Below are 55832 nucleotides of genomic sequence, written 5' to 3' on the forward strand. Positions count from 1 at the left end.
TGGCATCACAAACTTGTTCAAACAAACACGCTATTGGATTCTCAAACCACAAACACACACCCATCACCGAAACCCGACAATCGGGTCACGTTCACTGGGGGTATCAGTTTCTGTATACACATTTCGTCTTGCGACTCGCCGTGCCAGCGGATGTCTACTCTACATGGTTCTTTCGGCTCGTGCAACCCGAAGTTCAACTTCGCTTTACCCGAATCGTCCCCGATCAGAGTGACTGCTGCCGTTCCTTGCGGCTCGGCAACCTGGACTACAGTACACATATTCTCAGCCGCATGCAAAACGACGCCGTTCGCGCCTGCGGAAAGGGCCTGTCCCCGCTGCCGGAAGAGCCCCGACCAGGGGCCTCGCAGCCATCAGGCGACCGGCTGAACGAGCTCCGGAGAGTCATTGCGAACATTGCCCACTGCCTTGCCGACCTTATGCCGTGTCACGCTCGCAGGATCGACCTGGGCCAGCGTCGCACCGAGCAGATCAGGCACATCACGACTGAGGACTCCCGGGTCGATCCAGTCATCTATCCAGTCGCGCGCGAGGAACACCGGCATCCGGTGATGAACGTCGCTGAGATGCCCGGCTGAGGCCATGGTGAGGATCGTCGTCGAAACCAGCCAGCTCCCATCCGGCTGCTTCCAGAATTCGAAGAGGCCTGCCATGAACAGAGGGTCCTTTCCGGCCGCGCTCATCATCCACGGCTGCTTCCCCTCCTCAGAGGTCTCCCATTCGTAATACCCCGCGATCGGCAGCGCGCAGCGCCGCCGTCTGATCGCCTGCCGGAACATCGGCTTCTCGAGCACGGTCTCCGATCGGGCATTGAACGCCTTGAAGCCGATCTTGACATCCTTGGCCCAGGCGGGGACCAGGCCCCATGACGCGGTCTCGAGCCGGCGATGAAGCTGCCCCTCGTCATCGAGGCGCTCGACGACGATCGGCACGAATGCTCCCGGGGGAACGTTGTATCGCGGCGCGAAGTCATAGGACACGACATCCAGCCGAAGCTCGTCGGCGAGGTCCGCCGGGTCGAGAGACATATTGAGTCGGCCGCACATGCGTCCATCTTCTCATTTCACTACACTGTCGACAATGGCGGCAGAAGAGAATACAGCGAACAGACGCGATCCGATCGAGGAGTCCCGCCGGCAATGGCTGGCTCACGGTTGGCACGAAGCGGCCGACGGCATGACCACGGTGATCTCGGTGATGAGGATCCATCAGCTCTTCCTGGCTCGGGTCGACGCCGCGCTCAAACCCTTCGCTCTCACCTTCTCCCGCTACGAAGTCCTCACCCTGCTGTCCTTCACGAGGTCCGGCACCCTGCCGATGTCGAAGATCTCCGCTCGGCTGCAGGTTCATGCGACCTCGACGACGAACTCCGTCGATCGCCTCGAAAAGGCAGGCCTCGTCGCGCGACGCAGCCACCCTGATGACCGCCGGACCACTCTTGTCGACCTCACTGAGGCCGGCCGCGAGCTCGCAGCCGCCGCGACGACCGCGCTCAATGACGAAGTCTTCTCCTCCCCCGACTTCGCCGGCACCGATCTCGGTTCGCTGCTGCCCCACCTCGAGAGCCTGCGCTCCGAGCTCGAAGATCGGAGCTGATCCGAGGGACTGTGCGGACTCGATTCCAGAGCGCCTTTCCGCCGCAAATTAGTTGGACGCCCAAGTAATTTCGACGTATCGTGGGGTCGGTCACCATATCCGCGTCCGACCACTGGAGGAATCATGTCCCGCAGCACCGCAGCTGCCCTACCCTTCGGTCTCACCGACGAACAGCAGACCGTCTCCGGAATGGTGCGCGAGTTCGCCGATACCGAAATCGCCCCGCACGCACTCGAGTGGGATGCTGAGCACCACTTCCCCGTCGACGTGATCAAGAAGACCGCCGACCTCGGGATGGGCGGCATCTACGTGAGTGAGGACGCCGGCGGGACCGGGATGGGCCGGATGGATGCGGCTCTGATCTTCGAAGCGATGTCGACGGGCTGCCCGTCCGTCGCCTCCTATATCTCCATCCACAACATGGTTGCGTGGATGATCGACAAGTTCGGAAACGACGAGCAGAAGACGAAGTACCTGCAGCCGCTGGTCTCGATGGAACACCTCGGCAGCTACTGTCTGACCGAGCCCAACGCAGGCTCCGATGCCGCAGCGCTGCGCACCTCGGCCAGAGAAGACGGTGACTCCTATGTCCTCAACGGCGTCAAGCAGTTCATCTCGGGCGCCGGCACCTCGGACACCTACCTCGTAATGGCCCGCTCCGGGCAGGAAGGCGCACGAGGAATCTCGGCCTTCATCCTCGAGAAGGACATGGAGGGACTGAGCTTCGGTCCGAACGAGCGGAAGATGGGATGGCGAGCGCAGCCCACACGTCAGGTGATCATGGAGAACGTGCGCGTGCCCAAGGAGAACCTCCTCGGCGAGCCCGGCCAGGGCTTCAAGATCGCCATGTCAGGTCTCGACGGGGGGCGTCTCAACATCGGCGCCTGCTCCCTCGGCGGCGGTCAGTCCGCACTGGAGAAAGCCGTCGAATACATGGGCGAGCGGCAGGCCTTCGGCACCGAACTCTCCGGCTTCCAGGCGCTTCGCTTCGAGGTCGCGCAGATGCAGGCCGACCTCGAGAGCGCTCGTTCCCTTCTCTGGCGGGCGGCGAACGCCTATGATGCCGGCGATCCCAACACCTCGCTCCTGTCCGCGATGGCCAAGCTCAAGGCGACCGACACCGGGTTCGAGGTCGCGAACCGGGCCCTCCAGCTGCACGGCGGCTACGGGTATCTGACAGAGTATGGAATTGAGAAGCTGGTTCGTGACCTGCGAGTCCACCAGATTCTGGAAGGCACCAACGAAATCATGCGCGTGATCATCTCGCGCAAGAGCACAGGAGTGGGCTGATATGACAGATACTTCGGCACAGCGGACGGACGACTCCGTCGTCACCTCGGTTTCCAACGGGGTGGGCCGAATCGAACTCAACAGACCGAAGCTGATCAATGCGCTCAGCCAGGAGATGGTGGGCGCCATCGATGATGCCCTGAGCGCCTGGAGCGATGACGACTCGGTCTCCCTCGTCCTCGTCACCGGTCGCGGAGAGCGCGGCCTGTGCGCGGGCGGGGACATCAAGGCGGTGTACAACGACATCGTGGCAGGCAGCGACGAGAACGCGAAGTTCTGGAATCGCGAATACAAGATGAATCACGCGATCTCCGAATTCCCCAAGCCCTATGTCGTCATCATGAACGGCATCACGATGGGCGGAGGCGTCGGCATCTCCGGCCACGGCTCACACCGCATCGTCACGGATTCGACGAAGGTCGGCATGCCCGAGACCGGGATCGGTCTGTTCCCCGATGTCGGCGGAACGCATCTGCTGGCCGATGCGCCCGGTGAGCTGGGCACCCATCTCGCGCTGACGGGCCGACCGGTCGGAGCCGGCACCGCGATCGCCCTCGGGCTCGCCGACCACTACGTTCCCGATGCGCGGATCCCCGATCTCATCTCCGATCTGACCTCCGGACAGGAGCTCGACGCCGTTCTCGGCAAGTACTCCGCAGCAGCACCGGTCGATGAGCTCGCCGAGGCGGCCGACTGGATCAACGAATGCTACGTCGGCAACAGCGCCGAGGACATCGTCGCAGCCCTCGCCGCGCACGAGGATCCCGACGCTCAGGCCACCGCCGAGCTCATCGGCTCCAAGGCCCCCACCTCGGTGAAGGTGACGCTGGCCGCCCTGCGGAAGGCCGCATCCATGTCCCTGGCCGAAGTCCTCGAACAGGACTATCGCGTCGCCGTGGCGCTGACGGAAAGACCCGATCTCAAGGAGGGCATCCGCGCTCAGGTCATCGACAAGGACCGCAATCCGCAGTGGAGCCCGGCGACCCTGGCCGATGTCAGCGACGAAACCGTCGAGTCCATCCTCACCACCGATCACGAAGAGAAGGTGTTCTCATGAGCGAATACGAAACCATCCTCACCGCCGTCGAGTCCGGCGTCGCCACGATCACCATCAATCGGCCGAAGGCGCTCAACGCGCTCAACCTGCAGGTGCTCACGGACATCACCGATGCCGCCACCGGGTTCGACGCCGATGACGAGGTCAAGGCGATCATCATCACCGGCAGCGAGAAGGCATTCGCCGCCGGGGCCGACATCAAGGAGATGTCGAGCCTGGACTTCGCCACCGCGTACAAGGCCGACTGGTTCGCCGGCTGGTCACGCCTGACCGACGTGCGCAAGCCGGTCATCACCGCCGTCGGCGGCTTCGCGCTCGGCGGCGGCTGCGAGCTCGCGATGATGGGCGATATCCTCATCGCCTCGACGAAGGCGAAGTTCGGCCAGCCGGAGATCAACCTCGGCGTGCTGCCGGGCATGGGCGGATCGCAGCGGCTGACCCGGGCCATCGGAAAGGCGAAGTCCATGGACATGTGCCTGACCGGTCGGATGATGGACGCCGAGGAGGCCGAGCGTTCCGGCCTCGTCGCCCGCGTGGTCGAACCCGAGCAGCTGCTCGAGACGGCCACCGAGATCGCCCGGACGATCGCAGGCAAGTCCCGGGTCGCCTCGGCGATGGTCAAGGAAGCGGTGAATACCGCGTTCGAGACGACTCTCGAACAGGGGCTGCGCTACGAACGCCGCCTCTTCCACTCCTCGCTGGCCACGAACGACCAGTCCGAGGGCATGGCCGCCTTCGTCGAGAAGAGGGATCCGAACTTCACGGACTCCTGATCTCGCTCTCAGCTCGATCCACGGCGCAGGCCCCTCTTCGGGTCTGCGCCGTGTTCGTCTCAGGCCCGCTCTCGACCGCGCCCTGATCCGGGCATCGAGCGGTCTCTGCTGGCGCAGGCCTCGGCGCGGACGATCTTCGGCGGACACCGAACATGCGGATGTGGCGGATATCGCATTTAACAATCGTTCAGTTAAAGTGGGGACATGCATTCATCTACTCAAGCAGGCATCGTGTCCTCTCTCACCGATCTGTCCTCCCAGCTGCGACTGCCCGTCTTCGGCTCCCCGATGTTCATCGCCTCCGGCCCCGAGCTCGTCAAGGCTCAGTGCCAGGCGGGAATCGTCGGTGCCTTCCCCACCCTCAATGCGCGACCGGCATCGCTGCTGGCGGATTGGCTCGACGAGATCACCGAGTCGAACGCCGCTTTCAATTCGGCCAACCCTGATCGGCCGGCCGCTCCCTTCGCGGTCAACCTCATCGTCCACCGTTCGAACAACCGACTCGAAGCCGACCTCGCCGAGGTCGTCCGCCATGAGGTTCCGATCGTCATCACCTCCCTGGGCGCCCGCGAGGAGGTCAACGAGGCCGTCCATTCCTACGGCGGCGTCGTCCTCCACGATGTCATCAACAACCGCTTCGCCCACAAGGCCGTCGAGAAGGGCGCCGACGGTGTCATCGCCGTAGCCGCAGGCGCAGGCGGGCACGCCGGTGCACAGTCTCCGTTCGCCCTCGTGCAGGAGATCCGGTCGTGGTTCGACGGTCCTCTGCTGCTCTCCGGTGCCATCGCCCACGGTCGGTCGATTCTCGCGGCGCTGGCGGCGGGCGCGGACTTCGCATATATCGGATCGGCGTTCCTGTCCACGCCCGAGGCGAATGTCGTCGAAGACTATCGGAAGATGATCGTCGAATCAGGGGCCGATGACGTCGTCTACTCGAACTACTTCACCGGGGTCAAAGGCAACTACCTGCGCGGTTCGATCGTCGCTTCCGGTCTCGATCCGGACAACCTGCCCGAGGCCGATCCGACGAAGATGGACTTCGGCACTGACCCGGACTCGGAGGCGAAGGCCTGGCGCGACATCTGGGGCTCCGGGCAGGGCATCGGCGCTCTGGGCATGCAGCAGACGACGGCCGAACTCGTCGGCACTTTCGCCTCTCAGTTCGAGGAGGCGAAGCAGCAGCTGCTCACGCGCCTGCGCTGAGCCTGCCTGAGAGCAGCGAGCCCGGTTCCCCAGTGTCGGGGAGCCGGGCTCGACTCGTGCCGGCGCAGTGCTCAGATGGTCGAGATGATTCCGCGTTCGGTCAGACGCGAGGCGAGCCCTGCGCCATCGGGAGCATAGATCCACGGCACACCCTGCCCCCGGCCGTGGCGCTTCGACCGGCCTCCCGCCCACACGGCCTCGCCGACGGTCAGCTGCCGGATGGCCACGGCGGCGACGTTCTCCGGATGGTTCTCGACGAACTCCCCGTAGACCTCCTCGTCCTTCTGCCCGTCGTCGCCGATGAGCAGCCACTTCATCCATGGGAACTCCCGCGACAGGCGCTCGAGAGTGTTGCGCTTGTGCTCTTTGCCCGAGCGGAAGACTCGCGTCGTCGTCGGTCCCCAATCGGTGAGCAGCAGAGGGCCCATCGGGTAGAGGTTGCGGGAGAGGAACCTCTTGATCGTCAGAGCCGAGTTCCAGGCTCCGGTCGACAGGTAGATCATCGGCGTCGACGGTCGCATGAAGGTGATCCGGTCGTAGAGGACGGCCATGCCCGCCACCGGGGATCTGGCATGCTCGCTGAGCACGAATGTGTTCCACGCGGCCAGGAACGGTCGGGGCAGCGAGGTGACCATGACCGTGTCGTCGATATCGGAGATGATGCCGAATGTCGAGTCCTCGCCGATGATGCGCACCGCTGCGGAGTCGACGAGGGACCCATCGGTCCACAGCTCGATCTCCGTCTCCCCCGGTTCGAAATCGCCCGGAATGACGGTGTCGATGATGCCGCCGCGGTCCGAGGTGACCATGTGCTCTTCGTCGTTGACTCGCACCCACGCGGTGTCATTGGGCAGCGGAACGCTGACGAAGGACTTCCATCCGCGGATGCTCGCGTGGACGTCCGCGGCCGGCTGCCCGCTGGGGGTGAGCACCAGGCGACCGAGCACACGCACCCATCCGGTGCCGCCGTAGGTGTCGTAGGCGATGACCGTACGCTGATAGCTGTGGTCGGTGGCCCGGTTCTGGATCCACTCGTTGAACCGGTCCTCCACCCGCGCAGCGGTGTGGAGCATGTCCGGCGTGAGATTGAGCGGGCCCTCCTCGGGCTTCTTCCTCGCCACGATCAGATGAAGCCGATCTTGTCGTAGACCTCACGCAGAGTCGCCTCCGCGATCTCGCTGGCCTTGGCGGCTCCGCGATCGAGGATGGCCTGCAGCTCGGCCCGGTCCTCGAGCAGCTCCAGAACGCGCTCCCGCACGGGAGTGAGAGTCTCGACGGCCACCTCGGCGAGGTCGACCTTGAGGTGCCCGTACATCTTGCCCTCGTATTCGGCGACGATGTCGTCGACGGATCGGGAGGTCAGCGAGGAATAGATCGTCAGCAGGTTCGACACGCCGGGCTTGGCCTCGGGGTCGAAGGCGATCTCGGTGCCGTCATCGGTCACGGCGGATTTGATCTTCTTCGTCAGTGACTTCGCATCGTCGAGGATATCGATGCGGCCCTGGGGGCTCGGCTGCGACTTCGACATCTTCGCGCCTGGGTTCTGCAGATCGAAGATCTTCGCGGTGGCCTTGAGGATCTGCGCCTCGGGGACGACGAAGGTCTTCCCGAAACGGTAGTTGAAGCGTTCCGCGAGGTTGCGGGTCAGTTCGAGGTGCTGCCGCTGGTCCTCGCCGACCGGGACGAGCTGCGGGTTGTACAGCAGGATGTCGGCGGCCATGAGCGCCGGATAGGTGAGCAGACCCAAGGACACATGCTGCTGTTTGGCCGACTTGTCCTTGAACTGCGTCATCCTGCTCGCCTCACCCATCGAGGTGGTGCATTCGAGCACCCAGGACAGCTGCGGGTGGGCAGGCACTTGGGACTGGACGAAGATCGTCGACTTCTCCGGGTCGAGACCGGCGGCGATGAACTGGGCGGCGGTGCGCAGCGTCCGCTCCCGCAGCTCGGCAGGATCCTGTTCGACGGTGATCGCGTGCATGTTCGCGATGAAGTAGAAGGCGTCGTGCGAATCCTGATGCGTCACGAACTGCTGCAGTGCCCCGATGTAGTTGCCGAGATGGAGAGAATCGGAGGTGGCTTGGATACCGGAGACCGTGCGAGGCAGTGAAGAGATCGTCATAGTCCTATGATGCCATCTTCGTCTCCCCTGCCCGACGTTCGGTCCTCGTCCGAACCGGGATGCCCGCCCACGTGTTCGAGGGCACGGAACGGAACGAGCGAGCGGTACAGTGACCTTGCCGATCACATGACTCGCCACGGCATACCCCATTTCGCGGCCGAACATCGAGCTGCAGCCCTCGATGGGACGGCAGCCGGGCCCGCCTGATCGGCTGCGGGGGAATGCTCGTCACTCCAGTTCGCCTCGCCTCAGGCCGCGGTGGCCGGGAGTTCGTAATCGATGACCAGCGGCGCATGGTCGGACCACCGTTCGCCCCAGCTGTCTGCTCTGTCCACGCTTGCCTTGACCGCAGATTCCGCGAGCGCCGGTGTGGCCATGTGGTAGTCGATGCGCCAGCCTGTGTCGTTGTCGAAGGCCTTCCCACGCATCGACCACCAGGTGTAGGGCCCGTCGACGTCACCGCTGAGCTTCCGATGGACGTCGACATAGCCGACCTCGCCGAAGAAGCCGTCGAAGTAGGCACGTTCCTCAGGCAGGAAACCTGCCTTCTTCCGGTTGGCCTTCCAGTTCTTCAGATCCCGTTCGGTGTGGCAGACGTTGAGATCACCGGTGATGAGTACGTGGTCGGCCCTCTCCGCCAGCTGCGGCATCCGGACGGTCATGCGGTCGAGGAACCGATACTTGTCGTCCTGTTTCGGGGTGTCGACCTCGCCGGAGTGCACATAGGCGGAGACGAGCGTGAGCAGAGATCCGTCACCGAGTCGGTAGTCCGTCTCCAGCCATCGTCCGGCCCGGTCGAAGTAGCCGTCGTCCCCGAGTCCTTCCCGCTTCGACTCCGGTTCGGACCGCGCCATCACGGCCACTCCCGCGCGCCCCTTCGCCTCCGCGTCATGGCTGACCGTGGTGTACCCGGTGTCCTCGAGGACACCGAGGGCGACGTCGTTGGCGGCACGCACTTCCTGCAGAGTGATGAAGTCCGGTTTCGCGGCATCGACCCAGGTGGGCATCCCCTTCCTCCATGCTGCGCGGACTCCGTTGACGTTGACTGAAGCAATCCGAATCATGTGATCTATCATGACATGTGCGCGCTACTCTTCCGGGGCGGGGCGTTATAGAGTGAGGGAAAGAACGAATACATCAGGAGGCGCAATGGCCGTTGACGAAACTTTCGAGACCGAGCAGCTGAGCATCAGTCCGCTCGATGAAGTCGACGCCCGTGAGATGCGAGAGTTCCTGCTGGGAGCACAGGAGAATTTCTGGGGAGACCGGGACCTCAGCGGGGACCACGATGCCTATTGGTTCCGGCAGTTCGTGACCTCCGGCCTGGTCGCCCGCTACCGCTCGGAGATCGTCGGCTACCTGCTGGGCGTCATTCCGCACGACGGACCCGCTTATATCCATCTGGTCGCCGCCCGCACCGATTACCGGCATCGGGGAATCGGCCGTCACCTCTATCAGCACTTCATCGACCGCGCTCGTGAGCTCGGAGTGGCGTCGGTGCAGGCGACGACGAAGCCCGAGTCCTCCGGCGCGATCTCGTTCCACTCCTCGCTGGGGTTCAACGGCGAGCTCATCGAGGACTACGCAGGGTCGAACAACCCGAGAGTGTTCTTCGAACTCAAACTGGCCGAGGAGTGATCAAGGCCGACGCCCCGCCCCCGCAATGAGTTGGGCCCCGAACATCAGTTCGGGGCCCAACTCATTCATGGACTTAGTGGATGCGGTCCGCACGATGGAGACCACGAGCGTTTCAGACGTCTGCGACAGCTCGCTGTGCGGTATCGACGACGTTCTTCAGCAGCAGGGCTCGGGTCATCGGACCCACGCCGCCCGGATTCGGAGACACCCAGGCAGCCACCTCGGCGACGCCGGAATCGACATCGCCGACGATCTTCGACTTGCCCGTCTCGGGATCGGTCTCACGAGAGACTCCCACATCGAGGACGATCGCTCCGGGCTTGACGGACTCGGCCTTGACGATCCGGGCGGAGCCGGCGGCCGCGACGATGACATCGGCCTGAGCCAGCAGTTCGTCGAGGTTCCGGGTCCCGGTATGGGTCAGCGTCACCGTGGCATTGTGCTCACGCCGCGTCAGCAGGGCGCCGATGGATCGGCCGACGGTGACTCCGCGGCCGATGACGACGACGTGTTTGCCGTTCAGCTCGATCCCGTTGCGCGTCATCAGCTCGATCACACCGCGCGGGGTGCACGGCAGCGGTGTGGTGATCTCGGAGCTGACGTTGAGCATGAGCCGACCGAGGTTCGTCGGGTGCAGACCGTCGGCGTCCTTGGCCGGGTCGATGGCCTCGAGGATGGTGTCGGTGTCGATGTGCGCAGGCAGCGGCAGCTGCACGATGTAACCGGTGCAGGCAGGATCGTTGTTGAGCTCGTCGATGACGGCCAACAGCTCGTCCTGTGTCACTGTCTCCGGCAGGTCGCGGCGGATCGAGTGGATGCCGACCTCGGCGCAGTCGCGGTGCTTGCCGGCGACGTACCACTTCGACCCGGGGTCCTCCCCCACCAGGACGGTGCCGAGGCCGGGAACGATCCCGGTCTTCCCCAGCTTCTCCACCGCCTCGGTGAGTTCCGACTTGATCTGCTTGGCGCAGGCCCTGCCGTCGAGGATCTGTGCACTCATCAGTACTGTTCCAGTCCCTCGTAGAGCGGGAAGTCATCACTGAGCCTCTGCACCCGGGCGGCGAGAGCCTCGACGTCAGCCCCGGGCTTGAGCGCCTCGGCGATGACGTCGGCGACCTCGGTGAATTCCTTGTCGCCGAAGCCACGGGTGGCCAGGGCCGGGGTGCCGATGCGCAGACCCGAGGTCACCATCGGCGGGCGGGGGTCGAACGGGACGGCATTGCGGTTGACCGTGATCCCGACCTCGTGCAGGAGATCCTCGGCCTGCTGCCCGTCGAGGGCGGAGTTGCGCAGGTCGACGAGCACCAGATGCACATCCGTGCCGCCGGTGAGCACGGTGGCTCCGGCTTGGGCCACGTCGTCGGCGAGCAGGCGCTCAGCGAGGATCTGGGCACCGCGCACTGTCCTCTCCTGCCGTTCCTTGAACTCTGCCGCGGCAGCGAGCTTGAAGGCCACGGCCTTGGCCGCCACGACGTGCATGAGCGGTCCGCCCTGCTGGCCCGGGAAGACAGCGGAGTTGAGCTTCTTCGCGAATTCCTCCTTGCCGAGGATGAACCCGGAACGCGGACCGCCGATCGTCTTGTGGACCGTGGAGGACACGACATCGGCGAAGGGGACCGGGTTCGGGTGGAGATCGGCGGCGACGAGACCGGCGAAGTGGGCCATATCGACCCACAGCTTCGCATCCACCTCGTCGGCGATATTCCGGAAGGCCTGGAAATCCAGCTGACGGGGGTAGGCCGACCAGCCGGCGACGATGACCTGCGGACGGTGCTCGAGCGCCTTCTCACGCACCTTGTCCATGTCGATGCGGTAGGTGTCGGGGTCGACCTCGTAGGAGGCCACGTCGTAGAGGCGTCCGGAGAAGTTGATCTTCATGCCGTGGGTGAGGTGCCCGCCATGGGCCAAGGAGAGCCCGAGCAGCTTGTCTCCATGCCGAGCGAGTGCGTGCATGACCGCCGCATTCGCCGATGCGCCGGAGTGCGGCTGAACATTGGCGTATTCGGCGCCGAAGAGGCTCTTGGCCCGCTCGATCGCGAGGTTCTCGGCGACATCGACGTATTCGCACCCGCCGTAGTAGCGCTTGCCGGGGTAGCCCTCGGCATACTTGTTCGTCAGCACCGAACCCTGTGCTTCCAGCACGGCGCGGGGGACGAAGTTCTCCGAGGCGATCATCTCGAGAGTCGAACGCTGGCGGCCCAACTCGAGGTCGAGGACCTCGGCGATCTGGGGATCGATGTCTGCAAGCGAGGCCTGCATCGAGTTTTCGGTCATGAGTACTCTCCTGTGGCATCCGATGTGGTGAGTGGAACAGCGAGATCAGCCGCCGCGAACACCCGCAGACCATGCTAACAGCGAACGTCGCGAGCACCGCGGGCCGACCGCCATCCGGATGACGGCACCGGATTCTTGCCGATGGACTCCAAAGGCTAGGATCGAGCCCATGAGCAGAGAATGGATCCTGAGAGTCACCTGTCCCGACTCGACCGGCATCGTCCATGCCGTGACGGGAGTGCTCGCAGGCCTCGGCGGCAATATCACCGAATCGCAGCAGTTCTCCTCCCCCGATTCCCGCCAGTTCTTCCTCCGTCTGCAGTTCTCCACTTCCGCAGAGGTCTCCGCCGAGACGCTCGAAGCCGAACTCGCCGAGGCGGCCGACCGCTTCGCGATGACCGTGAGTCTGCAACCGGTGGAGAAGAGAACTCGCACGCTCATCCTCGTGTCCAAAGCCGCACACTGCCTCAACACCCTGCTCTTCCAGCATTCCTCCGGCCAGCTGCCCATCGACATCGTCGGGGTCGCCGGGAACCACGATTCGCTGAGGTCTCTGGCCGAATTCCACGGTCACGCCTTCCACCACATCCCAATCACACCAGACACGAAGCCCATCGCCGAGGCGAAGCTGTCCTCCCTCGTCGATGAGCTCGACGTCGAACTCATCGTGCTGGCCCGCTATATGCAGATCCTCTCCCCCGATCTCTGTGACCGGCTCGAAGGCAGAGTCATCAACATCCACCATTCCTTCCTGCCCAGCTTCAAGGGAGCCAAGCCTTATCACCAGGCGCACGCACGAGGTGTGAAGATCATCGGCGCCACCGCGCACTATGTCACTGGCGATCTCGACGAAGGTCCGATCATCGAACAGGACGTCGCACGCGTCGACCACAACCGAGCGATCGCGGACTTCGTCCAGCGCGGTCAGGACGTCGAGGCGGCTGTCCTCGCACGGGCCGTGGCCTGGCACGCGGAGGGACGGGTGCTCATGGACGGGCACCGCACAGTCGTCTTCAACTGAGCTTGGCCGCCGCGCGCAGTCACCCAGGGAATTCACACCCGGGATCACTTCTGCTGTAAAGTCGCGACGGCCTATTGAAGGAGCTGAGCTCGAATGATGGAAACCACTTTCCGGACAATCGCGATCGTCCTGTATTTCATCGGGATGCTGGCCATCGGTTGGTTCGCCTATCGCAAGACGAAGAACAGCCTCGACGACTACATGCTCGCCGGCCGGGGTCTGCGCCCGAGTGTGGCGGCTCTCAGCGCGGGCGCCTCGGACATGTCGGGGTGGCTTCTCATGGGCCTGCCCGGAGCGATCTACCTCTCCGGCCTCATCGAAGCGTGGATCGCCATCGGCCTCACGGCCGGCGCCTGGGTCAATTGGAAGTTCGTGGCCCCGCGCCTGCGGGCCTTCACGGAGAAGGCCGGCGACTCGATCACGATTCCCAGCTTCTTCGAACAGCGCCTCAAGGACCGCTCCCGGCTGCTGCGCATCGTCTGCGGCGTCATCATCCTCGTATTCTTCACCTTCTATGTCTCCTCAGGCATGGTCGCCGCGGGCAAATTCTTCGAATCGAGCTTCGGACTCAACTACCTCGGGGGAATGCTGCTCGTCGCGGCCATCACCATGGTGTACACGCTCTTCGGCGGATTCCTCGGCGCGACGCTGACCGATGTCGCCCAAGGTCTGCTCATGTTCGCCGCCCTCGTCGCCGTGCCCATCGTCGCGGTCATCAACGCCGGCGGCCCCTCAACCGTGCTCAGCAACGTCTCGCAGATCGATCCCGGACTGCTCAGCCTCCTCGGCAGCGAACCGTTCTGGGCCAGCGGCGCGTACTTCACAGTGATCTCATCCCTGGCGTGGGGCTTGGGATACTTCGGCCAGCCCCACATCATCGTGCGCTTCATGGCTCTGCGGACCCCAGCCGATGCCAAGGTCGCCCGACGGATCGGCGTCGGCTGGATGGGCATCTCCGCGCTCGGCGCTGTCGCCACCGCGATCGTGGGCATCTCCTACTTCTCCCAGCACGCGGGAATGGAACCGGCCGATGCCGAGACCGTCTTCCTCGATCTCGCCCAGATCCTGTTCCACCCGTTCATCGCGGGCCTCGTGCTAGCCGCGGTGCTGGCCGCGATCATGTCGACGATCTCCTCCCAGCTCGTCGTCACGTCCTCGGCGCTCATCGAGGACCTGTTCAAGATCGTCGCTCTGCGCGCCGGATCCAAGCGCACCCTGCAGGACAGGACGTATGTGCTGCTCGGCCGCCTCGGCGTGCTGGTCATCGCCATCATCGCGGTGATGCTGGCGATCTCTCCGTCCAACAGCATCCTCGATCTCGTGGCGTTCGCCTGGGCAGGATTCGGCGCATCCTTCGGGCCGATCGTGCTGCTCACCCTGTTCTGGAAGCGCCTGAGCAATTGGGGTGCGCTGTGCGGACTCCTCTCCGGTGCCGTCGTGGCGTTCGTCTGGGGCCAAGTGAGCATTCCGATGACGGACAAGATCTATGAGATCATCCCCGGCTTCGCCGTCAACCTCATCGTGGCGGTCGTCGTCAGCCGCTTCACCTACAAACATGACGATGAGGCCGACAGGGAGTTCGACGAATCGGTCGCCCTCTCCCGCGTGCAGTAGCCGCAGGCGAGCCGGTCCCCGAACGGTGACCGGCTCGGTCTGCGGTGGCCCCTGACCGGCGACGAACCTGCGACGGGCACGTCGGCTGTCAGCTGTCCGGTCCACAGGAATGGCCGGAGCCCTTGCGCTCCGGCCATTCGTCTGTCCGCCCCACATGCACGTTGGCGCTCAGCGCGTGAATACACCTCAGGCGGGCACCCGGAGTGGGTGCCCGCCTGAGGTGTTCGGCCGTCCGCTCCCTCAGTCGAGGCGAACAGGCCGAGGAGCTTACTTGTCCTCGGCAGCCTCGGTGGACTCTTCTGCGGTCTCGGCAGAGGTCTCGTCGGAGGCCTCTGCGGAAACCTCGTCGGTCTCGACCGGAGCCTCTTCCTCGGCAGGTGCGGCCGCTGCGGTCGCCTGCTCGGCTTCCTTCACGGTTGCCTGCTTCGGCGAGTAGGGCTCGAGGACCAGTTCGATGACGGCCATCGGAGCGTTGTCCCCGGGACGAGGGCCGATCTTGGTGATACGGGTGTAACCACCGGGACGCTCCGCCATGGTCTCGGCGATCGAGGTGAAGAGCTCGTGCACGACCGACTTGTCGGAGATCTGAGCGAGCACGCGACGACGTGCGGCCAGATCACCCTTCTTGGCGTTCGTGATCATCCGCTCGGCGACAGGGCGCAGGCGCTTGGCCTTGGTCACTGTCGTGGTGATCTGCTTGTGCTCGAACAGCTGGGCAGCCATGTTGTTGAGCATCATGCGCTCGTGTGAGGGCGATCCGCCGAGGCGGGGACCCTTGGTTGGGGTTGGCATTGTGAGTTACTCCTAGTTCTGAATCAGTACTGTTCGTCTTCGACGTAGGACTGGTCCTCATCAGCGAGACCGGACTCGAATCCGGCGGGACTGTCCTTGAGGCTCAGGCCCAGCTCATTGAGCTTCGCCTTGACCTCGTCGATCGACTTCGAACCAAAGTTGCGGATATCCATGAGGTCGGCCTCGCTGCGAGCAACGAGCTCACCGACGGTGTGGATGCCTTCGCGCTTGAGGCAGTTGTAGGAGCGCACGGTCAGGTCCAGGTCTTCGATGGCCAGCGCCAGGTCGGCGGCCAGGGCCGCGTCCACAGGCGAGGGACCGATCTCGATGCCTTCGGCTTCGACGTTGAGCTCTCGCGCCAGGCCGAAGAGCTCGACCAGGGTCTTGCCCGCAGATGCGATCGCATCGCGGGGGGTCATCGAGGGCTTCGTCTCGACGTCGAGGACCAGACGGTCGAAGTCGGTGCGCTGCTCGACACGAGTGGCTTCGACCTTGTAGGTGACCTTGAGAACCGGAGAGTAGATCGAATCGACCGGGATCCGGCCGATCTCTGCATCAGCGTTCTTGTTCTGGGCGCTCGAGACATATCCGCGTCCGCGTTCGATGGTCAGCTCCATATCCAGACGGCCCTCACCATTCAGCGTGGCGATGTGCAGGTCCGGATTGTGGATCTCGACTCCGGCGGGAGCAGAGACATCGGCAGCGGTCACAGTGCCAGGGCCCTGCTTGCGCAGGTAGGCGACGACCGGTTCGTCGAACTCGGAGGACACGACCAGGGACTTCAGGTTGAGGATGAATTCGGTGACATCCTCCTTGACCCCTGGCACGGTGCTGAACTCGTGGAGAACTCCGTCGATCCGGATGGAGGTGACGCTGGCACCCGGAATCGAGGACAGCAGGGTCCGCCGAAGCGAGTTGCCGAGGGTGTAGCCGAATCCGGGCTCGAGCGGTTCGATGGCGAATCGTGAGCGATTGTCGGAGACGACTTCTTCCGTGAGCGTTGGGCGCTGTGCAATGAGCACGTGGGCTTCCTTTCAGCGAACATCCGCTATATGACGTTCGCACTGCACGTCATGGCGAGAAGCCATGAAGAACGGTTCGGGTTATCTGGGAATCCGTTCTGCGACCGATGCCGGGCCGAGGCCCGCCATCCGTTGCAGTTCCACGGAAGGATCAGCCGCGGCGGCGCTTGGGGGGACGGCAGCCGTTGAACGGAACCGGGGTGACATCCTGGATGGTGCCCAGTTCCAGACCGGCGGCCTGCAGCGAACGGATCGCGGTCTCGCGCCCCGAACCCGGTCCCTTGACGAACACGTCGACCTTCTTCAGGCCGTGTTCCTGCGCTCGGCGAGCGGCCGATTCCGCAGCCATCTGCGCGGCGTAAGGGGTCGACTTGCGCGAGCCCTTGAAGCCGACCTCGCCTGAGGAGGCCCAGGAGATGACAGCACCGGTCGGATCGGTGATCGACACGATCGTGTTGTTGAAGGTTGATTTGATGTGAGCCTGGCCGGCGACGATATTCTTCTTCAGCTTGCGGCGAGGCTTGCGCACTGTAGCGGCGCGTGACTTGGGAGGCATATGTTCCTACTCCTGATCGAGGTGGTCGGCCGCAGCCGACCGGGTGAGCGAGTTACTTCTTCTTACCGGCCACGGTGCGCTTGGGGCCCTTGCGGGTACGCGCATTCGTCTTGGTCCGCTGACCGCGAACCGGCAGACCGCGGCGGTGACGCAGGCCTTCATAGCTTCCGATCTCGACCTTGCGGCGGATATCGGCGGCCACCTCACGACGGAGGTCACCCTCAACCTGGAATGTGCCCTCGATGTAGTCACGCAGCTGGACGAGCTCTGCGTCGCTCAAGTCCTTCACACGGGTATCAGGGCTGATTCCCGTTTCGGTCAGGGTCTGGCGCGCACGGGTGCGGCCCACACCATAGATGTAAGTCAAGGCGACTTCCACGCGCTTTTCACGCGGGATGTCGACTCCGGCAAGTCGTGCCATAGGTACTGTCTCCTGTTGTTGTTTCGGAGGTGCTGATGCAAACCTGTCCCTGGTCTCCCAAGGTCTCCGGCCCCCGACCGGAGGTATCGTCCTGCGGGTGTCCACGGAAGTTCGCACTTCCCATGGAATCGAACGCAGATGGCGAGGTTTGCGCGGGTGTGGTGCTGCTGAAGCTCCTCAGCGGAGCTTCGATCTGCTCAGAACGAGCTGCTCAACCCTGGCGCTGCTTGTGGCGCGGGTTGGAGCAGATGACGATGACCCGACCGTGGCGGCGGGTAATCTGGCAATTCTCGCAGATCTTCTTGACGCTGGGCTTAACCTTCATCGTTTTTCCTTCTTTCGGCCCTTGCCCGCATGGAGCAAGACGCGAATGATCGAAGATCCTTACTTGTAGCGGTAAACGATTCGTCCGCGCGAGAGATCGTATGGAGACAGCTCCACAATGACCCGGTCCTCGGGAAGGATGCGGATGTAATGCTGACGCATCTTTCCGGAGATATGCGCCAGCACCTTGTGCCCATTGCTCAGCTCGACCCGAAACGATGCGTTCGGCAGAGCCTCGACAACGGTGCCTTCGATCTCAATGACCCCTTCTTTTTTGGCCATATCGTTCGCTAACCTCGTATTCCCGCGAAACCTTCGCGTTCGACGTAATCGTGTATCACCGGCTCACTGTCGGTGACCCCTTGGACTGCAGACCTCGTCACCACATGAAAAGAAGTGGATGGCAGAAGCCGCCCACATCTGAAAAAGGGTGAGTTGAGTGAGAACAGACCAATCATCAACCTTACACTACGGACGAAGAATCTTCCACATGGTGCTCGCTTCCCGGGGTGAAGTCGCTTACAATCCACCCGCACCGCAACGGTCGGCTGTGTCGCCCGCGGTCCGGGCCGTCGCACATGAACGCCGAAGACGCTGACACCCCAGCGCGGATGCCGCGACTGCTAGCGTGAGAGCAGCGTCTCCCCTCCTGCCGGGAGATGGGGTCGTCGACCGCGATCCGTCGAAATGATCAGCAGAGGAGAATGAGGATGTCCGAACTCGACGCCATCACCGAAGAGTCTCTCGTCACCAAGGGCGGGCGCAAGTGGTCGACCTTCCCCGGCTCGATCGGAGCCTTCATCGCGGAGATGGACTTCGGCGTGGCCCCAGCGGTCCGTCAGGCGATGCGAGAACTCGATGAGCACGACCTCTACGGTTATGCGCCCCACGCTCTGACAGCCGAGCTGAGGACTGCGACTGCCGACTTCTACGCAGATCGCTTCGGCTGGCGGATTCCGGACGACCACATCCAACCGGCCAGCGATGTCATCGCGGCCTTCCTGGGCGTGCTCACCCATCTCACACCAGCCGGGACGCCGATCGTCCTGCCCACCCCCGCATACATGCCGTTCTTCGACGTCGCGAGGACCACCGGTCGCGAACTCATCGAGGTGCCGATGCGGCGTACCGAGACCGGCTGGTCGTTGGATCTCGATGGGATCGCCGCCGCCCTCGTGCCCGGCGCCACGCTCGTCCTGTGCAATCCCCACAATCCGATCGGCAAGGTCTACTCCGAAGCCGAGCTGCTCGCCCTCGCCGACGTGGTCGAGGACGCAGGTGCCCGAGTGTTCTCCGACGAGATCCACGCTCCCGTCGTCTACGGTCCCGCCCGACACATCCCGTACGCCGCACTCACCGAGGCGACCGCCGCCCACACGGCCACCGCGACAGCGGCGTCGAAGGCCTTCAACATCCCGGGGCTCAAATGCGCCCAGCTCATCCTCACCGCACCCGACGATCGCGACCTCTGGACACAGAAGGGGCAGTTCGTCTCCGGCGCCGCGTCCAATCCCGGCATCCTTGCCACCACCGCCGCCTACACCCGTTCACGTGACTGGCTCACCGAGATCAACGGCTACCTCAAGGGCAACCGTGATCTGTTCACCGACCTCGTCGCGGACATGCTGCCCAAAGCAGTCTTTCTCCCACCGGAGGGCACCTATCTGGCCTGGCTGGATCTGCGCGGCTACGGTCTCGAATCGGGTCTGGCGGACCACATCAACTCCCGCGCCGAGGTGGCCGTGACCGAGGGTCGGCTGTGCGGTGAGGTCGGCGCTGGGCACATCCGATTCAACTTCGCGCTCCCCCGCCCCCTGCTCATCGAGGCAGTCGACCGGATCGCACGGATCCTCTGAAGGGATCGGAGGCACTGCCCCGGCGTGCGCGGACGTGTCCTCCCCTCCGTTCTTCGGGCTCAGCCCGCCGGCGGCACCGGCGTGATCCCGAAGGGCGACAGCCCGGCCGCTCCCCCATCCTCTGCGGTCAGCACCCAGACGCCGTCCACGTGGCGAGCCACACTGTGTTCCCAATGGCTCGCCCGCGAACCGTCGGCGGTGACCGCGGTCCAGTCATCATCGAGAGTGACCGTCTCACCACCGCCTCGAGTGAGCATCGGTTCGATTGCCAGGCACATGCCCGCCTTGATCTTCGGACCATTGGATCGTGCACGGTAGTTGAGCACCTCGGGTGCCATGTGCATGGCCGTGCCGATCCCGTGACCGGTGAATTCCTCGACCAGTCCCAGATGCGGAAAGCGTTCGGTCACGAAATCATCGATCGCGTCTCCGATGTCGCTCACTCGAGTTCCGATGGCGAATGACGCGATGCCGGCCCACATGGCCTGCTCAGTGGCTGCGGACAGTTCACGGTCGGCCGCGCTGCCGGCATCGTCGCCGCCCACGATCATCGTCAGCGCAGAGTCGCCGTGGAACCCTTCGACGATGGCACCGCCGTCGATCGAGACGAGGTCGCCGGCTTCGAGCGTTCGGGGGCCGGGGATCCCGTGGACGATCTCCTCGTTCACCGAGATGCACACGACGGCCGGAAATCCCTGGTATCCCTTGAAGTTCGACCGAGCGCCGGCCGCGACGATGACGTGCTCTGCGGCTGCGGCCACCTCGGCGGTGGTGGCTCCTGGAACCGCCGCGGACCGGGCCGCTGCAAGCACTTGACGTGTCAGCTGCCCGGCCCGATGCATGACCTGAAGCTCGGCGGGAGTCTTCAGCTCGATCCGTGGTCCGAAGATCATCGAATGGCGGCGAGGATGCGCTCGGTGATGTCGTTGACTTCGCCGAGACCATCGACCTGGTGCAGCAGTCCGCGCCTGCGGTAGATATCGGTCAGAGGCTGGGTCTGCTCCTCGTAGACGTCGAGGCGGTGACGGATGACGTCTTCGCTGTCGTCGCTGCGCCCTTCTGTCTGTGCGCGGGTGAGCAGACGGGCGACGACTTCGTCGGTATCGGCTGTGAGTTCGACGACGTGTTCGATGGCCTTGCCTTCGGCCGCGAGCATGCGATCGAGCTCTTCGACCTGAGCACTGGTGCGCGGGTAGCCGTCGAGGAGGAAACCCTCTGCAGCGTCATCCTGGGCCAGACGGTCGGCGACCATCGAGTTGGTCACCTCGTCGGGCACGTATTCGCCGGCGTCCATGTAGCGCTTGGCGAGCCTGCCGAGTTCGGTCTCACCCTTGACGTTCGACCGGAAGATGTCTCCCGTGGAGATCGCCGGAACGCCGAGTGCCTCGGACAGACGGGCGGCCTGGGTGCCCTTGCCTGCCCCGGGCGGGCCGATCAGGATGATGCGTGAGCTCATGAGGTGTCCTTCCAATGTTCGTCCGCTGAACGTCAGCGTCCGGTCGTGATCAGCGCAGCAGTCCCTCGTAATGGCGCTGCTGCATCTGAGCGTCGATCTGCTTGACTGTCTCCAGCCCGACACCCACGACGATCAGCAGAGAAGTTCCGCCGAACGGGAAGTTCTGATTCGCGTTGATCAGCACCAGGGCGATCAGCGGGATCAGGGCGACGAAGGCCAGGTAGAGAGAGCCGGGGAAGTTGATGCGGCTGAGCACGAAGCTCAGGTAGTCGGCGGTGGGTCGACCGGCGCGGATGCCCGGGATGAATCCGCCGTACTTCTTCATGTTGTCGGCGACCTCTTCCGGATTGAAGGTGATCGCGACGTAGAAATAGGCGAAGAAGATCGTCAGCAGCGCGTAGACCGTGATGTAGATCGGATGATCCCCGCGGGTGAAGTAGGTGTTGATCCATTCGACCCATTTGGATTCGGGGTCGAAGAACTGGGAGATCAGACTCGGCAGATAGAGCACCGAGGAGGCGAAGATGACGGGGATGACGCCGGCCATGTTCACCTTGATCGGGATGTAGGTCGAGGTGCCGCCGAACATCCGTCGGCCTACCATGCGCTTGGCGTACTGGACCGGAACGCGTCGCTGCGACTGCTCGACGAAGACCACGAGGGCGACGAGCACGAGGCCCACGGCCATGACGATGAGGAAGATGTCGACGCCCTGCTCGCGGAAGATCGCGCCCAGCGAGGAGGGGAAGGCCGAAGCGACCGAGGTGAAGATCAGCAGGGACATACCGTTGCCGACGCCGTGTTCGGTGATCTGCTCGCCCAGCCACATGATCAGGCCCGTGCCTGCGGTCAGGGTGAGCACGAGGACCGTGATCCCCCACCAGGTGTCGTTGGCGATGAGGTCCTGGCAGCCTTCGACATTGCCGAAGAGCGCACCGGAGCGGACGGTGGCGACCAGTGTCGTCGAGTTGAGCACAGCCAGGCCGATCGTCAGGTAGCGCGTGTACTGCGTGAGCTTGGCCTGACCGGAGGCGCCCTCCTTATGCAGCGATTCGAAGCGCGGGATGACCACGCGCAGCAGCTGCACGATGATGCTGGCGGTGATGTAGGGCATGATGCCGAGAGCGAAGATCGACAGCTGCAGGAGCGCGCCGCCGCTGAAGAGGTTGATCATCGCGAATCCGCCCTCGTTGAGCTGAGGCGAAGCCACGCATTCCTGCACCTGGGTGTAATCGATGCCGGGGGAAGGAATGAACGAGCCGAGTCGGAAGATGACGAGAATGCCCAGGGTGAAGAGGAGTTTGTTCCTCAGGTCGGGCGTTCTGAAGGCCCTCCGGATTGCGCCGATCAAGCGTCCTCCTCGTTGGGGGATGGAAAGTCAGAGTCGTGGTCGCGACCTGGCGAATGAGACAAATACCTGCAAAAGACTATCAGGGTGAGGCCCCAAGGCCGAAACCGGTGAGCCCCGGTGGCGGCTGACGTTCATTCCCCTGATCGAGCATGCAGAAGGGGGCGGTCACCGCAGTGACCGCCCCCTCGAACCGTAGCCTGGGACCCGCAGTGCGGGAACTGATCAGGCTTCGGTGGCGCTTCCGCCTGCAGCCTTGATCTTCTCGGCTGCCGAGCCGGAGAACTTGTCTGCAGTGATGTTCAGGGCCACGGTGATCTCACCGGTGCCGAGAACCTTGACGGGCTGCTTCGCACGCACAGCACCCTTGGCCACGAGATCGGCGACAGTGACGTCTCCGCCCTCGGGGAACAGGGTGGACAGCTTGTCCAGGTTGACGACCTGGAACGTCACCTTGGCCGGGTTCTTGAACCCACGCAGCTTCGGCAGACGCATGTGCATCGGAGTCTGGCCGCCCTCGAAGCCGTGCGGAACCTGGTAACGGGCCTTCGTGCCCTTGGTTCCGCGACCGGCTGTCTTGCCCTTCGAAGCCTCACCACGACCGACACGGGTCTTGGCGGTCTTGGCTCCTGGGGCCGGACGGAGATCGTGCAGCTTCAGCGAGTCGTTGTTCGACATATCAATCGACCTCTTCCACAGTCACGAGGTGACGCACGGTATTGATCATTCCCCGGATCTCGGGACGATCATCCTGCACCACAACGTCGTTGATCCGCTTGAGACCGAGCGAACGCAGCGTGTCGCGCTGGCTCTGACGGCCCCCGATGGCGGACTTGCGCTGAGTAACCTTGAGCTTTGCCATCAGGACTTCGCCCCACTTTCAGCAGCTGCTCGCAGCAATGCATGCGGAGCAACCTCGTCGACGGGAAGGCCGCGGCGAGCCGCAACTTCCTCGGGACGTTCGAGGTTCTTCAGCGCAGTGATCGCAGCGTGCACGATGTTGATTGCGTTCGACGAACCGAGCGACTTCGACAGGATGTCCTGGACACCCGCAGCGTCGAGGACCGCGCGGACCGGTCCGCCGGCGATGACACCCGTACCGGGAGCGGCCGGACGCAGCAGGACGACGCCTGCGGCTTCCTCGCCCTGGACCGGGTGCGGGATGGTCTTCTGGATGCGCGGAACACGGAAGAAGTTCTTCTTCGCTTCCTCGACACCCTTGGCGATGGCGGCAGGAACTTCCTTCGCCTTGCCGTATCCCATGCCGACCATGCCGTCGCCGTCTCCGACCACGACCAGAGCCGTGAAGGAGAAACGACGTCCGCCCTTGACGACCTTCGACACGCGGTTGATCGTCACGACATGTTCGATGAACTGGTTCTTGTCGTCACGGTCGCCGCGACCGCCGCGACCACGGCCTTCGCCGCGTCCGCGGCCCTGGCCGCTCTGACCACCCTGGCCGCGGCCACGGGAGGAGCGATCGCTGCTGTTGTCGTTGCGGGTCTCAGCAGTCGCCTGCTGTTCCTTGTTCTCTTCAGTGCTCATAGGGCCAATCCTCCTTCACGGGCACCTTCGGCGATTGCCTGCACACGGCCGTGGTAGGCATTGCCGCCACGGTCGAAGACGACGGCTTCGATACCGGCGTCCTTGGAGCGCTGGGCCACCAGCTCGCCCACTTTGCGGGCCTTGCCGGTCTTGTCGCCTTCGAATGTCCGCAGATCGGCTTCCATGGTGGAAGCCGAGACCAGGGTCTTGCCGACGGTGTCGTCGATGACCTGGACGAAGACGTGGCGCGTGGAACGAGTCACCGAGAGGCGAGGGCGCTCGGCCGTTCCGCTCACGTGCTTGCGCAGACGAGCGTGACGGCGCTTGCGAGCAGCTGCCCTGCCCTTGCCGTAGCTTTCCTTCTTGCCAAAGGCCATCTTTACTTACCAGCCTTTCCGACCTTGCGACGGACGATTTCGCCGGCATAGCGCACGCCCTTGCCCTTATAGGGCTCGGGACGGCGCAGATTCCGGATGTTGGCAGCGGTCTCACCGACCAGCTGCTTGTCGATTCCGTGAACGGCAACCTTCGTCTGGCCGTCGACGCTGAAGGAGATGCCCTCCGGCGGCTCGACGGTGATCGGGTGGCTGTAGCCGAGGGCGAATTCGAGGTTCGATCCCTTGGCCAGGACACGGTAACCGGTTCCGACGATCTCGAGGGCCTTGGAGTAGCCATCGGTCACACCGACGATCAGATTGTTGATGAGCGTGCGGGACAGTCCGTGCAGCGAGCGCGATTCGCGCTCTTCGTCCGGACGGGCCACTGTGATGACACCATCTTCGAGCGATACGGTGATCGGCTCCGGGATGGTGACGGACAGCTCACCCTTGGGTCCCTTGACGGCGACATCCTGGCCGTCGACCTTGACCTCGACGCCGCTGGGAACGGAGATCGGGTTCTTGCCAATACGTGACATCTTCTTCTCTCCTTCCTTACCAGACGTAGGCGAGGACTTCCCCACCCACACCCTTCTTGGCGGCCTGACGGTCCGTCAGGAGGCCTGACGAGGTCGACAGGATGGCGATGCCGAGTCCGCCGAGGACCTTCGGCAGGTTCGTGGACTTCGCGTAGACGCGCAGCCCCGGCTTCGACACACGGCGCAGGCCGGCGATCGAACGTTCCCGGTTGGGTCCGAACTTGAGGTCGAGGAGCAGGGTCTTGCCGACCTCGGCGTCCTCGACGCTCCAGTCGGTGATGTAGCCCTCGATCTTCAGGATCTCGGCGATGTTCGACTTGAGCTTCGAGAACGGCATGCTGACGTCCTCGTGGTAAGCCGAGTTGGCGTTGCGCAGACGCGTAAGCATGTCTGCGACTGGATCAGTCATTGTCATTTGGGCACTTGCCCTTCCTCGTTACGGTTTCCGCCCACGTACCGTGCTTGGACCTGCAACGTAGCGATTATTTTGTCTTGAACGGGAACCCGAGGTGACGCAGCAGTGCACGTCCCTCGTCGTCGGTCTCCGCAGTGGTGACGACGGTGATATCCATACCGCGGACGCGGTCGATCCGGTCCTGATCGATCTCGTGGAACATCGACTGCTCCGTGAGACCGAAGGTGTAGTTACCGTTGCCGTCGAACTGACGATCCGAGAGTCCGCGGAAGTCACGGATACGCGGCAGCGCCAGAGAGATGACGCGGTCGATGAACTCCCACATCCGTGCTCCACGCATGGTCACGTGAGCGCCGATGGGCTGACCCTCGCGCAGCTTGAACTGAGCCACGGATTTGCGAGCCCGAGTCACGACCGGCTTCTGACCGGTGATCAGAGTCAGATCGTTGATGGCACCCTCGATGAGCTTGGAATCGCGTGCTGCGTCACCCACACCCATGTTCACGACGACCTTGGTCAGTCCGGGAACCTGCATGGGGTTGGCGTAGTTGAACTCTTCCTGCAGCTTCGCGATGATCTCTTCGCGGTAAACCTGCTTGAGACGCGGTGCGGGACGGCTGGTGGTTGTTTCCGTCATCAGATCTCCTCCCCGGTGCGACGCGAGTAGCGAACCCGAACGGTCTTGGTGCGGCCGTCGCGCTCGACGCTCTCCTCGCGGTATCCGACGCGGGTCGGCTTGTTGTCCTTGGGGTCAACGAGCGCAACGTTGGATACGTGGATGGGGGCTTCGTGGGTCTCACGGCCACCAGCGGTGCCGCCGGCCTGAGTCTGCGTAGCCTTCTTATGCTTGATCACGCGGTTGACGCCCTCGACGAGAACGCGGTTGCGCTCGGGGTAGACGGCAAGAACCTTGCCCTGCTTCCCACGATCGCCTCCACGCGAGGCCCGAGCGCCTGCGATCACCTGGACGAGGTCGCCCTTCTTGATCTTGAGCTTGTTCGCCATGCTCACAACACCTCCGGTGCCAGGGAGACGATCTTCATGAACTTCTTGTCGCGGAGTTCGCGTCCCACGGGCCCGAAGATGCGGGTTCCGCGCGGCTCCTCATCGTTCTTGAGAATGACAGCGGCATTCTCGTCGAACTTGATGTAAGAGCCGTCGGGACGACGGCGTTCCTTGGCGGTGCGGACGATGACGGCCTTGACGACGTCGCCCTTCTTCACGTTTCCGCCGGGGATTGCGTCCTTGACGGTGGCCACGATGGTGTCACCGATCGAGGCATAGCGCCGACCGGAACCACCCAGGATCCTGATTGCCAGGATCTGCTTGGCGCCAGTGTTGTCGGCGACTTTGAGTCGCGACTCTTGCTGAATCACTATTTTCTCCTGTCGTCGCGCTGGTTCTCACGCCGAAACATGAGCCTTGCGGAACGGATTCATTGACATTTCACCCCGTTCCCGGTAGCCGCCCGCGACCTGCTGGAGGCCGCGGGCGGGACCGGGTGGGTGGGGTGGCATTGGTTACTTGGCGCGTTCGATGATCTCGACGAGCCGCCAACGCTTCGCGGCCGAAAGCGGCCGCGTCTCGGCCACGAGGACGAAGTCGCCGATACCGGCGGTGTTCTCCTCATCGTGAACCTTGTACTTGACCGACTTGCGCATGACCTTGCCGTAGAGGCGGTGCTTCATGCGCTCCTCGACCTCGACGACGATGGTCTTGTCCATCTTGTCGGATACAACGTAACCACGTGCGGTCTTGCGGGTATTGCGCTCCGCAGCCGTGGACTCAGTGTTCGTGGTCTCCGCCATCACTTGCCCTCTTCCTTAGCATCAGCGGGATTCGGCCGGATCTCCAGCTCCCGCTCGTTGAGCACGGTGTAGATACGAGCGATGTCGCGACGCACGGCCTTGAGTCGACCGTGGCTCTCCAGCTGGCCGGTGGCCGACTGGAACCGCAGGTTGAACAGCTCGGCCTTCGCCTTCTTGAGCTCTTCGAGCAGACGCTCGTTGTCGAAACCGTCCAGTGCGTCGATGGAAAGGTTCTTCGAACCGATTGCCATTCTCACTCACCACCTTCGCGGGCCACGATACGGGCCTTCAGCGGAAGCTTGTGGATCGCAAGGCGCAGGGCCTCACGAGCAACTTCCTCGGACACACCGGCGAGTTCGAACATGACCCGACCCGGCTTGACATTGGCGATCCACCACTCCGGCGAACCCTTACCGGAACCCATGCGGGTCTCGGCAGGCTTCTTCGTCAGCGGGTGGTCGGGGTAGATGTTGATCCACACCTTGCCGCCGCGCTTGATGTAGCGCGTCATGGCAATACGTGCGGCCTCGATCTGCCGGTTGGTGATGTAGGCGGGCTCGAGAGCCTGGATGCCGTACTCACCGAAGGACACCGTCGTGCCTCCCTTGGCGGCGCCGCCCCGCTTGGGGTGGTGCTGCTTGCGGAATTTCACTCGACGAGGGATCAGCATGTCTCAGCCCTCCGATCCGGCCTCAGCCGCGGGGGCTTCGGCGCTGTTCTCAGTGTTACGGGCCTGGTCATTGCGGCGCGATGCGCCTTCCTGACCACGTCCGCGGCCACCCCGACCGCGCCCACGGCCGCGCGGGCCACGAGCAGCAGGAGCCTTGGCCTGCTCGGCGGCAAGCTCCTTGTCGGTCAGGTCGCCCTTGTAGATCCACACCTTGACGCCGATGCGCCCGAAAGTGGTGTGGGCTTCGTGGACGCCGAAATCGATGTTCGCCCGCAGCGTGTGCAGCGGCACACGACCTTCACGGTAGAACTCGGAACGGCTCATCTCAGCTCCACCGAGGCGGCCGGAGCACTGCACGCGGATGCCCTTGGCACCTGCACGCTGAGCGCTCTGGATCGCCTTGCGCATCGCACGGCGGAAGGCCACGCGGCTGGCAAGCTGCTCGGCAACGCCCTGAGCGACGAGCTGTGCGTCGACCTCGGGGTTCTTCACCTCAAGGATGTTGAGCTGAATCTGCTTGCCGGTGAGCTTTTCGAGCTGACCGCGGATGCGGTCGGCTTCGGCTCCACGACGTCCGATGACGATGCCCGGACGTGCGGTGTGGATGTCGACGCGGACACGGTCACGCGTGCGCTCGATGTTGACCTTGGAGATGCCGGCCCTTTCCAGACCGGTGTTCATCATCCTGCGGATCTTCACATCTTCGAGCACGTAGTCCTTGTAGCGCTGCCCCGGCTTCGTCGAGTCAGCGAACCACTTGGATTTGTGATCCGTGGTGATTCCGAGTCGGAATCCGTTCGGATTGATCTTCTGGCCCATTAACGGTTCCCCTTCCGGCTCTTGCGCTGAGGCAGGTCGTCACCGCTGGCCAGGACCACGGTCACGTGGCTGGTGCGCTTCTCGATGCGAAAAGCACGACCCTGGGCACGCGGACGGAACCGCTTCATGGTCGGCCCCTCATCCACGAAGGCTTCGGAGATGACCAGTTCGTTCTCGTCGAACGCAACGCCTTCCTCGTCGGCCCGGACACGCGCATTGGCGATGCCGGAGGCCACGAGCTTGTAAATCGGATCTGATGCCGACTGTTCTGCAAACTTCAACACTGCAAGTGCTTCGGTCGCCTGCTGACCACGAATGAGGTCGATGACGCGCCGAGCCTTGCGAGGCGTAACGCGCAGGTACCGCGCCTTAGCCTTGGCTTCCATCGCTTCCTTCTCTCTTATCTAGGATCGAAAGAGTGCCCCGCCTCAGCGGCGGCGACCCTTGCGATCGTCCTTTTCGTGGCCACGGAACGTCCGTGTCGGTGCGAACTCGCCGAGCTTGTGTCCGACCATCGACTCAGTGATGAAGACGGGGACATGCTTGCGTCCGTCATGTACTGCGATGGTGTGTCCCAGGAAGTCCGGGATGATCATCGAGCGACGAGACCATGTTTTGATGACATTTTTGGTGTTCTTCTCGTTCTGACGAGCCACCTTCTGGTACAGGTGTTCGTCGACGAAAGGACCCTTTTTGAGGCTACGAGGCATAAGTCAGTACTCCAATCAGCGCTTCTTGCCGGTCCGGCGACGGCGCACGATGTACTTGTCGCTCTCCTTGTTCGGCCGGCGTGTGCGGCCCTCCAACTGACCCCACGGGCTGACTGGGTGACGACCACCCGAAGTACGGCCCTCGCCACCGCCGTGCGGGTGGTCGATCGGGTTCATCACGACACCGCGCACGGATGGGCGCTTGCCCTTCCAACGCATGCGGCCTGCTTTGCCCCAGCTGATGTTCGACTGCTCGGCGTTGCCGACCTCGCCGACGGTCGCACGGCAGCGCGCATCGACGTTGCGGATTTCGCCCGAGGGCATCCGCAGCTGAGCGAAACGACCGTACTTCGCCACGAGCTGCACGGAGGAGCCGGCAGACCGGGCGATCTTGGCACCGCCACCGGGACGCATCTCGACTGCGTGCACCACGGTGCCGACTGGGATGTTGCGCAGGGCAAGGTTGTTGCCCGGCTTGATGTCTGCGCCCGGACCGGCTTCCACCTGCGCACCCTGCTTGAGGTTCTGCGGTGCGATGATGTAGCGCTTCTCTCCATCTGCGTAATGCAGCAGAGCGATGCGAGCCGTGCGGTTCGGGTCGTATTCGATGTGAGCGACCTTCGCCGGAACGCCATCTTTGTCATGGCGGCGGAAGTCGATGACACGGTACTGACGCTTGTGACCGCCGCCCTGATGGCGAGTGGTCACGCGTCCCTGACTGTTGCGGCCGCCGTGCTTGGGCAGCGGACGCAGAAGCGACTTCTCCGGTGTAGACCGGGTCACTTCGACGAAGTCGGCGACCGACGAGCCACGGCGGCCCGGGGTCGTCGGCTTGTGCTTACGGATTCCCATGAGTCTTGTCCTTCTTTGACGAAGGATCGCTTAGAGCGATCCACCGAAGATGTCGATCGATCCGTCCTTGAGGGCGACGATGGCACGCTTGGTGTCCTTGCGCTTCCCCCAGCCGGTGCGGGTGCGGCGGCGCTTACCCTGACGATTCAGGGTGTTGACCTTGGCGACCTGCACATCGAAAATCGATTCAATGGCCTGCTTGATCTCGGTTTTGTTCGAGTCCTGGTCGACGAGGAAGGTGTACTTGCCCTCGTCCATCAGGCTGTAGGTCTTCTCCGAGACCACCGGAGCGACGATGATGTCGCGCGGATCCTTGAAGTTGAGACTCATGATGCGTCCTCCGATTTGCGGTTGCCGCTCAGGAACGACTGCAGCGCTGCCTCGGTGAACACGATGTCATCGGCGACCAGCACATCGTAGGTGTTGAGCTGATCGAAGGTGAGCACGTGGACGTGGGGCAGATTGCGCACGCTCAGGTAGTTGAGCTCGTCATCGCGGTCGAGCACCACGAGGGTGTTCTTGCGGTCGGACAGGCCGGCCAGAGCGGCCTTCGCCTGCTTGGTCGACGGCGCGTCGCCGGTGACCAGATTCTTCACAACGAAGACCTGATCGAGGCGTGCGCGATCGGACAGGGCACCGCGCAGGGCGGCAGCCTTCATCTTCTTCGGCGTCCGCTGCGAGTAGTCGCGCGGAACCGGTCCGTGCACGATTCCGCCGCCGTTGTACTGCGGAGCGCGGATCGAACCCTGACGGGCGTTGCCGGTTCCCTTCTGACGGTACGGCTTGCGACCGCCGCCGCGGACCTCGGAACGGGTCTTCGTCTTGTGCGTGCCCTGACGGGCCGCAGCCAGCTGTGCAACGACGACCTGGTGGATCAGCGGCACGTTGGCGGCCACGCCGAAGACCTCGGCGGGCAGCTCAACGGAGCCGGCTTTCGCACCAGCGGCGTCGATGACGTCGACTGTCTTGACATCAGTCATTGCGTTCAGGCCTCCTTCACGGCCGAGCGAACGAGGACGACTCCACCCTTGGGGCCGGGAACGGCGCCCTTGATGAGCAGGAAGTTGTTCTCGCCGTCCACGGCGTGGATCGTGAGGTTCTGGGTGGTGTGCTTGACAGCGCCCATACGGCCGGCCATGCGCATGCCCTTGAACACGCGACCAGGCGTCGCGGCTCCGCCGATCGAACCTGGCTTGCGGTGGTTGCGGTGCTGACCGTGGGAGGCACCGACACCGGCGAAGCCGTGACGCTTCATGACACCGGCTGTTCCCTTGCCCTTGGTCTTCGCGGTCACATCGACCTTGATTCCGGCCTCGAACGTGTCGACGCCGAGCTCCTGGCCGAGCTCGTAGTCAGCAGCGTCTGCGGTGCGCAGTTCGACGAGGTGACGACGTGGGGTCACGCCGGCCTTCTCGAAATGGCCTGCAGTCGGCTTGTTGACCTTGCGAGGATCGATCTCGCCGAACGCGATCTGCACAGCGGGATAACCGTCGGTCTCCTCGTTGCGGATCTGGGTCACGACGTTGTTCCCGGTGGCCACCACGGTCACCGGAACGAGGTTGTTCTGCTCATCCCATACCTGGGTCATCCCCAGCTTGGTCCCCAGAAGGCCCTTGACCTTGCGGGTGGTCGGGAGAGCCGCTGAACGAGTATTCGCCATTGCTGCCTCCCTTAGAGCTTGATCTCGATGTTGACGTCGTCGGCGAGGTCGAGACGCATGAGCGAATCGACGGCCTTCGGCGTCGGATCGACGATGTCGATCAGACGCTTGTGCGTGCGCATCTCGAAATGCTCACGGCTGTCCTTGTACTTGTGTGGCGAACGGATGACGCAGTACACGTTCTTCTCCGTCGGCAACGGCACGGGGCCCACAACAGTCGCACCTGCGCGAGTGACGGTGTCCACGATCTTGCGCGCGGCACTGTCAATCACAGCGTGGTCGTACGACTTGAGCCGAATGCGGATCTTCTGTCCCGCCATGGCGTCGTCTCTTTCTTTAGTTGCTTCCGGCCATCAACGTGCGGTCCGTCTGGGACGTCCGCCGTCTGTGCCGGCTGACCATGACCGACCCCCGAGGTCGGGCGTGTCGGCTGTTCCCGGCGGAGAATTTCTCACTTCTCCTCGAGTGCCGACGGCGCTTCTACTCAATGGCTGCTCGGTCCGAACCCGCAGAGTGCAGATTCATCGATCCGATAGTGTTTCGGGCTGTTCGCGGTATCACTACCGCAGTGCAGGGGTCAACGCCCAAAACGCAACCTGACCATCTTGTCACAGAGCACTCGAGCCGCGCAATTCCGGGCATGGTGCCTGTGAGGGATCTCTCAGCCGAACCCGGCGCCGTCGGACGCGTCCGACGGCGCAGCTCCAGCACCACCGGAAAGAAGCGGACGAGGCATCTGCCCCATCCGCGTATACGACAGGGGCCGCAATCCCGAAAGATTGCGGCCCCTGGCTGAAATGCTCAGTGAGTCAGATCAGGCGTTGATCTTGGTGACTCGACCGGCGCCGACGGTGCGACCGCCCTCGCGGATGGCGAAGCGCAGGCCGTCCTCCATGGCGATCGGCTGGATGAGCTCGACCGACATGTCGGTGTTGTCGCCGGGCATGACCATCTCGGTGCCCTCGGGCAGCGTGATGACGCCGGTGACGTCGGTGGTCCGGAAGTAGAACTGCGGACGGTAGTTCGAGTAGAACGGGTTGTGACGTCCGCCCTCGTCCTTACTCAGGATGTAGACCTGGGCCTCGAACTTGGTGTGCGGGGTGATCGAACCCGGCTTCACGATGACCTGACCGCGCTCCACGTCCTCGCGCTTGGTGCCGCGCAGGAGCAGACCGACGTTCTCACCTGCACGAGCATCCGGCAGGGTCTTGCGGAACATCTCGATGGCGGTGACGGTCGTCTTCGACGACTTGTCCTTGATGCCGACGATCTCGATGTCGTCGTTCGGCAGAAGCACACCGCGCTCGACGCGACCGGTGACGACGGTTCCGCGACCGGTGATCGTGAAGACGTCCTCGACGGGCATGAGGAAGGGCTTGTCGACGTCGCGCTCCGGCTCGGGAACGTTGTCGTCGACGGCAGCCATGAGATCCTGCACGCTCTTGACCCACTTCTCGTCGCCTTCCAGCGCCTTGAGGGCCGAGACCGGGATGACCGGGGCGTTGTCGCCGTCGAAGTCCTGGCTCGAGAGCAGGTCACGGACTTCGAATTCGACGAGCTCGAGGAGCTCTTCGTCATCGACCATGTCGGACTTGTTCAGGGCGCAGACGATGTAGGGCACACCGACCTGACGCGCGAGCAGCACGTGCTCACGGGTCTGGGGCATCGGACCGTCAGTGGCGGCGACGACGAGGATGGCACCGTCCATCTGCGCCGCACCGGTGATCATGTTCTTCACGTAGTCGGCGTGGCCCGGGGCATCGACGTGAGCGTAGTGACGCTTCTCAGTCTGGTACTCAACGTGCGAGACGTTGATGGTGATGCCGCGCTCCTTCTCCTCAGGTGCATTGTCCACCTGGTCGAAGGCGCGAGCCTCGTTGAGATCCGGGTACTGATCCGCCAGGACCTTGGTGATCGCGGCGGTCAGGGTGGTCTTTCCGTGGTCAACGTGGCCAATGGTGCCGATGTTGACGTGCGGCTTAGTCCGTTCGAAACTAGCCTTTGCCACTGGGTTCCTCCTCGTGGTTGTCAAAAGATATGCGGTTCATATCTTAGACCTTTTGTTGGTTATCTTGCATTCCGGCGATCATGTTCTTGATCACCGGGGCGACCGGATTCCGGAGATTACTCTCCGCCGCGCACCTTCTGGATGATCTCCTCGGCAACAGTCTTCGGGACCTCCGCATAGCTGGAGAAGGTCATCGAGTACACCGCACGGCCCTGGGTCTTCGACCGCAGATCACCGATGTAGCCGAACATCTCCGACAGCGGGACCACAGCCTTGACGACCTTCACACCGGAAGCATCGTCCATGGACTGAATCTGGCCACGCCGGGAATTCAGGTCGCCGATGACGTCACCCATGTATTCCTCAGGGGTGCGCACCTCGACGTCCATGACCGGTTCGAGCAGAACCGGGTTCGCCTTCTTGACGGCCTCCTTGAAGACCATCGATCCGGCGATCTTGAATGCCATCTCCGAGGAGTCGACGTCGTGGTAGGCGCCATCGACCAGTGTGGCCTTGACACCGACCAGCGGATAGCCGGCCAGAGTGCCAAGCTGCATGGCGTCCTGGATTCCGGCGTCGACGCTCGGAATGTACTCGCGCGGAACACGCCCGCCCGTGATGGCATTCTCGAACTCGTAAATCGTATCGCCTTCGACCTCGAGAGGCTCGAAGGTGACCTGGACCTTCGCGAACTGTCCCGATCCACCCGTCTGCTTCTTATGGGTGTAATCGTACTTCTCGACAGTGCGACGGATGGTCTCGCGGTAGGCGACCTGCGGCTTGCCCACGTTCGCCTCGACCTTGAACTCGCGACGCATGCGGTCGACGAGGATGTCGAGGTGCAGTTCGCCCATTCCGCGGATGACCGTCTGACCGGTCTCCTCGTCGAGCTCGACCTGGTAGGTCGGGTCTTCCTTGACGAACTTCTGGATGGCTGCGGACAGCTTCTCCTGGTCGCTCTTGGTCTTCGGCTCGATGGCCACGGAGATCACCGGCTCCGGGAACGTCATCGACTCGAGTGCGATGGGGTTCGCCGGATCGCTGAGCGTGTCACCCGTCGTCGTGTCCTTGAGACCGATGAAGGCGTAGATGTGGCCGGCGAAGGCCTCTTCCACCGGGTTCTCCTTGTTGGAGTGCATCTGGAAGAGCTTGCCGACGCGCTCCTTCTTGCCCGAGCTGGTGTTGAGCACCTGGTCGCCGGACTTCACATGACCGGAGTACACGCGGACATAGGTCAGCGAGCCGAAGAACGGGTGCGTGGAGACCTTGAACGCCAGGGCTGAGAACGGCTCGTCCTTCGCAGGCTTGCGCGTGAGCTCTTCTTCGTCGTTGCTCGGGTTGTGTCCGATCATCGGAGGCACATCGAGCGGCGAGGGCAGGTAGTCGATGACCGCGTTGAGCATGGGCTGGACACCCTTGTTCTTGTACGCGGAACCGCACATCACGGGGAACGCCTCGGACTTGATGACCAGTTCGCGGATTCCGCTCTTGATCTCAGCAGTCGTGAGCTCTTCGCCCTCGAGGTACTTCTCCATGAGCTCTTCCGAGTTCTCGGCGACGTCCTCGACCAGCTGTGCCCGGTATTCGACGGCACGTTCCTTGAGATCCTCGGGGATCTCGATCTCCGTCATGTCCTGACCCATCTTGGACTCATCCGGCCAGACGTAGGCCTTCATGTCCAGCAGGTCGACGACACCGGCGAATTCGCTCTCGGCTCCGATCGGCAGCTGGATGACCAGCGGCTTGGCTCCGAGGCGGTCCTTGATGGTCTGGACGGTGAAGTAGAAGTCAGCACCGAGCTTGTCCATCTTGTTGACGAAGCAGACGCGCGGGACGTCGTACTTGTCGGCCTGACGCCACACGGTCTCGGACTGGGGCTCGACGCCCTCCTTGCCGTCGAACACGGCAACGGCACCGTCGAGGACGCGCAGCGAGCGCTCGACCTCGACCGTGAAGTCGACGTGACCGGGGGTGTCGATGATGTTGATCTGGTTGTCGTGCCAGTAGCAGGTGGTCGCGGCCGAGGTGATCGTGATGCCGCGTTCCTTCTCCTGCGCCATCCAGTCCATCGTGCCGGCGCCATCGTGGGTCTCGCCCATCTTGTAGTTCACGCCGGTGTAGAAGAGGATGCGTTCGGTCGTGGTTGTCTTACCGGCATCGATGTGGGCCATGATGCCGATATTGCGGACCTTGTTCAGGTCGGTGAGCACGTCAAGTGCCACGGTGTCTCTCTCTCAATCGATGATTTGCTCGACTCCCCCGGCTGACCGGTCGGCAGGCCTCACGAGCGATGCCCGCCGGCCGGTCAGCAGAGAAGGCGATTACCAGCGGTAGTGGGCGAAGGCCTTGTTGGATTCCGCCATCTTGTGAGTGTCCTCGCGGCGCTTGACTGCGGCACCGAGGCCGTTTGCGGCGTCGAGGATCTCGTTCATGAGCCGTTCGGTCATGGTCTTCTCACGACGCTGACGGGCGTAGCCCACCAGCCACCGCAGAGCCAGGGTGGTCGAACGAGTCGGGCGAACATCGACCGGCACCTGATAGGTCGCACCGCCGACTCGGCGGGAGCGCACCTCGAGGGACGGACGGATGTTGTCGAGAGCCTTCTTCAGGTTGACAACGGGATCGTTGCCGTTCTTCTCGCGCGTGCCCTCGAGGGCACCGTAGACGATCCGCTCTGCGGTCGAGCGCTTGCCGTCGAGCAGGATCTTGTTGATCAGCTGCGTGACGAGCGGTGAGCTGAAGACCGGGTCGACGACGATCGGTCGCTTGGGTGCAGGACCTTTGCGTGGCATTACTTCTTCTCCCTCTTCGCACCGTACTTGCTGCGGGCCTGCTGACGGCCCTTGACGCCCTGGGTGTCGAGCGAACCGCGAACGATCCGGTAGCGGACACCGGGCAGATCCTTGACGCGGCCACCGCGCACGAGCACGATCGAGTGCTCCTGCAGGTTGTGTCCCTCGCCCGGAATGTAGGCGGTCACCTCGATCTGGCTCGAAAGCTTTACACGAGCGACCTTGCGAAGAGCCGAGTTCGGCTTCTTTGGGGTGGTGGTGTACACACGGGTGCACACTCCGCGACGCTGCGGGCTGCCCTTGAGGGCAGGAGCGTCGGATCCTGCTGAATTGACATGCCGTCCCTTGCGGACGAGCTGCTGGATTGTCGGCACTAAGCGTTCTCCATTTGCTTCTCGATAGACCTAATTCCCAATTCCGGCCACAACCGCAGTCGTCTCTGTGAACCGTGGGACATATCCGACTGAACACCGGGTGAAGCTTGGCTCCCGATGCCAGTAACCACGCGAGTCATCGACCCCTGCGCTCGGGTGTGTCGTATTGACATGGAGCGGCAGAACCGACGTCACGGCGGCCCGCATCGTCGAATTCTCACAGGGGGTCCGAGTCTCACAGAACACTCGGCAGGATCGTCCGACGACGCAGATAACACAATCAGTCGCTTTACAGAATATCTCTCTTCTGCACATCTGGTCAAAATGGCGAAGAACCACCCTACCCCACCCGGCCCTGCGGATCGAGCACCACTGCCCCGCCCCGGGGCCGCCTCGGCGCGCGGACAGGCGCTTTCCTTGACTGATTCAAAAGAAGCAGGCATTCTGGACATGTGAACGAGACCAAACACGGACACGAAGAGGACCCTGCCACAGCTCTGCGGCAGACCTCCCTGCGTGTGACGAAACAGCGGGTCGCAGTGCTCGAGGCCGTACGGGTCCACCCGCATGCCGATACCGAGACCGTCATCCGCTCCGTCCGGGAGACGTTGCCCGCAGTCTCCCACCAGGCTGTCTACGACTCGCTCCACACCCTCACCGAGGTGGGGCTCGTCCGCTGCATCCAACCTTCCGGTTCGGTTGCTCGGTACGAGCGGCGGATCGGGGACAATCACCACCACCTGGTGTGTCGCTCGTGCGGTCTCATCGTCGATGTCGACTGCACGGTCGGTCAGGCCCCCTGTCTGACTCCGTCCCATGATGCGGGCTTCGTCATCGAACAGGCCGAAGTGACCTTCTGGGGCCTGTGCCCCGACTGTGCGGTCTCCGGCGCTGCGATGGTCGGTGACGACCACCGCTCGGCCGTGTGAGCCCGAGGCTCGTTCATATTCCATCCGTCTTCTTCCGAGGACACCTCTATGCCCTCTTTTCGAGGTCAGCCTTTGTCGTCAACCGAGTCGCCGAAGCCGACTCGACTGTGAAAGGAACACGATGATGCACACGACCACCGGCGGCTGCCCTGTCGCCCATACGAGCAAGGAGCCGGCGACGGCGCCGGATTCCGAGCAGCTGGTCAACCCCGTTCAGGGCGACGCCAACGCACAGTGGTGGCCGAACCGTCTCAACCTCAAGATCCTCGCGAAGGGTCAGCCCGCGCGCGATCCCATGGACCCCGACTTCGATTACGAAGCCGAGTTCAACAGCCTCGACTACTTCCAGCTCAAGGCCGATATCGAACAGCTGCAGAAGACGAATCAGGAATGGTGGTCCGCTGACTTCGGCAACTACGGCCCCTTCATGATCCGCATGGCCTGGCACTCAGCCGGCACATACCGCGTGCAGGACGGACGCGGCGGCGGAGGCGAAGGTCAGCAGCGTTTCGCTCCGCTGAATTCCTGGCCCGACAACGTTCTGCTGGACAAAGCCCGACGGCTGCTGTGGCCGGTGAAGAAGAAATACGGCAAGAAGATCTCCTGGGCCGACCTGTTCATCCTCGCCGGCAACGTCGGTCTCGAACAGATGGGCTTCAAGCCCTTCGGCTTCGCCGGCGGTCGTGACGATGTCTGGGAGCCGGACAACGATGTGTACTGGGGTTCGGAGTCCGAATGGTTGGGCACCGACAAGCGCTATGCCGGAAACCGCGAGCTGCAGAAGCCGCTGGCCGCGACCACCATGGGGCTCATCTACGTCAACCCCGAAGGGCCCGAGGGCGAACCGGACCCGCTCAAGGCGGCCATCGATATCCGCGAGACCTTCGCGCGGATGGCGATGAACGACGAGGAGACGGTCGCCCTCATCGCCGGTGGCCACACCTTCGGCAAGACCCATGGTGCGGCGCCCGAGTCCCACAAGGGGGCCGACCCCGAGGCTGCCCCCTTCGAGGAGCAGGGTCTGGGCTGGCGCAGCGATTTCGGCTCCGGCCAGGGCAACGACACCGTCGGCAGCGGCATCGAGGTGACCTGGACCTACCACCCCACGCGCTGGGACAACGAGTTCTTCCATATCCTCTTCGCCTACGAGTGGGAGGTCTTCGAGAACGAGGCCGGACACCTGCAGTGGCGCCCCATCGACGGCGGCGGAGACGATATGGTCCCGATGGCCCAGGGCAGCGGACGCCGCGAACCCCGCATGCTCACGACCGACCTGTCGCTGCGCTTCGATCCGATCTACGAGAAGATCTCACGCCGCTTCAAGGACGATCAGAAGGCGTTCGAGGAAGCTTTCGCCCGCGCTTGGTTCAAGCTCACCCACCGCGACATGGGCCCGGCCACCCGCTACCTCGGCCCCGAGGTCCCCAGCGAGGAGCTCATCTGGCAGGACCCGGTTCCGGCCGGCACCCCGCTCGACGACAGCGCTCTGGAGACTGTCAAGGCCGCGGTCCGCGACTCGGGTCTGACGGTCTCGCAGCTCGTGTCGACAACGTGGGCCGCGGCCTCCTCGCACCGCGTCTCGGACAAGCGCGGCGGCGTCAACGGCGGCCGCCTCCGTCTCGAGCCGCAGCGCAGCTGGGAGGTCAATGAGCCTGCCGAGCTCGACCAGGTGCTTCCCGTGCTCGAGGGCATCGCAGAGCAGACCGGTGCATCGTTCGCCGATGTTCTGGCCATCGCAGGTGCCGTCGGAGTCGAGACCGCGGCCAAGGCCGCCGGCCATGAGATCACCGTGCCCGTCACCACCGGACGCGGAGACGCAACTCAGGAGCAGACGGATGTGGATTCCTTCAGCTTCCTCGAGCCCACCCACGACGGCTTCCGCAACTACCTCACCGAGGATCTGCCGCTCAAGGCCGAGTACCTGCTGCTCGACCGCGCCAGCCTGCTCGGACTCACTCCTCCGGAGATGACTGTGCTCATCGGTGGGCTGCGGGTCCTGGGCGTCAACTTCGACGGCTCCGAACTCGGTGTCTTCACCGACCGTCCGGGCGAGCTGACGAATGACTTCTTCGTCAACCTCCTCGAACTCGGCAACACGTGGAAGCCCGTCGGCCCATCGGAGACCGCCGATGTCTACGAGTGCTTCTCCCCCTCCGGTGAGAAGCTGTGGACCGGCAGCCGGATCGATCTCCTCTTCGGAGCGAACTCCGAGCTGCGCGCCATCGCCGAGGTCTACGGATCCGATGACGCCGGTGAGAAGTTCGTCGCCGACTTCGTCAAGGTCTGGACCAAGCTCGTCGAAGCCGACCGCTACGATCTCCACCGCTGAGGTTGTGCCCGCAGCTCAGCGCGATGTCACCCGCACCGGCTGAGCTCTGAGGCCTCCGAGGAGAAGACAGGTGCCCCCACCGTTCGCGGTGGGGGCATCTGCGTACTCGATTCGGGCCGCTAGGTCCTCGGTTCGGGCCGTTGGGTTCTGCGGAGACCGAACCGGCTGCGTGCCGGACACCCACCCGCGACACGGGGTTCCCGCTACACTGGCTTCATGCCCCATGACGATTCCCCGCCGCCTCCGGCTCGGCGCATCCGCGCCTCCGACAAGGACCGCGATGCCGTGCTCGGGGTCATCACCGAGGCCGTCTCCTCCGGTCGTCTCGATCCGAACGAGACCGCCGAGCGGCAGGACGAAGCCATCTCGGCGAAATTCCTCGACGAACTGATCCCGCTCATCGAAGATCTGCCGGAGGGACACGAACTCCTCCGCGCACTGCAGCGACAGACCGGGCAAGGCGGAGCCCCGGGCACCGCTGTGACTCGGAGCGGGTCGAACGTGCCGGGGCCCTTGGCCGATCCCGGCTCAGCGTCTCCGATGAATTCCGTGGCGGTTCTCTCCGGCCGCGAGGTCGATGTTCCTCCGGGGACCGCAGCGGTGACCACCTATGCGCTCATGGGCGGGGACGACATCGACCTCTGCGATGTGATGGGACCCGGTGTGACGGTCGAGCTCGCGAGCTACGCGATGTGGGCGGGGCATAACATCTTCGTCCCGCCGGGTGTGCGCATCCGCGATGAGACGATCAACATCATGGCCGGCAACGAGATCCGCGCGTCGGCCAAGGGAGACGGGTCCAATGGGATACTCGTCCTCAAGGGCTTCTCACTCATGGCCGGACACGATGTGCGGCTTGCCAAAGGCTACCGAGCAAAGGATCAGGGACAACTGGAATGAAGATCGGCGTACTCACCTCGGGTGGAGACTGCCCGGGTCTCAATGCAGTCATCCGCGGCATCGTCCGCAAGGGAATCCGCACCCACAATGCCTCATTCGTCGGCATCCGCGACGGCTGGCGCGGACTGCTCGATGATGACATGTTCGACATGTCGATGCTCGACGTCCGCGGCCTCTCCGGACGCGGCGGCACGATCCTCGGCACGTCCCGCACCCATCCCTATGAAGGCGGCGGACCCGATCGGATGCGCGAGGTCATGGCGGCTCACGACATCGATTCGCTCATCGCCATCGGCGGCGAAGGTACTCTCGCAGGTGCCTCTCGGCTGGTCCATGAGGAGGGTCTTCATATCGTCGGAGTGCCCAAGACCATCGACAACGATCTCGGCAACACGGACTACACCTTCGGCTTCGACACCGCCCAGTCCATTGCCACCGAGGCGATCGATCGGCTGCGCACCACGGCCGAATCCCATCATCGATGCATGGTCATCGAAGTCATGGGCCGCAATGTCGGGTGGATCGCCCTGCACGCAGGAATGGCAGCCGGTGCACATGCGATCCTCATGCCCGAGTTCCCCGTCTCCTTCGACCAGATCGCCGCCTGGGTGACCTCGGCGAGAGAACGCGGACGCGCACCCATCGTCGTCGTTGCCGAAGGCTTCATCCCTGAGGGGCTCGACTCACAGATCGCTGACCAGGGTGTCGACAACAAGGGACGGACCCGCCTCGGCGGGATCGCGAATCATCTGGCGCCGAAGATCGAGGAGATCACAGGCATCGAGTCCCGTGCCACAATCCTCGGACACCTGCAGAGAGGCGGCTCCCCCACTGCCTACGACAGGGTCCTGTCGACCCGGCTGGGGATGGCGGCCGCCGATCTGGCCCAGCACGGCCACTGGGGCAAGATGGCCAGCCTCAAGGGCACCGACATCGTCTCCGTCGAGATGTCTTCAGCCGTCGATAGCCTCAAATCGGTGCCTCTGCACCGGTGGGAAGAGGCACAGGTCCTCTTCGGCTGAGCCCTTCGCCCGAGAGAACGGCGCGGAAACACCTGCCAATGACAGGAGGGGCACCCACCAGATGGTGAGTGCCCCTCCTGTCTGCCTGCCGGCTCGGGATCAGCGGGTCAGCTGAACGCCCCGTAGTCGTAGTCCTCCAGCGGGATGGCGGAGCCCGAATCGGCCCCGATGCCCGCGTAGAAGTCGCCGTAGCTGTTGGTGAACATCTCGGCCTTGGCCTCTTCGGTCGGCTCCACCACGATGTTGCGGTGGGTCTGCAGGCCGGTGCCCGCAGGGATGAGCTTACCGAGGATGACGTTCTCCTTCAGCCCCATGAGCGTATCCGACTTGCCTTCCATGGCCGCCTCGGTGAGGACGCGGGTGGTCTCCTGGAAGGACGCGGCCGACAGCCACGATTCGGTCGCCAGCGAAGCCTTCGTGATGCCCATGAGCTCATCACGTGCCGATGCCGGCTGGCCGCCCTCGGCGACCACACGGCGGTTCTCCGCCTGGTAGCGACCACGGTCGACGAGCTCGCCGGGCAGCAGGTTCGTGTCGCCCGACTCGATCACGGTCACGCGACGCAGCATCTGCCGCACGATGACCTCGATGTGCTTGTCGTGGATGCCCACCCCCTGCGAACGGTAGACCTTCTGGACCTCCTCGACGAGGAAGCGCTCGGCCTCGCGACGACCGCGGATGCGCAGGACCTGCTTCGGGTCGACCGCACCGACGATGAGCTGCTCGCCGGCCTTGACGTGCTGTCCGTCCTCGACGAGGAGACGGGCGCGCTTGGAGACTGCGTGCTCGATCTCGTCGCTGCCGTCATCAGGTGTGATGATGACGAAGCGGGTCTTGCGGCTGTCGTCGATCTTCGCCCGACCGGTCGCCTCGGCGATGGGGGCGAAGCCCTTCGGTGTGCGGGCTTCGAAGAGCTCGGTCACACGGGGCAGACCCTGGGTGATGTCACCCGAGGACGCAGCGGCACCACCGGTGTGGAAGGTCCGCATCGTCAGCTGGGTGCCGGGCTCACCGATCGACTGGGCAGCGACGGTGCCGATGGCCTCGCCGATGTCCACGAGCTTGCCGGTCGCCATGGAGCGGCCGTAGTGCTCGGCGGAGATCTGCGTATCCGAATCCGCGGTCAGCACCGAGTGGACCTTGATCTCCTCGATCCCGGCGGCCACGAGAGCGTCGACAGTCGCAGCGGTGACATCGGACTTCGCGGGAACGATGACATTGCCCTCGGCGTCGGTGACGTCGTTGACGGTGAGTCGACCGTAGACGCTGGTCTCCGCGTACTCGTGCGGGACGAGGTTGCCCTCGTGATCGCGTTCGGCGACCGGCAGGGTGATGCCCTTGTTCGAATCGGCGTCGGCGGTGCGGATGATGACGTCCTGCGACACATCGACAAGACGACGCGTCAGGTAACCGGAGTCAGCGGTACGCAGAGCGGTGTCGGCCAGACCCTTACGAGCACCGTGCGAAGCGATGAAGTACTCCAGCACCGCCAGACCCTCACGGTAGTTCGACACGATCGGACGAGGGATGATCTCACCCTTCGGGTTCGTCACCAGACCGCGCATACCGGCCAGCTGACGCACCTGCATCCAGTTGCCGGAGGCACCGGATTCGACCAGACGCAGCACCGAGTTCTCCTCGGGGAAGTTCGTGCGCATGATCTGGTCGACCTTCTCGGTCGTCTCGGTCCAGAGCTTGACGAGCTCGTTGCGGCGCTCGTCATCTGTGAGCGCACCGAGTTCGTACTGCTGCTGGACCTTCGTGTCGATGGCCTCGGCGTCGTCGAGGATCTCGGCCTTAGCCTCGGGCGAGACGACATCGGACATGGCGATGGTGATGCCCGAACGGGTGGCCCAGTAGAAGCCGCCGGACTTGAAGTTGTCCAGCGTGTGGGCGACCTCGACCTTCGGGTACTCCTCGGCGAGGTGGTTGACGATCCGGCTCAAGGCCTTCTTGTCGATCGTCGAGTTCACGAAGGTGTAGTCGGCAGGCAGGTATTCGTTGAACTGCGCGCGACCCAGGGTGGTCTGCACATCCAGCGGATCACCGGCTTCCCAGCCCTCGGGCAGGTCCATGTCCGCCCCGGGAACGACGTTCTCCAGACGGATGGTCACCGGCGAACCGAGATCGAGCTCACCGCGGTCGAAGGCCATAATGGCTTCGCCCATACCGGAGAAGGAACGTCCCTCACCGGCCAGTCCCTTGCGCTCGGAGGTGAGGTGGAACAGACCGATGATCATGTCCTGTGAGGGCATGGTCACGGGCTTGCCATCCGAGGGCTTGAGGATGTTGTTGGCCGAGAGCATGAGGATGCGGGCCTCGGCCTGCGCCTCGGGGCTCAGCGGCAGGTGCACGGCCATCTGGTCACCGTCGAAGTCGGCGTTGAACGCCGAGCACACGAGCGGGTGCAGCTGGATGGCCTTACCCTCGATGAGCTGGGGTTCGAAGGCCTGGATGCCCAGACGGTGCAGGGTCGGTGCGCGGTTGAGCAGCACCGGGTGTTCGGTGATGACCTCTTCGAGGACGTCCCACACCTGCGGGTGCTGGCGCTCGACCATGCGCTTGGCCGACTTGATGTTCTGCGCATGGTTGAGATCGACCAGGCGCTTCATCACGAAGGGCTTGAACAGTTCCAGGGCCATGGTCTTGGGCAGACCGGCCTGGTGCAGGTGCAGCTGCGGACCGACGACGATGACCGAGCGGCCCGAGTAGTCCACGCGCTTACCGAGCAGGTTCTGACGGAAGCGTCCCTGCTTGCCCTTGAGCATGTCCGACAGCGACTTGAGCGGGCGGTTGCCCGGTCCGGTCACCGGGCGTCCGCGACGACCGTTGTCGAACAGCGAGTCCACGGCCTCCTGCAGCATCCGCTTCTCGTTGTTGACGATGATCTCGGGAGCGCCGAGGTCGAGCAGACGCTTGAGCCGGTTGTTGCGGTTGATGACGCGACGGTAGAGGTCGTTGAGATCCGAGGTCGCGAAGCGGCCGCCGTCGAGCTGCACCATCGGTCGCAGCTCGGGCGGGATCACCGGCACGACGTCGAGGACCATGCCCTCGGGGTTGTTGTCGGTGGTCAGGAACGCGTTGACGACCTTGAGGCGCTTGAGCGCACGGGTCTTGCGCTGCCCCTTGCCCGTGGCGATCAGCTCACGCAGCTTCTCGGCTTCGGCCTCGAGGTCGAAGTCGATGAGACGCTTCTGGATCGCCTCGGCGCCCATGGCGCCGGTGAAATAGAGACCGAAGCGATGGAACATCTCGCGGTACAGGCTCTCGTCGCCTTCGAGGTCGTTGACCTTGAGGTTCTTGAACCGGTCCCACACCTGCTCGATACGGTCGACCTCGCGGTCGGCGTTCTTGCGCAGCTTGTCCATTTCCTTCTCGGCGGTGTCGCGCAGCTTCTTCTTGGCCTGGGCGGTGCCGCCGTCGGCCTCGAGCGCGGCGAGATCCTCTTCGAGCTTCTTGGCACGACGGTCGATGTCGGCGTCACGGCGGGTGCCGATCTGCTGCTTCTCGACGTCGATCTTGTTCTGCAGGCTGGGCAGATCACGGTGACGGGAGTCCTCGTCGACCGAGGTGATCATGTAGGCCGCGAAGTAGATGACCTTCTCAAGATCCTTCGGGGCCAGGTCCAGCAGGTACCCCAGACGGGAGGGAACGCCCTTGAAGTACCAGATGTGGGTCACGGCAGCGGCGAGTTCGATGTGGCCCATGCGCTCACGGCGCACCTTGGCACGGGTGACCTCGACACCGCAGCGTTCGCAGATGATGCCCTTGAAGCGGACGCGCTTGTACTTTCCACAGGCGCACTCCCAGTCGCGAGTGGGGCCGAAGATCTTCTCGCAGAAGAGTCCGTCCTTCTCCGGCTTCAGGGTCCGGTAGTTGATGGTCTCAGGCTTTTTCACCTCACCGTGTGACCAGCCGCGGATGTTCTCCGCGGTGGCAAGACCGATGCGCAGTTCATCAAAGAAATTGACGTCAGGCACGTAAATCCTCTTTCCTGGCGATGAACGTCTCGTTCATCAAAAAGTTGTGTCGGTTGAAGTGGAAGTCCTCAGACTTCTTCTACGGTCTGTGCTTCGCGACGGGACAGGTCGATGCCGAGCTCTTCAGCGGCACGGTAGACTTCGTCCTCCGACTCGCCCATCTCGACCTGGCCTCCGTCGGAAGACAGGACTTCGACGTTGAGGCACAGGGACTGCATCTCCTTGATGAGGACCTTGAACGACTCGGGGATTCCCGGATCGGGCAGGTTCTCGCCCTTGACGATGGCTTCGTAGACCTTCACACGGCCCGGGATGTCATCGGACTTGATCGTCAGAAGCTCCTGCAGGGTGTAGGCGGCGCCGTAGGCCTCGAGGGCCCAGACTTCCATCTCACCGAAGCGCTGACCACCGAACTGCGCCTTACCACCAAGCGGCTGCTGGGTGATCATCGAGTACGGTCCGGTCGAACGCGCGTGGATCTTGTCGTCGACGAGGTGGTGGAGCTTGAGCATGTACATGTAGCCGACCGAGATCGGGTACGGGAACGGCTCACCGGAGCGGCCGTCGAACAGCTGCGCCTTGCCCGAGGAGTCGATGAGACGGTCCCCATCGCGGTTCGGGGTGGTCGAATCCAGCAGTCCGCGCAGCTCCTGCTCGTGCGCACCGTCGAAGACCGGGGTGGCCAGGTTGGTGCCGGCCTCGGCCTCGCGGGCCGCCGTCGGCAGCTCCGCCGCCCACTCGGGGTTGCCCTCGATCTTCCAACCCTGCTTCGAGATCCATCCGAGGTGGACCTCGAAGACCTGACCGATGTTCATACGACGCGGCACACCGTGCGGGTTGAGGATGACGTCGACGGGGGTGCCGTCGGCGAGGAACGGCATGTCCTCGACAGGCAGGATCGTCGAGATGACGCCCTTGTTGCCGTGACGGCCGGCCATCTTGTCACCGATGGTGATCTTGCGGCGCTGGGCCACGTAGACGCGGACCATCTGGTTGACGCCGGGCGAGAGCTCGTCATCGTCCTCACGGTCGAAGACGCGGACGCCGATGACGGTGCCGATCTCGCCGTGGGGAACGCGCAGCGAAGTGTCGCGGACCTCGCGGGACTTCTCACCGAAGATCGCGCGGAGCAGGCGCTCCTCCGGTGTCAGCTCGGTTTCACCCTTCGGGGTGACCTTGCCGACCAGGATGTCTCCGTCGGTGACCTCGGCGCCGATGCGGATGATGCCGCGATCGTCGAGATCGGCCAGCGCGTCGGGAGAGATGTTCGGAATGTCCCGGGTGATCTCTTCGGCACCGAGCTTGGTGTCGCGAGCGTCGACCTCGTGCTCCTCGATGTGGATCGAAGACAGGACATCGTCCTGGACGAGGCGCTGGGAGAGGATGATCGCATCCTCGAAGTTGTAGCCTTCCCAGGACATGAACGCCACGAGGAGGTTCTTGCCCAGAGCCATCTCACCGTTCTCGGTGGACGGACCGTCGGCGAGGACGGAACCGGCTTCGACGCGGTCCCCCTCGTCGACGAGGATGCGCTGGTTGTACGAAGTGCCGTGGTTCGAACGCTTGAACTTCGAAGCCTTGTAGGTCATCTGGGTTCCGTCGTCGGCGAGCACCGTGACATAGTCCGCGGAGACCTCGGTGATGACACCGGACTTCTCGGCGGTGATGACATCACCGGCGTCGACTGCGGCACGATACTCCATGCCGGTGCCCACGACCGGGGACTCCGCCATCACCAGCGGCACGGCCTGGCGCTGCATGTTCGCCCCCATGAGGGCGCGGTTGGCATCGTCGTGCTCGAGGAACGGGATGAGAGCTGAAGCCACTGACACCATCTGACGTGCGGAGACGTCCATGAAGTCGATCTGGTCATACTGGACCAGCTCGGCTTCGCCGCCGCCGCCCTTCGGACGGGCCAGAACCTCGACCTCGGCGAAACGATGCTCTTCGGTCAGCGGCGCGTTGGCCTGCGCGATGTTGAAGTCGAGTTCGTCATCGGCGGTCAGATACTGGGTGTCATCGGTGACGACACCGTCGACGACCTTGCGGTAGGGCGTTTCGATGAAGCCGAACGGATTGATGCGGGCGTACGAGGCCAGCGAACCGATGAGGCCGATGTTCGGACCTTCGGGGGTCTCGATCGGGCACATACGGCCGTAGTGGGAGGGGTGGACGTCGCGGACTTCCATGGCGGCGCGGTCACGCGAGAGACCGCCGGGGCCCAGCGCGGAGAGGCGGCGCTTGTGGGTCAGACCCGCGAGCGGGTTGTTCTGATCCATGAACTGGCTCAGCTGGGAGGTGCCGAAGAACTCCTTGATCGCAGCCACCACCGGGCGGATGTTGATCAGCGTCTGCGGCGTGATCGCCTCGACGTCCTGCGTGGTCATGCGCTCACGCACAACGCGCTCCATGCGCGACAGACCCGTGCGGATCTGGTTCTCGATGAGCTCACCGACCGCGCGGATGCGGCGGTTGCCGAAGTGGTCGATGTCGTCGAGCTTGACGCTGAGTTCGACCTCTTCGCCGTCCCGGGTGCCCTTGGCGGTCTCCACTCCGGCGTGCAGGGACACGAGGTAGCGGATGGTGGCCACGATGTCATCGGTCGAGAGCACCGAATCCGACAGCGGAGCCTCGACACCGAGCTTGCGGTTGAGCTTGTAGCGGCCGACCTTGGCCAGGTCGTAGCGCTTCGGGTTGAAGTACAGGTTGTTGAGCAGGTTGCGAGCGGCCTCGGCCGTCGCCGGCTCTGCCGGGCGCAGCTTCTTGTAGATGTCGAGCAGCGCCTCGTCCTGCGTGCTCACGGTGTCCTTGGCCATCGTCTCGCGGATGGACTCGAACTCGCCGAACTCCTCGAGGATCTTCGCCTCGCTCCAGCCGAGGGCCTTGAGGAGGACGGTCACGGACTGCTTGCGCTTGCGGTCGAGGCGGACGCCGACCTGGTCGCGCTTGTCGACCTCGAACTCCAGCCAAGCACCGCGGGAGGGGATGATCTTCGCAGTGAAGATGTCCTTGTCCGTGGTCTTGTCGACGCTCGATTCGAAGTAGGCGCCCGGTGAGCGGACGAGCTGTGAGACGACGACGCGTTCGGTGCCGTTGACGATGAACGTGCCCTTGTCGGTCATCAGGGGGAAGTCACCCATGAACACGGTCTGGCTCTTGATCTCGCCCGTGTTGTTGTTCATGAACTCGGCGGTGACGTACAGCGGCGCCGAGTAGGTCATGTCGCGTTCCTTGCACTCGTCGATCGAGTACTTGGGCGATTCGAACCGATGCTCGCGGAACGACAGCGACATGGATCCGCCGAAGTCTTCGATCGGCGAGATCTCTTCGAAGATGTCCTCGAGTCCGGAGGTGGTCGCGACGGAGTCGTCTCCGATTTCGATGGCCTCGGCGACGCGGTCCTGCCACGCCTCCGATCCGATCAGCCAGTCGAAGCTGTCCGTCTGCAGACCGAGCAGATCGGGAACCTCGAGGGGCTCGCGAATCTTCGCGAAGGAAATTCTCTGGGGGGGATTAGCGGTCCTGGTGTTGTCGTTGGCGGCGGCCAATTGGTTCCTTCCGAGTGCTTCACCATCTGATACTTCGTCTGCCCACTCGTCTTCGCTTCGACGACCCGCGGGTGTGTCGGATTTCGACTCCCGGCGTCGACGTGGTTCACTTGAGTGGAAATGACGTGCCCACCGCTATATGAAGGCACACCACAGGCAGAACGATGCAAATATCAAGCTTATAGCATCAGGTCAAGTCACGCAAGGATCTTCTTCCACAGGCCGACCCAGCCCACGACTTCGAACCCTGCCCGCTCGTTGATCGCCAGCATCCACGAGTTCTCCGCCGCGTTCCACGTGTAGACGCGTTCGACCTCCGATCCCTCCAGCAGCGCCGCATGGTTGGAGCTCTTCAGCCTCGCACCCAAACCGTGGCCGCGATGCTCGCGGACGACGAGCGTGGCGCCCTGAAAGGCCACATGGGGTCGCTGGGCATAGCTGACGACCTCGGTGAAGCCGACGCCCTCACCGTCGTGGAGGGCCAGCGCCGTCTGCGTCCGCCCTCCTGCCTGCTCCCGGTCCGCTTCGAGCGCCCGAACCCGCGCGGGGTTCCAGATCTCCTCGTCCTGGAGATCCGCTGCGCCCGGCACATCTGTCGACATCCTCTGCCTCAGCAGGGCGATGGACTGCACGTGCTCGTGCGGGGCCGGGCCCGCCCAAGTGCGGATGACATATCCTTCGTCTGCTCCGACTCGGTCCCCGACTCCGGCCGCCGACCGCTCCGTCTCCCCCAGCCGGGTCGCCCAGTTGCCTGGCGAGCTGCCCACGCTGCCTGGCGAGCTGCCCTGTGCGCCTGGCGTACTGTCCTGGATGTTCGCGACGGAGCACCGCTCGAGCTGTTGGAGACCGTAACCACGCCGAAGGGCGAAAGCGACCTCGGCTCGTTCGGCCGGAAGACTGCCGGTGCCGGCGGCCGCGGCGATCCTGGGTCTGCGCGGATCAGCGTCGAAGTCCGCAGCGGGAACTTCGCACCACGCGTTCAGCCGCGTCCTCCCGGCATCTCCCAGGTGGCGTTCCATGACCGTGAGCAGCTCGGTTCCCAGCCCCGAGCGCCTCCGTTCGGGCAGGACGCCCGCGTAGACATCGGCGACATCGGTGTTGTCCTGCAGACTGAGATACGCGCCGGCCTTGGCCACGAGCCTGCCGTCGACGCGACCCAGCCAGATCTCGTGCGATGTGAATTCGTCGGTGCGCACGAGTTTGCTGCGCACCGACCCGGGAAGAGGGTCGAAGTCCTCTCCGTATCCGAGAGCGCGGTTGATCCTCCGGTCGAAGTCGACGATCTCGTCGAGCAGCACGTCGACTGCCGGATCAGCGAGGGCGCCGGCGCGGATATGTGTGATCTCCATCGATCCCCTCATTCGCAGAGCAGCTGATGAATGCGATCCTAGCCGCCGAGCCCGGGCGCCGACAGTGATCGGAGTCAGCTCCGTCCTGCCCCGGTTCGCTCGCAGCGCCCGATCTCATGCCCCTAGAATCATCGCATGACGACAATCAGCGTGCTCAGCTCCGATCCGGCCGCCGTCAACTGCGGGATCATCACCGGCAGCACGAGCAGCCTCATCGTCGATGCCGGACCATGCCCGGATGCGGGCAGACGTCTCGCCGACCGCGCGGCCCGACTCCGCGGCCGATCCCCCGCCGCGACAGAGATCGATCTGGTCATCACCCACGATCATTGGGACCACTGGTTCGGGGCCGCCGCGCTGCTCGCAGCGGGAGCGGGCCGGGCCTTCGCCTCGAGCAGCTTCGCCACCGATCAGGAGGGCAGCGCATGGCTCGCCCTCGATGCTCTTCGCCACGACCCCGCCACAGCCGAGTTCGCCGCGCAGCTGCCCGTCGATCCCGGTGAGCTCTTCGTCGACGTGACGCCGGTCGCACCGTCGTCCTCGGGACCGGCCGAGGTCGACCTCGGCGGCTGCCGGGCCGAGTTCCATGTCCTCGAAGGGCATTCGACCGCCGATCTCGTCGTCCGTCTGCCCGACCTCGGTGTCGTCTTCGTCGGCGATCTCATCGAGGAGGGCGACGCCCCGCAGGCGGGTGCGGATGCCTCGCTCAGCCACTGGACGAACAGTCTTCGCACGGTCCTCGACTTCGCGGAGGCGACGACATTCGTCCCGGGGCACGGAGTGCCCGTGGACCGCGGATTCGTGCAGCGTCAGCTCGCAGACATCGATGGGATGCGACTTCACCAGGACGACGCCGAGGTGGCCCTGCCCGCACGGACGATGCCCGGTGATCATGATCGTCGCGTGCCCCGAGAGCTCAGGCTTCTCTGAGCGGCGATCCTCGATCGCATCCTCAGCGGGGCGGCTGCGATTTGAGAGCCGTGACGAGATCTCCGCCGATGGCGCCGAAGAGGGTCTCCGCCCACACACTGGCACCCTCGACATACGGCCGGTCCCCATCGAAGATCCACTGCAGGTCTCTGCCGTCCCGCAGATCGCTCTCGCAGACCGAGCACACCGGAACACGCGCCGCCTGCGATCCGACCGACACCGGCGAGGTCGTCTCCGCTTCACCATGCAGCGGGTTGACCGTGCACAGGCTCTCGGGCCGACTCGACCGCGATGAGCGGCTGCGGCCTGCCAGGCTGATCTCTCGGCGCGCCTGCCGCAGCAGCACCATGGCCCCGGCGAGGTCGATGCGTTCGGCCGATTCGTCATCGACGATCACCCTCGCCTCGTGATAGGCGTCGAAGGCCTTCTCGACCTGACTGAGCTCGGCCGAGCTGAGATCATCGGTGCGCAGCTGATCCAGGGAGGAAGCCAACTCGGTGGCTTCAGAGCCGATGTCCTCGCGCAGCGCGCTGCGTTGCAGATGATCGACTCTATGCAGCAGTGAACTGGGCAGTCGGAACCGTTCCCGGCGGCGCGACTCGGCCGCTTTGGCCCGCAGCGTGCGGAAGAGGAAGATCCCACCGATGACCAGCGCCAGGACGAGGATCGAGCCGCCCAGGAACAGTGGGGCGAAGCTGCCGCTGCCGGTGTCCTGGACCACGTCGCTGCCCGGCTGCTGCTGTTCGGCGACGGTATCGCCGGATTCGACGTGTTCCTGCGGATCCTCATAGAAATCGAGGAGCACATTGAGTTTCGACACCGACGGGGTGGAAGTGTTCCAGGAATCATAAGCGTTGAGCTGCTGATCCATGACTTCCATCTTCTTCTCGTGGTGTGCGTCGGTGAAGTATGTGTCGACCGCGATGCCGGTGCCGTCGTCGATCATGACGAATGCGCCTTCGGCGCCGGTGAAGACCTTGACCTGCTGGAGCAGGTCTCGGTCGACGCTGCCATGCTCGGATTCCACTGCGATGACGTAGACATCGAAGTCGAGGTCCTTGACCGTGGCTTCGGCCTTGTCGACGAGACGACCGTCCAGGGTGTCCGCAACCGCGGGGTCGATATAGAAGGGATCGGTCTTCAGCGCTTGGGCGATCTGTTGTGCGTCCACGTCGTTCTGGCTCATTTCCTCTGCTGCTGGGTCTGTGGCAGGCCGTCCTCAGGGAACTGGCGCCTGCGGCACCAGCTGCGGACACCGAGGACCCCGCCCACGGCCAGTCCGCCGCCGATGATCAGGCCGATCCCCGCTCCGCCCACTGCCGAGCCGGTGGTGTAGCGGAGTGTCCTCGGGTCCTCCTCATCCTCCTCATGGACGACGATCGGATTCCCGCTGGGATCGAACGAGGCGCCGTAGCCGAAGTCCTCCTCCTCGACCGGCGCGGCGGCCAGCGCCCGGGCGAAGGACAACCCGGTCTGCGACAGGGAATCGTCGTCGACGGTGCCGGGACGCCTGTCGATATCCCGGGAGATCCCCTTGTTCGCCACCGCCTCCCGGTTGCTCGCGATCACAAGAACCGTGGCCTCGTCATCGGGCACCTCGGCGATGATGCGATTGGCCAACAGGTCCGCTTGCCCATCTGTGTCGTCGAGTTCTGTGGCAGCCAGGAATGCCACGTAGAGCGGTGGGTCGCTTGCATCGATCTCATCGTGGATGCCTGCGATGTCCTCGTCGCGCATCTCGAAGGCGAGGTAATCGTCGATCCAGACCGGATCCTCCTCGAAGGAGCGGGCGATCTCCTGGTATCGCGAACGATCGTAATCGGCATCGTACTGGCTCTCGATGCGGTCCGAATAGATGCTGTCGACCTGCGGCCGGTCGCTGTCGGCTTCCGCGATGCGGGCATCTTTGGCCTCGTCGAACAGGGAGATGCTGTACATCGTCGACCCGATGGCGACGATGATGAAGAGCAGAAGCGCGATTCCGGCCCTCATCGGACCGGGACCGTCTCCAGCGGGTTTCCTCCTGCCTGCCGTGCGCTGAATCATCACGGGCTCTCCCCCATCGTTCCCGCCGCCTTCGGGGCCCTGGCCAGAATCGCCGTCTCGAGTGCTTGGAAGCTGCCGAATCCACTGGTCGCGTAGGCATCATCACGGAGGAAATAGGGTACAGGTCTGACTCTCTTCGCTCCGGGACGTTTGGGCACCATCAAGGTCACAGGATCGTGACCGGTGGTCAGGTCGTCGCGGCACGCGTCGCAGGCGTTGACCGTCAGCGCGGTCGACTTCTGCTTCCAGACGACCGGTTCGATGCTGCCGGTGTGACTGGGCAGGAAGAAGCAGAACAGCGGCTCCTCGACATCCTCGCCGCCGCGGAGGGCACGGCGGATCCACTTGTCGGTTCGGCTCAGACAGTGGACCGCCATCCGGTGGGAGAAATCCTCGGAGTCGGCCCAATCGGGATGGGCCTGAGAGATCGCGGCGACCGCGTTCTGGACGCGGCGACCTCGATCGTACATCTGCCACAGGCCGTCCTCAGCAGCGTAGGGCTCGGGCAGCGGCTCGCTGATGTGCGCGACCCGCGAACGCAGATCGAAGTGCTTCGTCAGCTCCGGCGCCGTCGTCAAACCGGCTCTCCACGCGTAGCGCCTTCTTCGTGCGAGCAGCCAGGTGGTCAGCCCCGCGGCGGCAAGCGCAGTCGCTCCCATGACGAGGACATCGGGGGCCCCTTCGTCGAGATCCCATTTCTCGATGTAGTCCTCGTTGGACTGACCGACGTCCTTCGGATCGAATTGCGGAGGGCTAGGTGCCGGTGCGCCGCCGGCCGCTGCGAGGAGGATCTGCATCTGATAGGGCACATTGAGTTCCACCGGGAGGAAGTCGTCGGATGCCGATCTCGTCAGGCCCCCTCCTCCTCGGGGGACGATCGGTCCGAGGTCGGAGACCAGATATGGCCATGATCTGGAGCCGCCGCCTGCTGTGGCGAAGAGAACGAGAACCTGTTCGGCGTCGCGGCTCTCGTACATTGTCTGGGCCAGATTCGAGGTGACTCTGCCCCAGTCCTCGAGATTGCCTGGGCCGTCCGGCTGGTCAGGGAGGACGGCGATGAAATAGGGCAGATCGGACTCGGCCGCCTCGCTGGAAGCGTGTTCGATGCTGTCGAGCTGGTTGCGGCTCAGACCGTCTTCGATGACGGGCTCGATGAAGAGCGGATCCTTCGCCCAGGCCTCCTGCAGACGAGAACGCAGGTGGTTGAGCAGCTCGTCTTCAGTGGTCGTGGTCGAGGTCACCCGACAAGAGTAGTAGGTTTGCGCGGAGATTCACAGCACACCCGCGTCGGCTCCGAACGGGGGCGGGGAAGCGAAGAACCCCCACAGCCGCAGCTGTGGGGGTTCGAAGCCTCGACAGCGGTCAGACCGCTGCCGGTGGGATCACTTGAGGGTGACGGTCGCGCCGGCAGCCTCGAGGGTCTCCTTGGCCTTCTCGGCGTCTTCCTTCGAAGCGCCTTCGAGGACGGCCTTGGGAGCTCCGTCGACGAGGTCCTTGGCTTCCTTGAGTCCGAGGGAGGTGAGTCCACGGACTTCCTTGATGACGGGAACCTTCTTCTCGCCGGCCGATTCGAGGATGACGTCGAACTCGGTCTGCTCTTCAGCAGCAGCGGCCTCTCCGCCTCCGGCGGCAGGGGCGACTGCGACGGCGGCGGCCGGGGCGGCAGCCTCGACGTCGAATTCCTCTTCGAACTTCTTGACGAACTCGGAGAGTTCGATGAGGGTGAGCTCCTTGAAAGCTTCGATGAGCTCGTCGGTGGTGAGCTTAGCCATGGTGGCTAGTCCTTCCTGTGATGGTCACTGACAGTGACCGGGTTTGATGGGTGTGATGCTCCGGCATCAGGAAGCAG

At 63.8% G+C, this 55832-nt stretch carries 61 protein-coding genes (1 of these 61 running past the window's edge); 14 read left to right on the forward strand and 47 right to left on the reverse strand.

Annotated features, from left to right (window positions below; all coding sequences use genetic code 11):
* Positions 1-371 precede the first annotated feature (371 nt).
* Positions 372-1064 (reverse strand): SOS response-associated peptidase, encoded by a 693-nt coding sequence (locus IIE29_RS13005; protein WP_209325738.1) that lies wholly within the window; start codon positions 1062-1064, stop codon positions 372-374.
* A 34-nt stretch (positions 1065-1098) separates the two neighbouring features.
* Between IIE29_RS13005 and IIE29_RS13010 the strand changes: the two genes are divergently transcribed.
* The 5 genes from IIE29_RS13010 to IIE29_RS13030 all read left to right on the forward strand — a co-directional run bounded on the left by IIE29_RS13010 (position 1099) and on the right by IIE29_RS13030 (position 5937).
* On the forward strand, positions 1099-1614 hold the full coding sequence (locus tag IIE29_RS13010; protein WP_209325739.1) for a MarR family winged helix-turn-helix transcriptional regulator: 516 nt from the start codon (positions 1099-1101) through the stop codon (positions 1612-1614).
* Positions 1615-1737: 123 nt separating this feature from the next.
* Positions 1738-2904, forward strand: a complete 1167-nt coding sequence (locus IIE29_RS13015; protein ID WP_209325740.1) for an acyl-CoA dehydrogenase family protein — start codon at positions 1738-1740, stop codon at positions 2902-2904.
* Position 2905: 1 nt separating this feature from the next.
* Positions 2906-3961 (forward strand): enoyl-CoA hydratase/isomerase family protein, encoded by a 1056-nt coding sequence (locus tag IIE29_RS13020; protein ID WP_209325741.1) that lies wholly within the window; start codon positions 2906-2908, stop codon positions 3959-3961.
* Entirely contained in the window at positions 3958-4734 is a 777-nt protein-coding gene (locus IIE29_RS13025) for an enoyl-CoA hydratase (RefSeq protein ID WP_209325742.1), read from the forward strand. The genes IIE29_RS13020 and IIE29_RS13025 overlap by 4 nt, the downstream gene beginning before the upstream one ends.
* Before the next feature lie 204 nt (positions 4735-4938).
* Positions 4939-5937 carry an NAD(P)H-dependent flavin oxidoreductase gene (locus IIE29_RS13030; protein ID WP_209325743.1) on the forward strand — a complete coding sequence of 333 codons (999 nt, stop codon included), beginning with the start codon at positions 4939-4941 and terminating at the stop codon, positions 5935-5937.
* A gap of 71 nt (positions 5938-6008) precedes the next feature.
* Here IIE29_RS13030 and IIE29_RS13035 read toward each other — a convergent pair whose 3' ends face one another.
* The 3 genes from IIE29_RS13035 to IIE29_RS13045 all read right to left on the reverse strand — a co-directional run bounded on the left by IIE29_RS13035 (position 6009) and on the right by IIE29_RS13045 (position 9123).
* Complete coding sequence (locus tag IIE29_RS13035; protein ID WP_209325744.1) at positions 6009-7058, reverse strand: App1 family protein phosphatidate phosphatase; 1050 nt, start codon at positions 7056-7058, stop codon at positions 6009-6011.
* A gap of 2 nt (positions 7059-7060) precedes the next feature.
* A complete protein-coding gene (gene trpS / locus IIE29_RS13040) occupies positions 7061-8059 on the reverse strand; it encodes a tryptophan--tRNA ligase (RefSeq protein WP_209325745.1) in 999 nt (332 codons plus the stop codon).
* 248 nt (positions 8060-8307) lie between these two features.
* Positions 8308-9123 carry an exodeoxyribonuclease III gene (locus tag IIE29_RS13045; RefSeq protein WP_209325746.1) on the reverse strand — a complete coding sequence of 272 codons (816 nt, stop codon included), beginning with the start codon at positions 9121-9123 and terminating at the stop codon, positions 8308-8310.
* Between the two features lie 85 nt (positions 9124-9208).
* Here IIE29_RS13045 and IIE29_RS13050 point away from each other — a divergent pair, with 85 nt between their 5' ends.
* Positions 9209-9697, forward strand: a complete 489-nt coding sequence (locus IIE29_RS13050) for a GNAT family N-acetyltransferase (RefSeq protein ID WP_209325747.1) — start codon at positions 9209-9211, stop codon at positions 9695-9697.
* Between the two features lie 112 nt (positions 9698-9809).
* On the opposite strand, the gene IIE29_RS13055 is transcribed toward IIE29_RS13050, so the two are convergent.
* Together IIE29_RS13055 and glyA are read right to left on the reverse strand one after the other, a co-directional pair.
* Positions 9810-10697: a bifunctional methylenetetrahydrofolate dehydrogenase/methenyltetrahydrofolate cyclohydrolase gene (locus IIE29_RS13055; RefSeq protein WP_209325748.1), complete on the reverse strand. Its 888-nt coding sequence runs from the start codon at positions 10695-10697 to the stop codon at positions 9810-9812.
* Positions 10697-11971, reverse strand: coding sequence for a serine hydroxymethyltransferase (gene glyA, locus IIE29_RS13060; protein WP_209325749.1), 1275 nt, complete (start codon positions 11969-11971; stop codon positions 10697-10699). Before glyA ends, IIE29_RS13055 begins: the two co-directional genes overlap by 1 nt.
* Positions 11972-12140: 169 nt before the next feature.
* Between glyA and purU the strand changes: the two genes are divergently transcribed.
* Together purU and putP are read left to right on the forward strand one after the other, a co-directional pair.
* On the forward strand, positions 12141-12992 hold the full coding sequence (purU, locus tag IIE29_RS13065) for a formyltetrahydrofolate deformylase (protein WP_209325750.1): 852 nt from the start codon (positions 12141-12143) through the stop codon (positions 12990-12992).
* Between the two features lie 93 nt (positions 12993-13085).
* Positions 13086-14606, forward strand: a complete 1521-nt coding sequence (gene putP / locus IIE29_RS13070) for a sodium/proline symporter PutP (protein ID WP_209325751.1) — start codon at positions 13086-13088, stop codon at positions 14604-14606.
* A 267-nt stretch (positions 14607-14873) separates the two neighbouring features.
* Here putP and rplQ read toward each other — a convergent pair whose 3' ends face one another.
* The 6 genes from rplQ to infA all read right to left on the reverse strand — a co-directional run bounded on the left by rplQ (position 14874) and on the right by infA (position 18003).
* The gene (gene rplQ / locus IIE29_RS13075; protein WP_209325752.1) at positions 14874-15398 is read right to left on the reverse strand and encodes a 50S ribosomal protein L17; all 525 of its coding nucleotides are present in this window, start codon (positions 15396-15398) and stop codon (positions 14874-14876) included.
* Positions 15399-15421: 23 nt separating this feature from the next.
* Entirely contained in the window at positions 15422-16420 is a 999-nt protein-coding gene (locus tag IIE29_RS13080) for a DNA-directed RNA polymerase subunit alpha (RefSeq protein WP_209325753.1), read from the reverse strand.
* A gap of 151 nt (positions 16421-16571) precedes the next feature.
* Entirely contained in the window at positions 16572-16976 is a 405-nt protein-coding gene (gene rpsK, locus IIE29_RS13085; RefSeq protein ID WP_209325754.1) for a 30S ribosomal protein S11, read from the reverse strand.
* A gap of 52 nt (positions 16977-17028) precedes the next feature.
* A complete protein-coding gene (gene rpsM, locus IIE29_RS13090; protein WP_025777905.1) occupies positions 17029-17397 on the reverse strand; it encodes a 30S ribosomal protein S13 in 369 nt (122 codons plus the stop codon).
* A 211-nt stretch (positions 17398-17608) separates the two neighbouring features.
* Positions 17609-17722, reverse strand: a complete 114-nt coding sequence (rpmJ, locus tag IIE29_RS13095) for a 50S ribosomal protein L36 (RefSeq protein WP_009884960.1) — start codon at positions 17720-17722, stop codon at positions 17609-17611.
* A 59-nt stretch (positions 17723-17781) separates the two neighbouring features.
* Positions 17782-18003, reverse strand: coding sequence for a translation initiation factor IF-1 (infA, locus tag IIE29_RS13100; RefSeq protein WP_009379245.1), 222 nt, complete (start codon positions 18001-18003; stop codon positions 17782-17784).
* A gap of 428 nt (positions 18004-18431) precedes the next feature.
* On the opposite strand from infA, the gene IIE29_RS13105 reads away from it, so the two are divergent.
* Positions 18432-19577: a MalY/PatB family protein gene (locus IIE29_RS13105; protein ID WP_209325755.1), complete on the forward strand. Its 1146-nt coding sequence runs from the start codon at positions 18432-18434 to the stop codon at positions 19575-19577.
* Positions 19578-19636: 59 nt separating this feature from the next.
* On the opposite strand, the gene map is transcribed toward IIE29_RS13105, so the two are convergent.
* The 27 genes from map to rpsL form a co-directional block, all read right to left on the reverse strand.
* Entirely contained in the window at positions 19637-20470 is an 834-nt protein-coding gene (map, locus tag IIE29_RS13110) for a type I methionyl aminopeptidase (protein WP_209325756.1), read from the reverse strand.
* Complete coding sequence (locus tag IIE29_RS13115) at positions 20467-21033, reverse strand: adenylate kinase (RefSeq protein ID WP_209325757.1); 567 nt, start codon at positions 21031-21033, stop codon at positions 20467-20469. Before IIE29_RS13115 ends, map begins: the two co-directional genes overlap by 4 nt.
* Positions 21034-21082: 49 nt before the next feature.
* The gene (secY, locus tag IIE29_RS13120) at positions 21083-22384 is read right to left on the reverse strand and encodes a preprotein translocase subunit SecY (protein ID WP_209325758.1); all 1302 of its coding nucleotides are present in this window, start codon (positions 22382-22384) and stop codon (positions 21083-21085) included.
* Between the two features lie 222 nt (positions 22385-22606).
* A complete protein-coding gene (gene rplO / locus IIE29_RS13125; RefSeq protein ID WP_209325759.1) occupies positions 22607-23059 on the reverse strand; it encodes a 50S ribosomal protein L15 in 453 nt (150 codons plus the stop codon).
* Between the two features lies 1 nt (position 23060).
* The gene (rpmD, locus tag IIE29_RS13130) at positions 23061-23243 is read right to left on the reverse strand and encodes a 50S ribosomal protein L30 (protein WP_209325760.1); all 183 of its coding nucleotides are present in this window, start codon (positions 23241-23243) and stop codon (positions 23061-23063) included.
* Positions 23243-23926 (reverse strand): 30S ribosomal protein S5, encoded by a 684-nt coding sequence (gene rpsE / locus IIE29_RS13135; RefSeq protein ID WP_216629780.1) that lies wholly within the window; start codon positions 23924-23926, stop codon positions 23243-23245. Before rpsE ends, rpmD begins: the two co-directional genes overlap by 1 nt.
* The gene (gene rplR / locus IIE29_RS13140; RefSeq protein ID WP_209325761.1) at positions 23923-24303 is read right to left on the reverse strand and encodes a 50S ribosomal protein L18; all 381 of its coding nucleotides are present in this window, start codon (positions 24301-24303) and stop codon (positions 23923-23925) included. Before rplR ends, rpsE begins: the two co-directional genes overlap by 4 nt.
* Positions 24304-24305: 2 nt before the next feature.
* On the reverse strand, positions 24306-24842 hold the full coding sequence (gene rplF, locus IIE29_RS13145) for a 50S ribosomal protein L6 (RefSeq protein ID WP_209325762.1): 537 nt from the start codon (positions 24840-24842) through the stop codon (positions 24306-24308).
* Positions 24843-24858: 16 nt separating this feature from the next.
* Positions 24859-25257 carry a 30S ribosomal protein S8 gene (gene rpsH / locus IIE29_RS13150; RefSeq protein ID WP_209325763.1) on the reverse strand — a complete coding sequence of 133 codons (399 nt, stop codon included), beginning with the start codon at positions 25255-25257 and terminating at the stop codon, positions 24859-24861.
* A 67-nt stretch (positions 25258-25324) separates the two neighbouring features.
* Complete coding sequence (rplE, locus tag IIE29_RS13155; protein ID WP_209325764.1) at positions 25325-25894, reverse strand: 50S ribosomal protein L5; 570 nt, start codon at positions 25892-25894, stop codon at positions 25325-25327.
* The gene (gene rplX, locus IIE29_RS13160) at positions 25894-26262 is read right to left on the reverse strand and encodes a 50S ribosomal protein L24 (protein WP_166970657.1); all 369 of its coding nucleotides are present in this window, start codon (positions 26260-26262) and stop codon (positions 25894-25896) included. Before rplX ends, rplE begins: the two co-directional genes overlap by 1 nt.
* 2 nt (positions 26263-26264) lie before the next feature.
* Positions 26265-26633 (reverse strand): 50S ribosomal protein L14, encoded by a 369-nt coding sequence (gene rplN, locus IIE29_RS13165; RefSeq protein WP_025777921.1) that lies wholly within the window; start codon positions 26631-26633, stop codon positions 26265-26267.
* 144 nt (positions 26634-26777) lie between these two features.
* Positions 26778-27065 carry a 30S ribosomal protein S17 gene (rpsQ, locus tag IIE29_RS13170; RefSeq protein ID WP_209325765.1) on the reverse strand — a complete coding sequence of 96 codons (288 nt, stop codon included), beginning with the start codon at positions 27063-27065 and terminating at the stop codon, positions 26778-26780.
* The gene (rpmC, locus tag IIE29_RS13175) at positions 27065-27316 is read right to left on the reverse strand and encodes a 50S ribosomal protein L29 (protein ID WP_246475954.1); all 252 of its coding nucleotides are present in this window, start codon (positions 27314-27316) and stop codon (positions 27065-27067) included. Before rpmC ends, rpsQ begins: the two co-directional genes overlap by 1 nt.
* 2 nt (positions 27317-27318) lie before the next feature.
* Entirely contained in the window at positions 27319-27735 is a 417-nt protein-coding gene (gene rplP, locus IIE29_RS13180; RefSeq protein WP_209325766.1) for a 50S ribosomal protein L16, read from the reverse strand.
* 3 nt (positions 27736-27738) lie between these two features.
* Complete coding sequence (rpsC, locus tag IIE29_RS13185) at positions 27739-28554, reverse strand: 30S ribosomal protein S3 (protein ID WP_209325767.1); 816 nt, start codon at positions 28552-28554, stop codon at positions 27739-27741.
* Positions 28554-28940, reverse strand: a complete 387-nt coding sequence (gene rplV / locus IIE29_RS13190) for a 50S ribosomal protein L22 (protein ID WP_025777926.1) — start codon at positions 28938-28940, stop codon at positions 28554-28556. Before rplV ends, rpsC begins: the two co-directional genes overlap by 1 nt.
* A gap of 42 nt (positions 28941-28982) precedes the next feature.
* Positions 28983-29264 carry a 30S ribosomal protein S19 gene (rpsS, locus tag IIE29_RS13195; protein WP_135537125.1) on the reverse strand — a complete coding sequence of 94 codons (282 nt, stop codon included), beginning with the start codon at positions 29262-29264 and terminating at the stop codon, positions 28983-28985.
* A gap of 15 nt (positions 29265-29279) precedes the next feature.
* On the reverse strand, positions 29280-30116 hold the full coding sequence (rplB, locus tag IIE29_RS13200; RefSeq protein ID WP_209325768.1) for a 50S ribosomal protein L2: 837 nt from the start codon (positions 30114-30116) through the stop codon (positions 29280-29282).
* A gap of 30 nt (positions 30117-30146) precedes the next feature.
* Positions 30147-30446 (reverse strand): 50S ribosomal protein L23, encoded by a 300-nt coding sequence (rplW, locus tag IIE29_RS13205; RefSeq protein WP_209325769.1) that lies wholly within the window; start codon positions 30444-30446, stop codon positions 30147-30149.
* Positions 30443-31096, reverse strand: a complete 654-nt coding sequence (gene rplD / locus IIE29_RS13210; RefSeq protein ID WP_209325770.1) for a 50S ribosomal protein L4 — start codon at positions 31094-31096, stop codon at positions 30443-30445. The genes rplW and rplD overlap by 4 nt, the downstream gene beginning before the upstream one ends.
* A gap of 5 nt (positions 31097-31101) precedes the next feature.
* Positions 31102-31776: a 50S ribosomal protein L3 gene (rplC, locus tag IIE29_RS13215; protein WP_209325771.1), complete on the reverse strand. Its 675-nt coding sequence runs from the start codon at positions 31774-31776 to the stop codon at positions 31102-31104.
* Positions 31777-31787: 11 nt separating this feature from the next.
* Positions 31788-32096 carry a 30S ribosomal protein S10 gene (gene rpsJ, locus IIE29_RS13220; protein WP_009379191.1) on the reverse strand — a complete coding sequence of 103 codons (309 nt, stop codon included), beginning with the start codon at positions 32094-32096 and terminating at the stop codon, positions 31788-31790.
* A 494-nt stretch (positions 32097-32590) separates the two neighbouring features.
* Complete coding sequence (tuf, locus tag IIE29_RS13225; protein ID WP_209325772.1) at positions 32591-33784, reverse strand: elongation factor Tu; 1194 nt, start codon at positions 33782-33784, stop codon at positions 32591-32593.
* Positions 33785-33900: 116 nt separating this feature from the next.
* Positions 33901-36006, reverse strand: coding sequence for an elongation factor G (fusA, locus tag IIE29_RS13230; protein WP_209325773.1), 2106 nt, complete (start codon positions 36004-36006; stop codon positions 33901-33903).
* A 99-nt stretch (positions 36007-36105) separates the two neighbouring features.
* Positions 36106-36576 (reverse strand): 30S ribosomal protein S7, encoded by a 471-nt coding sequence (rpsG, locus tag IIE29_RS13235; RefSeq protein WP_209325774.1) that lies wholly within the window; start codon positions 36574-36576, stop codon positions 36106-36108.
* Positions 36576-36950: a 30S ribosomal protein S12 gene (gene rpsL, locus IIE29_RS13240; protein ID WP_092015674.1), complete on the reverse strand. Its 375-nt coding sequence runs from the start codon at positions 36948-36950 to the stop codon at positions 36576-36578. The genes rpsG and rpsL overlap by 1 nt, the downstream gene beginning before the upstream one ends.
* A 452-nt stretch (positions 36951-37402) precedes the next feature.
* Here rpsL and IIE29_RS13245 point away from each other — a divergent pair, with 452 nt between their 5' ends.
* From IIE29_RS13245 to IIE29_RS13260, 4 genes are all read left to right on the forward strand, one after another.
* Positions 37403-37879, forward strand: coding sequence for a Fur family transcriptional regulator (locus IIE29_RS13245; RefSeq protein ID WP_209325775.1), 477 nt, complete (start codon positions 37403-37405; stop codon positions 37877-37879).
* 121 nt (positions 37880-38000) lie between these two features.
* The gene (gene katG, locus IIE29_RS13250) at positions 38001-40208 is read left to right on the forward strand and encodes a catalase/peroxidase HPI (RefSeq protein WP_209325776.1); all 2208 of its coding nucleotides are present in this window, start codon (positions 38001-38003) and stop codon (positions 40206-40208) included.
* A gap of 216 nt (positions 40209-40424) precedes the next feature.
* Positions 40425-41108: a DUF1707 SHOCT-like domain-containing protein gene (locus IIE29_RS13255; protein ID WP_209325777.1), complete on the forward strand. Its 684-nt coding sequence runs from the start codon at positions 40425-40427 to the stop codon at positions 41106-41108.
* Entirely contained in the window at positions 41105-42130 is a 1026-nt protein-coding gene (locus tag IIE29_RS13260) for an ATP-dependent 6-phosphofructokinase (protein WP_209325778.1), read from the forward strand. Before IIE29_RS13255 ends, IIE29_RS13260 begins: the two co-directional genes overlap by 4 nt.
* A 107-nt stretch (positions 42131-42237) precedes the next feature.
* On the opposite strand, the gene IIE29_RS13265 is transcribed toward IIE29_RS13260, so the two are convergent.
* The 3 genes from IIE29_RS13265 to IIE29_RS13275 form a co-directional block, all read right to left on the reverse strand.
* The gene (locus IIE29_RS13265) at positions 42238-46110 is read right to left on the reverse strand and encodes a DNA-directed RNA polymerase subunit beta' (RefSeq protein ID WP_209325779.1); all 3873 of its coding nucleotides are present in this window, start codon (positions 46108-46110) and stop codon (positions 42238-42240) included.
* A 68-nt stretch (positions 46111-46178) separates the two neighbouring features.
* Complete coding sequence (gene rpoB / locus IIE29_RS13270; protein ID WP_209325780.1) at positions 46179-49658, reverse strand: DNA-directed RNA polymerase subunit beta; 3480 nt, start codon at positions 49656-49658, stop codon at positions 46179-46181.
* 197 nt (positions 49659-49855) lie between these two features.
* On the reverse strand, positions 49856-51007 hold the full coding sequence (locus IIE29_RS13275; protein ID WP_209325781.1) for a GNAT family N-acetyltransferase: 1152 nt from the start codon (positions 51005-51007) through the stop codon (positions 49856-49858).
* A gap of 135 nt (positions 51008-51142) precedes the next feature.
* On the opposite strand from IIE29_RS13275, the gene IIE29_RS13280 reads away from it, so the two are divergent.
* Positions 51143-51937: an MBL fold metallo-hydrolase gene (locus IIE29_RS13280; protein ID WP_209325782.1), complete on the forward strand. Its 795-nt coding sequence runs from the start codon at positions 51143-51145 to the stop codon at positions 51935-51937.
* A 22-nt stretch (positions 51938-51959) separates the two neighbouring features.
* On the opposite strand, the gene IIE29_RS13285 is transcribed toward IIE29_RS13280, so the two are convergent.
* The 5 genes from IIE29_RS13285 to rplJ all read right to left on the reverse strand — a co-directional run.
* Entirely contained in the window at positions 51960-53123 is a 1164-nt protein-coding gene (locus IIE29_RS13285) for a hypothetical protein (RefSeq protein WP_209325783.1), read from the reverse strand.
* On the reverse strand, positions 53120-53986 hold the full coding sequence (locus IIE29_RS13290) for a hypothetical protein (RefSeq protein ID WP_209325784.1): 867 nt from the start codon (positions 53984-53986) through the stop codon (positions 53120-53122). The genes IIE29_RS13285 and IIE29_RS13290 overlap by 4 nt, the downstream gene beginning before the upstream one ends.
* Positions 53983-55224, reverse strand: coding sequence for a hypothetical protein (locus IIE29_RS13295; protein ID WP_209325785.1), 1242 nt, complete (start codon positions 55222-55224; stop codon positions 53983-53985). Before IIE29_RS13295 ends, IIE29_RS13290 begins: the two co-directional genes overlap by 4 nt.
* Positions 55225-55365: 141 nt before the next feature.
* Positions 55366-55755, reverse strand: a complete 390-nt coding sequence (gene rplL, locus IIE29_RS13300; protein ID WP_209325786.1) for a 50S ribosomal protein L7/L12 — start codon at positions 55753-55755, stop codon at positions 55366-55368.
* 66 nt (positions 55756-55821) lie between these two features.
* A protein-coding gene (gene rplJ / locus IIE29_RS13305; RefSeq protein WP_209325787.1) for a 50S ribosomal protein L10 crosses the window boundary here: on the reverse strand, positions 55822-55832 show its final stretch. The gene runs 517 nt beyond the window's last position; only the last 11 of its 528 coding nucleotides appear in the window; its start codon lies beyond the right edge, outside the window; it ends in the stop codon at positions 55822-55824.

The organism is Brevibacterium renqingii (assembly GCF_017808095.1).
GTDB lineage: Bacteria > Actinomycetota > Actinomycetes > Actinomycetales > Brevibacteriaceae > Brevibacterium > Brevibacterium renqingii.

Bases quoted from the DNA above. Each gene is read 5' to 3' on its own strand.
- IIE29_RS13005 (WP_209325738.1), bottom strand. From the start codon at position 1,064: ATGTGCGGCCGACTCAATATGTCTCTCGACCCGGCGGACCTCGCCGAC.
- IIE29_RS13010 (WP_209325739.1), top strand. From the start codon at position 1,099: ATGGCGGCAGAAGAGAATACAGCGAACAGACGCGATCCGATCGAGGAG.
- IIE29_RS13015 (WP_209325740.1), top strand. From the start codon at position 1,738: ATGTCCCGCAGCACCGCAGCTGCCCTACCCTTCGGTCTCACCGACGAA.
- IIE29_RS13020 (WP_209325741.1), top strand. From the start codon at position 2,906: ATGACAGATACTTCGGCACAGCGGACGGACGACTCCGTCGTCACCTCG.
- IIE29_RS13025 (WP_209325742.1), top strand. From the start codon at position 3,958: ATGAGCGAATACGAAACCATCCTCACCGCCGTCGAGTCCGGCGTCGCC.
- IIE29_RS13030 (WP_209325743.1), top strand. From the start codon at position 4,939: ATGCATTCATCTACTCAAGCAGGCATCGTGTCCTCTCTCACCGATCTG.
- trpS (WP_209325745.1), bottom strand. From the start codon at position 8,059: ATGACGATCTCTTCACTGCCTCGCACGGTCTCCGGTATCCAAGCCACC.
- IIE29_RS13045 (WP_209325746.1), bottom strand. From the start codon at position 9,123: ATGATTCGGATTGCTTCAGTCAACGTCAACGGAGTCCGCGCAGCATGG.
- IIE29_RS13050 (WP_209325747.1), top strand. From the start codon at position 9,209: ATGGCCGTTGACGAAACTTTCGAGACCGAGCAGCTGAGCATCAGTCCG.
- IIE29_RS13055 (WP_209325748.1), bottom strand. From the start codon at position 10,697: ATGAGTGCACAGATCCTCGACGGCAGGGCCTGCGCCAAGCAGATCAAG.
- glyA (WP_209325749.1), bottom strand. From the start codon at position 11,971: ATGACCGAAAACTCGATGCAGGCCTCGCTTGCAGACATCGATCCCCAG.
- purU (WP_209325750.1), top strand. From the start codon at position 12,141: ATGAGCAGAGAATGGATCCTGAGAGTCACCTGTCCCGACTCGACCGGC.
- putP (WP_209325751.1), top strand. From the start codon at position 13,086: ATGATGGAAACCACTTTCCGGACAATCGCGATCGTCCTGTATTTCATC.
- rplQ (WP_209325752.1), bottom strand. From the start codon at position 15,398: ATGCCAACCCCAACCAAGGGTCCCCGCCTCGGCGGATCGCCCTCACAC.
- rpsK (WP_209325754.1), bottom strand. From the start codon at position 16,976: ATGCCTCCCAAGTCACGCGCCGCTACAGTGCGCAAGCCTCGCCGCAAG.
- rpsM (WP_025777905.1), bottom strand. From the start codon at position 17,397: ATGGCACGACTTGCCGGAGTCGACATCCCGCGTGAAAAGCGCGTGGAA.
- rpmJ (WP_009884960.1), bottom strand. From the start codon at position 17,722: ATGAAGGTTAAGCCCAGCGTCAAGAAGATCTGCGAGAATTGCCAGATT.
- infA (WP_009379245.1), bottom strand. From the start codon at position 18,003: ATGGCCAAAAAAGAAGGGGTCATTGAGATCGAAGGCACCGTTGTCGAG.
- IIE29_RS13105 (WP_209325755.1), top strand. From the start codon at position 18,432: ATGTCCGAACTCGACGCCATCACCGAAGAGTCTCTCGTCACCAAGGGC.
- map (WP_209325756.1), bottom strand. From the start codon at position 20,470: ATGATCTTCGGACCACGGATCGAGCTGAAGACTCCCGCCGAGCTTCAG.
- IIE29_RS13115 (WP_209325757.1), bottom strand. From the start codon at position 21,033: ATGAGCTCACGCATCATCCTGATCGGCCCGCCCGGGGCAGGCAAGGGC.
- rplO (WP_209325759.1), bottom strand. From the start codon at position 23,059: ATGTCGAACAACGACTCGCTGAAGCTGCACGATCTCCGTCCGGCCCCA.
- rpmD (WP_209325760.1), bottom strand. From the start codon at position 23,243: ATGGCAAAGCTCAAGGTTACTCAGCGCAAGTCCGCCATCGGGGGCCGT.
- rpsE (WP_216629780.1), bottom strand. From the start codon at position 23,926: ATGAGCACTGAAGAGAACAAGGAACAGCAGGCGACTGCTGAGACCCGC.
- rplR (WP_209325761.1), bottom strand. From the start codon at position 24,303: ATGGCCTTTGGCAAGAAGGAAAGCTACGGCAAGGGCAGGGCAGCTGCT.
- rplF (WP_209325762.1), bottom strand. From the start codon at position 24,842: ATGTCACGTATTGGCAAGAACCCGATCTCCGTTCCCAGCGGCGTCGAG.
- rpsH (WP_209325763.1), bottom strand. From the start codon at position 25,257: ATGACAATGACTGATCCAGTCGCAGACATGCTTACGCGTCTGCGCAAC.
- rplE (WP_209325764.1), bottom strand. From the start codon at position 25,894: ATGACGGAAACAACCACCAGCCGTCCCGCACCGCGTCTCAAGCAGGTT.
- rplX (WP_166970657.1), bottom strand. From the start codon at position 26,262: ATGGCGAACAAGCTCAAGATCAAGAAGGGCGACCTCGTCCAGGTGATC.
- rpsQ (WP_209325765.1), bottom strand. From the start codon at position 27,065: ATGGCGGAGACCACGAACACTGAGTCCACGGCTGCGGAGCGCAATACC.
- rpmC (WP_246475954.1), bottom strand. From the start codon at position 27,316: ATGGCAATCGGTTCGAAGAACCTTTCCATCGACGCACTGGACGGTTTC.
- rplP (WP_209325766.1), bottom strand. From the start codon at position 27,735: ATGCTGATCCCTCGTCGAGTGAAATTCCGCAAGCAGCACCACCCCAAG.
- rpsC (WP_209325767.1), bottom strand. From the start codon at position 28,554: ATGGGCCAGAAGATCAATCCGAACGGATTCCGACTCGGAATCACCACG.
- rplV (WP_025777926.1), bottom strand. From the start codon at position 28,940: ATGGAAGCCAAGGCTAAGGCGCGGTACCTGCGCGTTACGCCTCGCAAG.
- rpsS (WP_135537125.1), bottom strand. From the start codon at position 29,264: ATGCCTCGTAGCCTCAAAAAGGGTCCTTTCGTCGACGAACACCTGTAC.
- rplB (WP_209325768.1), bottom strand. From the start codon at position 30,116: ATGGGAATCCGTAAGCACAAGCCGACGACCCCGGGCCGCCGTGGCTCG.
- rplW (WP_209325769.1), bottom strand. From the start codon at position 30,446: ATGAGTCTCAACTTCAAGGATCCGCGCGACATCATCGTCGCTCCGGTG.
- rplD (WP_209325770.1), bottom strand. From the start codon at position 31,096: ATGACTGATGTCAAGACAGTCGACGTCATCGACGCCGCTGGTGCGAAA.
- rplC (WP_209325771.1), bottom strand. From the start codon at position 31,776: ATGGCGAATACTCGTTCAGCGGCTCTCCCGACCACCCGCAAGGTCAAG.
- rpsJ (WP_009379191.1), bottom strand. From the start codon at position 32,096: ATGGCGGGACAGAAGATCCGCATTCGGCTCAAGTCGTACGACCACGCT.
- rpsG (WP_209325774.1), bottom strand. From the start codon at position 36,576: ATGCCACGCAAAGGTCCTGCACCCAAGCGACCGATCGTCGTCGACCCG.
- katG (WP_209325776.1), top strand. From the start codon at position 38,001: ATGATGCACACGACCACCGGCGGCTGCCCTGTCGCCCATACGAGCAAG.
- IIE29_RS13255 (WP_209325777.1), top strand. From the start codon at position 40,425: ATGCCCCATGACGATTCCCCGCCGCCTCCGGCTCGGCGCATCCGCGCC.
- IIE29_RS13260 (WP_209325778.1), top strand. From the start codon at position 41,105: ATGAAGATCGGCGTACTCACCTCGGGTGGAGACTGCCCGGGTCTCAAT.
- IIE29_RS13275 (WP_209325781.1), bottom strand. From the start codon at position 51,007: ATGGAGATCACACATATCCGCGCCGGCGCCCTCGCTGATCCGGCAGTC.
- IIE29_RS13280 (WP_209325782.1), top strand. From the start codon at position 51,143: ATGACGACAATCAGCGTGCTCAGCTCCGATCCGGCCGCCGTCAACTGC.
- IIE29_RS13285 (WP_209325783.1), bottom strand. From the start codon at position 53,123: ATGAGCCAGAACGACGTGGACGCACAACAGATCGCCCAAGCGCTGAAG.
- rplL (WP_209325786.1), bottom strand. From the start codon at position 55,755: ATGGCTAAGCTCACCACCGACGAGCTCATCGAAGCTTTCAAGGAGCTC.